Origin of the sequence: Stenotrophomonas sp. SMYL20, from assembly GCF_036320045.1 — a bacterium.
Lineage (GTDB): Bacteria > Pseudomonadota > Gammaproteobacteria > Xanthomonadales > Xanthomonadaceae > Stenotrophomonas > Stenotrophomonas maltophilia_A.
Genome location: NZ_JAWIRT010000003.1, coordinates 48,373 through 106,043 on the forward strand (window position 1 = coordinate 48,373; position 57,671 = coordinate 106,043).

The window sequence follows — 57,671 nt, forward strand, 5'->3', positions numbered from 1 at the left end:
AAATGGGGACGGAGGTTATTAAGTCGTTTGTGCACAACATGCCCCACAAACGACTTAATCCCCTCCGTCCCCTTTTTTGCTCAACGGTCGTTGAGAGTCTTCACCTTCAGCGCTTCGCGAAGGGTAACCAGATCCACCGGACCGCGCACCGCGATATCGCGGGTTTCGCCCGGCAGCAGGTCCAGCAGGTTGTCTTCGACCTGCACATCCAGCGCGCCGAAATCGATCCACGTCGCGCGCACATACGCCGCGCTTTCCAGCCGCAGGCGATAGTGGTCGCCCTCGATGCTCAAGGCAGCCTTCAGCTTCTGTCGGGGCAATACCTGGTCCTTCGCCTCGACGAAACCAACCACCTGGCGGGCACTCACCGCCCCGTTCTGCAGCAGTTCGAACACGGCCACCGTGCGCTTTGGATCGGCACCGGCCAGCAATTCGGCGTCGCGGAAATCACCGATCGAGGTGACACCGGCGGCAGCCAGCGACACCGCTTCCTCGCGGCGGCGAAGCACCTTGCCGTCTACATCCATCACCCGCAACCGCCAGCGTGCATCCAGCGCGGCACCGTCGTTGATCAGGCGCACCCGCGTGCTGCCCTCGTCGCGCAACGCCGCCACCGCCACCGGCGCGAAGAAACGCCGCGCGGCGAAGTGCAGCGCCTTCCAGCGACCGAAGTAGTCCACGCTGGACCATGAAGCACCTGGCCAGACGTCGTTGAGCTGCCAGTACAGCGAGCCCATCGTGTACGGCCGCGAGGCGCGATGATGCAGCGCCGCCAGTGCGATGCCATCGGCCTGCATCACCTGGCTGAGGTAGACGAAGTCCTCGAAGTCCTTCGGTGTGCCGTAGCCCAGTTCGATGTAATGCAGCAGGCGGCTGTTGCCCTCGCCGGCCATGAATTTCTGGTGCGCGCGGATCACCGGGCTGTCGATGCGCTGCTCGGCGCGGGTGGCGATCTGGTCCACCGTCGCCACCGACGGCCACGCCTGCAGCCCGTACTCGGACATGAAGCGCGGGGTCTCGCGCAGGTAGGCCTGCACCGGCAACGCCGGATTGCCCCAGACCTGCCAGTAGTGCTTGTCGCCACGCGTTGAATCGTTGGCCTTCTCGTCAAGGTCGTTGCTGGGCGAGCTGGACCAGTACGGCACGCCCAGCCCTTCCTCGCCCACCAGCTGACGCAGGTCGTTGCCGAACAGGTCGACGTAGCCCTGCCAGACCTTCGCCGCAAATGCCGGGTCAGCTGCCTTCAGGTCGCGGCCGTGACCCCAGTCCTTCCAGGCGGTTTCCTCCTCGTTGTTGCCACACCACAGCACGATGCTGGGGTGATGGCGCAGCCGGCGCACGTTGTCGCGCGCCTCGGCCACCACGCTGGTACGGAATGCCGGATCGTAGCCCGGCTGCATGCCGCCGCCGAACATGAAATCCTGCCAGACCAGCAGGCCCAGCTCGTCGGCGATGTCGAAGAACGCGTCGTCCTCGTAGTAGCCACCGCCCCAGTTGCGCAGCATGTTCATGTTGGCATCGCGCGCGGCGGTCAGCACCTGGCGCAGGCGTGCGGCATCGACGCGTGCGGGGAAGGCATCGAACGGAATGACGTTGGCGCCCTTGGCAAAGATCTCCACACCATTGATGACGAAGGCGAAGCCCTGCCCTCCCTTGCCGTCTTCCTCGCGGCGCAGTTCGACCGTGCGCAGGCCGATGCGCTGCTCGCGCGCCAGCGTTGCATCGCCGCCACCATCCAGGCGAGCCTTCACGGTGTAGCGATCCTGCGCACCATGGCCCACCGGCCACCAGCGCCGCGGCGTGGCCAGCTCAACCGGCAGCTCAACCGTATTCTGGCCCGGCTTCAGCAACACCGTGCGTTGCACCTGGGCCACGTTGCGGCCTTCCGGATCCTGCACATCCACAGTGACCATCGCAGAACCGGCAGTGCTGCCCTGCTCCACCTGCAGCAACACCGCCAGCTTCGCCTGCTCCGCGCTCAATGCATCGGTACGCACGGCAAGATCGGTCAGGCGGTGCGCGTCCCAGGCCTGCAGGTCGACCCCGCGCCAGACCCCGGCGGTGACATAACGCGGGCCCCAGTCCCAGCCGAAGTGGTAGGCCGGCTTGCGCGCGAAGTTGCCGACCATCGCCTCCTTCGGCTCATCGCCATAGGGCGACGGGTAATTGCCAGCGATCTTGTGCGGCATTGCCTGCACGCCCGGCAGCAGCGTGCGGATCGGTGAGCGGAACACGATCTGCAGTTCGTTGCCGTTCGCGCGCAGGCGCCCGTCCACACGTGCATGCCACGTGCGGTGCGCGTTGTCCGCGCGCAGCAGCGGCTTGCCGTTGAGGCTGACCTCGGCGTAGGTATCCAGCCCGTCGAAACGCAGCTCGGCATTCGGCTTGGCCAGCGTCGCCGCATCCACGTCAAAGCGGGCGCGGTACTCCCAGGCAGCCAGGCCGATCCATTGCAGCTCGGCCTCGGGTGCACCGACGTACGGATCGCGGATCAGCCCATGCGCCAGCAGGTCGGTGTGCACGCTGCCCGGCACCTTCGCCGCACGCCATTGCTGCAGGCCTGGACGCGCGGCGCCCTGCGCGTCGCCGGGCAGCATGCGGAATTCCCACTGCGCCTGCAGCGGGGCTGCGGCCACCGGGAAGGAGATGGCTGCAGTCAGCAGCAGGAGCAGACGGACAACGAGGGAAATGCGATGCACGTGGCGCTCCTGTTTTTCCGCCGGGCGTGACCCAGCGCTACCGATTTCGGATTGCCAGGCATGGCCTGGCACTACTGCATTCGAACGATCTTCAACGCACGACGTTCAACACTTCGTAGCACGCGCCCATGGTGTGGTAATCCACCTTGCCGGCAGGGCTTTTCTCGTCGCTGTACTTGCGGTTGTCGGCATCGAGGATGCGGAACCATGCACCGTACTGGTGGTCGACGAAGTGCTCCCACGAATACGCCCAGATGCGTTCGTACCACTGCCAGTAGCGGTCATCGTCGGTACGCTTGGCCATCAGCGCGGCGGTCGCCAGCGTTTCGGCCTGCACCCAGAAATACTTGTCGTCGTCGCAGACGAAGCTGTCGCCGCCGATCGGGGCGCCGTCCATACCGGGCTGCCGGCGCGATTCCGGTGCGAAGCCGTAGTACAGGCCACCACGGGTGTCGTCCCAACTGCGTGCGACGGCGACGTCGAACAGATGCTGCGCGGTCGGCACCAGCCAGTCGGCCTGCACGTGGCGATCGAGGATCAGCAGCAGTTTGGCCCACTCGGTCTGATGCCCCGGCTGGAAGCCCCACGGGCGGAACAGGTGCTTGGGATCGTCCAGGTTGTAGTCCCAGTCGATTTCCCAGTTCACATCGTAATGTTCCCAGACCAGGCCACCGGCCTTGGCGGCCTGGCGGCGGGTCATGTTGTCGGCCAGCTGCAGCGCGCGCTCGACATAGCGCTGCTCGCCACTGGCCTCGAACGCGGCCAGCATCGCTTCGCACATGTGCATGTTGGCATTCTGGCCGCGGTAGCCGGTGAAGTTCCACTGGCCATCGGCTTCGTCTTTATACAGGCCATGCTGCGGCTCCCAGAAGCGTGCTTCCAGCAGCTGCCAGGTCTCGTCCATCCAGTCGCGGGCCTGCTCGATGCCGGCCTTCAGTGCGCAGCTGTAGGCCAGCAGCACGAAGGCCACGCCGTAGCAGTGGTTCATGTCGTCCTCGACCTTGCCGTCGCGCAGGGTCCAGGCATAGCCGCCGGTGGCCGGATTGCGGTGCACCTCGCGCAGATAGCGCACGCCATGCTCGACAGCCTCCCGGTATTCGGCATTGCCGAACTCGCGGTAGGCCATCGCATAGTTGAAGACGAAGCGGGTGCTGCTCACCAGGTGGCGGTGGCTGGCATCGTAGATGCTGCCGTCATCACGGAAGTAGTGGAAGAAACCGCCGTCCGGATCGATGCAGCGCGGGTGGTAGAACGCCATCGTGTCGGCGATGTGCGCGCGCAGGAACGCGGGCGAACGGAAATCGGGCGAGGTGCTCATGCGGTAATGTCCTGGGCCTGCAGCAGCTGCTGCACTTCATCGAGCGAGGGCATCGCGGCGAACGCGCCCTTGCGGGTAACAGCCAGCGCACCCACGGCGGCACCGAAGCGCAGCGTGGCGGTGATCGCCTCCGGGTCCTGGCAGAACGCGGCAAAGCCTGCGCCCGCCCCACCACGCTCCAGCAGGCCGACCAGCACGCCACCGACGAAGGCATCGCCGGCGGCCGTGGTATCGACGGTGGCCACGCGGAAGCTGGTGACCGTGCCGTGGTTGTCGCGCGTGTACCAGTGCAGCGTGGCCGCACCATCGGTAACGATGACCCAGCGCGCCTGCGCGGCCAGAAGGCGCTTGAGCACCACTGACTCGCCATCGGCACCCAGCGGTGCCGCCAGGTAATCCAGCTCCTCGCGCGACAGCTTGACCAGGTCGGCGCGCTCCAGCGCCTGCCACAGGCGCGGCGTCGGATCTTCGTTGGCTGGCCACAGAGCCGGGCGCAGGTTGAGGTCCAGGCTGACCACCGCACCGGCCGCGCGCGCACGATCCATGCCGGCGAAGGTCGCCTCGGCGATGGCCGGCTCGGTCAGGCTGTTGGAACAGACGTGGAAGCACTGCGCGCTGTCGAGGCACTCCGCCTGGAAGTCACTGTCACGGAACAGCAGGTCAGCCGCCGGCGGGCGGTAGAAACTGAAGCTGCGCTCGCCACTGGCATCCAGCGCGACGAAGGCCAGCGCAGTCTTGGCGGCGTCGGTGCGCACGATGTAATCCGTGCCCACGCCGTGCTCGACCAGACTGTCGGCCAGGAAGTCACCGAACATGTCGCGGCCAAGCATGCCGACGAACTGGGTCTTCGCCCCCAGCCGCGCAGCCGCCACCGCGACGTTGGCCGGCGCACCGCCGGCGTACTGCAGGAACGCGCGCGGCGTGTCGGCCGAGGCCGGCGGCTGCGCTAGTAGATCGATCAAAATTTCGCCGAAGCAGACAATGGCACCCATTCCGGACTCAGCCTCCCTGCGTTGCGGAAGCCGGCGTACGCGCGCCGACCAGTCCGTAGAAAATGATGTAGCCGTAGCACAGCAGCGGCAGGATGAAGCTGGCCTGCACGCCGATGTGGTCGGCCAGCACGCCCTGCAGGTACGGCACCACGGCGCCGCCGACGATGGCCATGATCAGCAGGCTGGAACCCTTGTTGGTCAGCGGGCCCAGGCGCTCGATGCTCAGCGCGAAGATGGTCGGGAACATGATCGAGTTGAACAGGCCGATCGCCACCACCGAGTACAACGCGACGTTGCCGGAGGTCAGCATGGTCGTGGCCAGCAGGCCCACGTTGACGAGCGCGAAGATCGCCAGCAGACGGCTGGGCGAGAAGCGCGCCAGCAGCGCCGAGCCCGCAAAGCGGCCGATCATCGCCATCGTCCAGTAGGCCGACACGTAGTGCGTGGCTTCCTGTTCGCTGAAGCCGCCGATGCTCGGCATCGACAGATAGTTGACCAGGAAGCTGCCGATCGACACTTCGGCGCCGACGTAGAAGAAGATGCCCAGCACACCCAGCAACAGGTGGCGCTTGCGCAGCGCATCCAGATAGCTGTGGTGGTGGCCCTGGTCGGCCTGCTCGGTGGCGTCGCTCAGCGCCGGCAGGCGGAACAGGAACACGAACAGCGCCAGCAGCACCAGCGCCACTGCCAGGCCCACGTACGGGCCCTGCACGGCCTGCGCCTCGGCGGCGCGGTAGGCCAGCTGTTCGGCGGCCGGCAGCGCGTTCAGTTCATCGGCGCTCTTGACCGTGTTGGACAGGATCAGCATGCCGCCGAAAATCGGCGCAATGGCCGTGCCCAGCGAGTTCAGCGCCTGCGCCAGGGTCAGGCGGCTGGAGCTGGTCTGCTCTGGGCCCAGCAGCGCGACGTAGGGATTGGCAGCGACCTGCAGCACGGTAATGCCAGTGGCCAGCACGAACAGCGCGCCGAGGAAGGCGCCGTACACGCGCAGCTCGGCCGCCGGCCAGAAGCCCAGCGCGCCGATACCAGCGATCACCAGACCGGCAACGATGCCCTTCTTGTAACCCAGCGCCGCCACCAGCCGACCCGCTGGCAGCGACATCAGGAAATAGGTGCCGAAGAAGGTGAACTGCACCAGCATCGCCTTGGCATAGTTCAGCTCGAACACCGCCTTCAGGTGCGGGATCAGGATGTCATTGAGGCAGGTCAGGAAGCCCCACATGAAGAAGATCGTGGTGACGACAGCCAGCGCCTTGCCGTTGGTGACGGCAGGTGCGTTGCCCGAGGAACCCGATGGACGGGGCGTTGCGGAGATCGGCATGCGGTACGCGCCTCGATGCGCGGAAGGTCGTTGTTGCGTGGAAGGGGTGTAGGAAGGAAATCAGTTCGGTCGTGCGGCACTGCTTTCGCGGATGCGCAGCTGCACCGGCGCGACCGTGCGCCGTGGCGGCGCGTCCGGCTCGTCCAGTCGTTGCAGCAGCAGCGCGGCAGCTTGCCGGCCACGCTCGCGTGGGTCAGCGGTGAGCGTGGTCAACGGCGGCACCGCCACCGATGCCTCGGAAATATCATCGAATCCGGTAACGGCAAAGTCACCGCCCGGACGGATGCCACGCGAGTTCAAGCCCAGCATCAGACCCAGCGCGACGGTGTCGTTGTAGCAGACCGCTGCACTCGGGCGATGTCCGTCGGCAAACAGCTCATCGGTGCGCGCCGCAGCTTCCAGGCGGTTCGGCGCCGACTCGATCATCCAACCCGGCGGCAACGACAGCCCAGCCTCGGCCAGCGCCTGCTGGAAACCGGCACGGCGCTGGTGGCACGAACTGGACGCGGCGTGGCCGCCGAAGAAGGCGATCTGGCGATGGCCGCGCTCGATCAGGTGGCGCGTGGCCAGATAGGCGCCGTGCTGGTTGTCCAGGGTCAGGAAATCCCAGTCGGCCCCGTCCAGCTCGCGGTTGAACAGCAGCACGTTGGCATTGGCACCTAGTGCCTGCCGCAGCAGCGCGGTATCGCTGCCCTCGGCCGGCGACAGGATCAGGCCGGCCGGCGTGTGCTCCATCAACGTGGACAGCACCGCCTGCTGCCGCTCCGGCGATTCACCGGTACTGCCGAGCAGGGTTACGTAGCCACGCCCGCCGAGCGCCTCGTCCACGCCCGAAGCGAATTCGGCGAAGAACGGGTTGGACAGATCGTTGATTACCAGCGCGATGCTCGACGAGGTGCGACGGCGCAGGTTGGCCGCGGCGCGGTTGTAGACATAGCGCTGGCGGCGCAGTTCGGCCTCGACCTTGGCGCGGGTGTCGACGTTGACCAGCGGGCTGCCGCGCAGCACCAGCGACACGGTTGCCCGTGACACGCCGATGGCACGCGCGATGTCGGTCACCGTCACCGCCTTGCCGGCGCGCTTGCTGGGACTGCTGCCGTTGTCGTTCATCGTCTTCCCGGACTCCGCTGGATGCTCAAGCCTAATGGATCAGGGCCCTGTCGTGCCGTGCCGTTCGCTGGGTCACCGCGAACGGCACAGTCCGTCTCAGCGCAGCTGGCTACCCGGTGCCGCACACCAGGACACCGGCAGGTCCTTCACCGCCGTGCCCCAGCCCTGCTCCGGCGCCTTCGCATCGAGCGCGAACTGCAGGCGCGGGCCCTGCTGCAGCTGGTTCCAATCCAGCCACACCGGCGCATGCGCCTGGCCATCGACCTTCACACCCTGCACGTACTGCAGGCGTCGGCCATCGGCACCCGGCGCATCGATGCGCAGGGTGCGGCCATTGCCCATGTCCACTTCCACCTTGCTGAAACGCGGGGTGTGCAGCAGGAACTGGCCGCTGCCGGGCACCGCCGGATACACGCCGATGGCACTGAACAGGTACCAGGCCGACATCGTGCCGAGGTCATCATTGCCGGTCACGCCATTCGGGGCATTGGTGAACAACTGCTGCGCGGCACGCACCACGGCGGCGGTCTTCCACGGCTGGCCGATCAGCGTGTACAGCCACGGCGAGTGCAGGTCCGGCTCGTTGTTCGGGTTGTAGCGGAACTGGTTGTAGTAGCTGTACGGCCCGACCACCCACTCCTTGCGGGCTGCATTGAGCGGGTCGGCCTGCAGCGCGTCCATCGCGAAGAACGCATCGAGGCGGCGGCCAGCCTGTTCGCGGCCATCCATCGCTTCGACCAGGCCCGGCACGTCCTGCTGCGCCAGCCACTGATACTGCCACGCCGTCCCCTCATGGAAACCATGGTGCGAGCGCGGGCTGTAATGGCCATCGGCCGGCGTGTACCACTGGCCGTCCTCGGTACGCGGGCGCGGGAAACCGGTGAAGCCGGTCTCGGCATCGCGCACCTGCGGGTCCCACACCTTGCGCCAGTTGCGGCCGCGCTCACGCAGCGTCGCCGCGTCCTGCGCGTGGCCGAGGCCATCGGCCATCTGCGAAAGCGCACAGTCGGCCAGCGCGTATTCCAAGGTGGCCGAACCACCGTGGTGCGGATCGACGTCCATGCCCTTGGATGGGAACGCACGGTCGTAGACCACGTAGCCCTTGTCCAGGTAGGTCGGGTTGCCGGAACGGCCGGCCATGCGCGAGTTCAGCGGAGGAGTACCGAACGCGTTGCGGCGCAGCGCATCCCACGCCTGCGATTCACGGCCCTTGAGCGCACCGAAGCGCCACAGGTCGACCATGAACGGCGTGACTGGATCGCCGGTCATGATGTTGGTCTCGAAGTTGGCATAGCCCCAGCGCGGCAGCCAGCCACCCTGCTCGTCGATCGCCAGCAGGGTACGGCCGATGTCACGCGCCACGTCCGGGCGGGTCAGTGCCAGCCACTGGTTCTGCGCGCGGTAGGTATCCCACAGCGAGAAATACTCGTAGTAGGTCCAGCCGTCAGCACGGTGGATGCCATCGTCATAGCCGCGGTAGCGGCCGTCGGCATCGTTGCCGGTCATCGGCTGCAGCAGCGCGTGGTAGGCCGCGCTGTAGAACACGGTGCGGTCATCGGCCGTACCGCCCTGCACACGTACCCGCCCCAGCTGCTCACGCCACGACTGCTGGGACAGTGCGCGCATGCGGTCGAAACCGAGAAGCGCCCCACCCTGCATGCCGTCTGCGCGCAGATTGATGCGCGCGCCTTCGGCGTCCACATGCGAGATCGCGCTGACCGCCGTCACCGACTGGCCCTTGGCCAGGTCGAAGCTGAGCCAGGCGCCGTTCGGCTTCTGCTCGCCTTCCATGCTGTGGCGCGCACCCGGCAGGCCACCGCCTTCGCCCCAGGTACCGTGTGCCTTGAACGGGCGGTCGAACTCGATGCGGAACCAGGTGGTGTACTGATGGCCGCCGCAGAAACTCTTGGTGACCAGCTTGCCTTCCACCACGCGGTCGCCGACCACATCGACCACGCTGCCGATCACCGAGTGGCGCTCATTGGCCTGGCCGACGTTGACCAGCACGTGGCCATCCCCACTGCGCTGGCTGAAGGTGTAGCGCTCGGCCGCGGCACGCGTACGCGCGGTGGTCTCGGCGTCGATGCCGCCGTAGCTGGTCAGCCGCACCTTGTAATAGCCCGCCTGGCCAATCTCGCCGTCATGCGTGTACGACGCGGCATAGGCCTTGTGGTCAAACTTCTTCGCGTTGCCGGTATCGAAATCGCCGCCGGGACCGATCGAACCGGTCACCGGCAGCACCGACACCTGGCCACCCTGCTCCCAGCAACCTGCGCCGGAGATGAAGGAGTGGCCGAAACCGCGGATCTTCTCGTCGTCGTAGCGCCAGCCCGAATAGTGGCTGCCGATCGGGCTGACCTGGATCAGGCCGAACGGTGCCGACGCGCCCGGGAACGTGTTGCCGTCGTCCTTGCTGCCGATGAAGGTGTTGACCTCGCGCTCCAGCGCAGCCGGCGCGGCCTGCAGCAGCATCGGCACTGACGACAGTGCGAGCAGGCAGGCCAGGCGCAGCAGCGGGTGCGAGGACACTGGGACGGCGGGAGCGGACGGCACTGGACGCATGTCGGGTTCCTGTAGTCGATGAGGCGGAGGCAGACGGCCGGGGCCGTCCGGCATCGTTCCGCTGAGTCCCGCCACAACTGGCAGAGAGCTCCCCCTGGAATGACGCCAGACCCACCAGACCGTGGATTTAGATCGATTCAAGTAGAGCATGCAGGTTCAGCCGAATGCATTCTGCGGCGCAGCATGAGAGGGGGTGTTCGGCAGGGCTGCGCCCTGCACCCGCTCCGAGCTGGAGCAACAGCAACAGCAGAAGCCGGTTTCCTGTGGGGAGTCGGGGTGGGTCCGGTTGCGGGGGACGCTGCAAGTACGTCCATGTAAGCTCGGTCGCCGCATCCATGCGGCTCACGCCCCCTCAACCGGACCCATCCCGCCTTCGACAGATTCCCGCGATCTGTAGATCCACGCCGTGCGTGGATGAATCTCTATCAGATATCGAGATCAATCGGGATCAGATCCGTTTTCCAACGGAAAACGGATCTGACCGCATGACCTCGCGTGATTCCAAGACCTATCCAACCGTCACCAGGAAACTGTCGGGGGTGGGGCGATGTGGGCTGGCAGGACCGTTGGCGCCATGGATGGCGCCATCGAGCCCCCAGGGGTGAGGGCGCTTTGCTTGCGAAGCACTGCTTCGCAAGCGCCCGAACGCACAGCCGCCAGCGGCTGGGCCGGTCTGGGGGTTTACGGCGTGTCCTGCCAGCCCACACCGCCCCGCCAAACCAGCAGAAACCCAGAGCCGCTTTGGCTTTGGCTTTGGCTGTTGCCGGCCAGCGGCCGGCACTACAGCAGGTGCAGGGCGCAGCCCTGCCGCCCCACCCTCCCCTGCGCACGAAAACGATTTCACTGATTTCAGCAAACCGTCATGCCTTCGCCACGCCAGTACCATATTGCGGAGCAGCATGCGCCCGCGGGCGACCCATGCTAAAAAACGCCCGCCCATCGCTTAGATCGATCCAAGAACGACACTGCGATGGCCGGGAGTTGGGGGAGCAGCAACAGGACGTACCAGGCCACGCGCACGGTGCTACTGCCACTGCATGGCAATAGCGACAATGTCACTTCAAATTAGATCGATTCAAGTTGTCCGTGCCACGTCACCGGATCAATCCAGGAGAGAGGGAGAGATGGGAATGAAGCATTCAACACGTACGCATGGCCAGGACGCACTGGCGCTGGCCATCGCGCTGGCCTTGGCCGCCGCCGTCATTCCGGCTGGCGCCGCCGCGCAGCAGGCCGCTTCCACCGGCTCGCAGGAAGCCACCAACCTGGACAGCGTCCAGGTCACCGGCTACCGCTACGCCATTGAAAAGAGCCTTGAGCAGAAGCGCGACGCCAACGCCGTGGTCGAAGTGATCACCGCCGAAGACGTCGGCAAGTTCCCCGACAAGAACGTCGCCGACGCACTGCAGCGCGTGCCCGGCGTGGTCATCACCCGCAGTGGCGGCGAAGGCAAGAGCGTCAGCGTGCGTGGCCTGGCACCCGACCTGACCCTGACCCAGTTGAACGGCAACTACGTGGCCACGTCGGAAACCAACGACGAAGCCACCCGTTCGTTCAACTACACCCTGTTGCCGTCGAACATGCTGTCCAGCGCCGAGCTGTTCAAGTCGCCGGAAGCACGCATCGATGAAGGCGGCATCGGCGGCACGGTCATCCTGCACACCCGTCGCCCGCTGGACATGGAATCCAACTCGGGCTTCGTCACGCTCGAGGGCACCTCCTCCGATACCCACCACGATATCGACCCGCAGGCCTCGGCCCTGTATTCGTGGCACAGCAAGGACGAGCGTTTCGGCGTGCTGATCGGCGTGACGCAGCAGAAGCGCACGACCCGCACCATGGAAGCCAGCACCGAGGACTACCAGTGGTATGGCGCCGGCAAGGCGCGCGACGCCTATGGCAACGTGCAGGCGCAGGATGGCATCCACTACTGGTGGGGCAAGTCCGGTTTCAACAACCAGACCGGCGGCAACTACAGCGATTTCTTCATGCCGACCTCGGTCAACTTCGCAGTGAAGGAAGAGAAGCGCGAGCGCAAGGGCGGCCAGCTGACCTTCCAGTTCAAGCCGGTCGACAACGTCACGATGACGGCCAACTACTTCCGCTTCGAGCTGCAGGGTGACTACACCCAGAACATGCTGAAGATTCCGGAATGGAGCATGGCCCGCTTCAACGGCGATGGAAACTGGGCCGGCGGCCGCCTGCTCAACGGCCTGGATTTCGATCCCAGCGGCAACACCGTTACCGGCGCCCAGTTCGAAAAGCTGGCTGGAAAGACCTACTACTGCAGCGAAGACCAGGCCAAGGCCGCTGGCCTCAAGCCCGGCGGCTGGGGCCCGGACGACTGCACGGTTCCGACGCCGCAGCTGACCGGTGGCTACAGCAAGGAAAAGGCACTCTCGCAGACCGCTGACCTGACCATCGACTGGGACATCAGCCCGCTGTGGAAGGCCTCGTTCACCGGTGGCCGCACCTGGTCCGAAGGTGGTCCGTCGATGAACTTCCGGATGTCGGCCAAGCCGCGCCGCAAGGTCGGCAACGATTACCTGTCGGGCAACCTGTACAGCGCCTGGGACCTGACCGGTACGCCGTCGGCCACCTTCTCGCCCGACCTGCAGCAGCAGCTGATGAACGGCATCGCCGAAGTCGACACCGGCTCGACCGATTCGTCGTGGAAGCGCACCGAGGTCAAGCAGAACTACTTCCAGGCCGACGTCACCAAGCTGTTCGAGTCCGGCTGGCTGGACTCGATCCAGTTCGGCGCCAAGTACCGTGACGGCAAGGTCCATCGCAATACCGGCAACACCTACTGGGTGTGCCCGGGCCGCGACCCGGCCGACTATGACAACAGCCGCTACCAGAGTGGCTGCGATCCGACTGCGGGCGACGCGCAGCCGGGCTTCTTCCTGTCCAATCCGATCAACAACATCGCGGGCGGCTTCAATGCCAACGTGTTCCCGGGCATCAACTACCCGGCCTACATCGATTACCTGAACAAGACCTACGGTGGTTCTCACAACCGCACCGAGGAAGACTTCGTCTACAACGTCAACGAGAAGATCTACTCGGGCTACTTCCAGGCCAACTTCCGCACCGAACGCGTGCGCGGCAATGTCGGCGTGCGCGTGGTGCGCACCAAGCAGTTCGCGCAGTCCTCCGACTCGATCGAGAAGTTCAACGACTACTTCCTGGACAACGCGTCCGGCGCACCGATGGCGTGCACCGATCCGGCCGCTGCGGCCTACCCGACCTACAGCTGCGAGAGCGGCTTCGTGCGCCTGCCGCACGATCTGGCGCAGAGCAAGACCTACAGCCTGATCGGCGTGGATCGCACCTACACTGACGTACTGCCGAGTTTCAATATCGCCTGGGACATCACCGACACGCTGGTGCTGCGTGGTGCCGCATCGAAGGTGATCGCCCGCCCCGGCTACACCGACATCGCAGCACCGGGCGCACTGAGCTATTACAGCGAAGAGTACGTCAATGATCGCCGCGTTGCCGGTGGCGCATCGACCGCAGGCTGGGTCGGCCAGGGCAGCAACAAGCAGCTGGAACCGTTCAAGGCCACCCAGTTCGACCTGGGCCTGGAGTGGTACTTCCAGCCGGGCGCGGTCGCCGGCGTCGGCCTGTTCCGCAAGAACGTGGACAACTTCACCCTGCCGGTGGTGCGCGACACGCCGATGGTCATCAACGGTGAAGCGGTGAACGTGCAGCGCTACGAGACCCAGGCCAATGGCCGCGATGGTGTCTCGCAGGGCGTCGAGCTGTATGGCCAGTACACGTTCGATTTCGGCTTCGGCGTGCAGGCCAACTACACCTACAACGACACCAACCTGGCTTCCATTGTTCTGGACGGTCAGGAAATCGGCTCCTCGCCACTGGTCGGCAGCGCCAAGAACCAGGCCAACGTGACGGTGTTCTACGAGAACGAGAAGTTCCTCGCGCGCGCCTCGTTCAACCGTCGCGGCCAGGTGGTCGGTGGGCTCAACAATGGCCTCACCGTCTACACCGAGCCGTATGACCAGCTGGATCTGAACGTGGCCTACAACCTGACCCCGGACTGGACCCTGACCGCCTCGGTGATCAATGCCACCAAGTCCGAGCAGCGCGTGCACCTGGGCAGCGACACCAAGGCACGCCTGATCTCCAATACCTACGCAGGCCGCCAGCTGTACTTCGGCGCTACCTGGAAGTTCTAAGGCAACACCGGGTTGCCCGGGCCTGCTCCGGTGCAACCCCACGCCCCGCCCTGGCGGGGACGTTCCTCCACGGCAGCCACGCTGGTACAGGTGGCTGCCGTTTTCATTGGTGCTTTGTCTTCGGTTCAGCCCAGCGCTTGACCCTGCCAATGTTGGAAGGTGCACACTGGCGCCACCCCAAGAGCACCGAAGGAGCTACAGATGGAATTCCACGTGGAAGGCATGACCTGCGGCGGCTGCGCACGCAGCGTGACCAAGGCGATCGAGCTGGTCGATCCGCAGGCCAGCGTGCAGGCAGATCCGGCCAGCCGTCGCGTGCAGGTGCAGACCTCGGCCAGCGAAGCGCAGATCGTGGCGGCACTGACCGATGCCGGCTTCCCGCCGCGCACGTCCTGATTCCCTGCCCTGCGCCTGCAACGAAAAACCCGCCCGGTGCAGCTGCACCGGGCGGGTTTCTTCATGCATGCAACGCCAGGTCAGTGCTTGTGCGTGCGGCGCCGTACTGCACCGGTCTTCGCGGTCTCCGGCGGTGCCAGGGTCTCTTCGTCTTCGCCCAGCCGCTGCAGGATCGGGCATTCCGGGCGCTCATCGCCCGCACAGCAGCTGATCAACGACTTCAGCGTGTCGGCCATCTGCCGCATGCTTTCGATACGCTGCTCCAGGTCGGCGATGTGCTGTTCGGCAAGATGCTTGACGTCGGCACTGTGCCGCGAGGTGTCGTTCCACAGGCCGAGCAGATCGGTGATCTCGGCCACCTGGAAGCCAAGATCGCGCGCCCGCCGAATGAAGCGCAGGCGGTGGATGTCCGCCTGCGAATATGCCCGGTAGCCGGACTCGGTGCGATCGGCCGCAGGAATCAGGCCGATCTGTTCGTAGTAGCGGATCATCTTCGCCGAAACGCTGGACGCCTTGGCGGCTTCACCGATGTTCATGCGGTTCTCCTTCAGTGGCTCGCAGCGGGGGCATCCGCCATCGGCGGCTGGAAGCGGCGCAAGCGCAGTGCGTTGCCCAGCACGAACACGCTGGACAGCGCCATCGCACCGGCGGCGAACACCGGCGACAGCAGCACACCCCATACCGGGTACAGCACGCCGGCCGCTACCGGAATCAATGCGGTGTTGTAGGCGAAGGCCCAGAACAGGTTCTGCCGGATGTTGCCCAGCGTCGCCTTCGACAGCGCGATGGCATTCGGCACACCCTGCAGGTTGCCCGACATCAGCACCACATCGGCCGACTCCACCGCGATATCGGTGCCGGTGCCGATGGCCAGGCCGACATCGGCCTCGGCCAGCGCCGGCGCATCGTTGATGCCGTCACCAACGAAGGCGACATGGCCGTGCGTGGCCTTCAAGCGACGCACCGCTTCGACCTTGCCTTCCGGCAGCACCTCGGCAACGACTTCATCGATACCCAGCTGGCGTGCGATCGCCTGCGCGGTGCCGGCATTGTCGCCGGTGATCATCGCCACCTTCAGGCCCAGCTGGTGCAGTGCCGCGATCGCGGCCGGCGTGCTCGGCTTGATCGGATCGGATACTGCGATGATCGCTGCCAGGCGTCCATCGATGGCCGCGTACAACGGCGACTTGCCCTGCGCGCCGAGTTCGGCCGCCAGCGCCGCAAATGCAGTGATGTCCACGCCCAGGTCGCGCATGAAGCGATCAGCACCGACCTCCACCCGTGCGCCCTCCACGCTGGCGCGTACACCCATACCGGTGACCGATTCGAAGTCGACCATGGCCGGCAATGCGATGCCCTGCTCGGTGGCTGCATCGACAATGGCGCGGGCGATCGGATGCTCCGAACGTGATTCCACGGTGGCGACGGCGGCCAGCACTGTGGCGCGATCAAAGCCGTCGGCGATCTCCAGGTCGGTCAGGCGCGGGCGGCCTTCGGTCAGCGTGCCGGTCTTGTCCACCGCCACCACCTGCGCGTCCTTCAGCAACTGCAGTGCTTCACCCTTGCGGAACAGCACGCCCATCTCGGCGCCACGACCGGTTCCGACCATGATCGACGTCGGCGTGGCCAGGCCCATTGCACACGGGCAGGCGATGATCAGTACCGCCACCGCATTGACCAGCGCGAAGCTCAGCGCCGGCGATGGGCCGAAGATCAACCAGACCGCGAAGGTCGCCAGTGCGGCCAGCATCACCGCCGGCACGAACCACAGGGTGACCTTGTCGACCACCGCCTGGATCGGCAGCTTCGAGCCCTGTGCCTGTTCGACCATGCGGATGATCTGCGCCAGCATGGTCTGCGCGCCCACCGCCGTGGCACGCACGGTCAATGCACCTTTCTGGTTGACCGTGCCGCCGACCACGCTGCTGCCCGGCTGCTTCTCGACCGGAATCGGTTCGCCACTGATCATCGACTCGTCGATGTAGCTGCGCCCCTCGATCACCTCGCCATCGACCGGCACGCGCTCGCCCGGGCGCACTTCCACCACATCGCCGCTCAGAACCTCGTTGACCGGGATCTCGATCGTGCGGCCGTCACGGATCACATGCGCGACCTTGGCCTGCAGGTTGACCAGCCGCTTGATCGCCTCCGAGGTACGGCCCTTCGCGCGCGCCTCAAGGAAGCGGCCGAGCAGGATCAGCGCGACGATCACCGCCGCTGCTTCGTAGTAGACGTTCACCGTGCCCGGCGGCAGCAACCGCGGTGCAAAGGTCGCCACCACCGAGTAACCGAACGCTGCGGCGGTACCCACCGCCACCAGCGAGTTCATGTCCGGCGCCAGCCGCAGCAGTGCCGGGAAACCCTTCTGGTAGAAACGGCGGCCGGGAATGGCCAGCACCAGCAGGGTCAGTACGAACTGCAGGTACCAGCTGGCCTGCATGCCGAGGGTGGCCATCACCCATTCGTGCATGCCGGGAATCAGGTGCGAACCCATTTCCAGCACGAACACCGGAAGTGCAAGTGCGGTGGCCACGATCAGGTCGCGTTTCAGTTCGGCGCGCTCGGCATCCTTCTTTTCCGCCGCTTCGTCATCGGATTGAACGCCTGCTTCGATGGCACGGGCGGCATAACCGACCTTGTCGATGGCCGCTACCAGCGCATCCACAGCGGCCACGCCGCGTACCGTGGCGCGTTCGGTGGCCAGGTTGACATTGGCCTGGCTGACGCCCGGTACCGCCAGCAGCGCGCGCTCGACGCGACCGACGCAGGAGGCACAGGTCATGCCCTCCACTGCCAGCTCGATGGTGCCGGCCGGCACGTCATAGCCCACCCGCTCCACCGCCTGGATCAGCGCGGCGCGATCGACCGGACCGGACGGGCGGATATCCGCGCGCTCGGTGGCCAGATTGACCGAAACACTGCCGACGCCCTCGACCTTGGACAGCGCCGCTTCGACACGGCCGACGCAGCTGGCGCAGGTCATGCCCTCGATGGGCAGGCTGATGGTGGACGGGCTTGCGGGGACTGCAGTGGCGCGGGGCGTGCTCATGATCGGATTCCCGGGGTTCCTTCTGGATGCGGACAGGCTAAACCTTTCCATCGTGGGAAGGTCAAATCCAGCCACCCCGTCCAGCCGGTAGCGCCGGGCCATGCCCGGCGTACCGCCCGCAATCCACCTCAGAAGGTGAACACGTACTCCAACGCGAACTCGCGGCCAACCGCGCCGAGCAGGCGGGTCGGAGCGAAATCGTAGTCCAGCTTGTACGGGTCCTTGTGGTTCCAGCTGGCCGAGTTGAACGCGTTGTTGACGTAGACATTGACCTTGGCGTGCTCGGTCACCTGGTAGCCCACGTTGAAGTTCCAGGTGATGAACGGCCCGACCCGCCCGTAGTAGCGCGCCGTCTGCTGGCCGGCATTGGGATTCGGATTCGGCGAGCCGTCCGGACGCGTGGCCGGCTCCAGGCAGTTGAGCGACGGGCTGTCGCTGGGCACGTAACCATCGGCGAACGGCAGGCAGCCGCCAGGATTGTTCAGGCGATCGGTGCCCCAGTGGTAGCGCACGCCCGGCACCGAACCGATGCGATCGGCATAGACGTTGGCATTCCAGTTGCCACGCTGCCAGGCAAGGCTCGCGCGCAGCTTGCTGCGCAGGTCGCGGTCACGACGCTCCGGGTTCGGATCGTTGGCGTAGCGCTGCTCCTTGGTCGAGATCTGGTTGGTGTAGTTCAGGCCGAGCTGGAAGCTGCCCCACTGCGCGGTTTCCAGGCGATAGCGCGCGGTCAGGTCGATGCCGCGCACTTCGCGGCTGGCCAGGTTGAACGGGCCGCGCTCGATCGATACCAGGCGGCCGTTGCTGTCACGGTTCACGCGGGCCAGGATGCCGGCGCAATACTCGCCACCGGCCGGATTGGCCCACGGCGTACCGTCCATGTTCTTGCCGGTCAGGCAGCCCGCTTCGCTGGCCAGCACCTCGTCGGCGCCAACGTCGACGATCATGTCTTCCAGCTTGATTGCCCAGTAGTCGGCACTGACCGACAGATTGGGCATCACGTCCCAGACGAAACCGACCGTCCACGAATCACCGGTCTCCGAGCGCAGCAGCGGCGTGCCACGCCGGTTCACGTCGAACGTGTACCAGACATCGGTATTGCCCACGCCACAGTTGTTGACCAGGTACGCGCCGCTCTGGATGCAACGCAGGCGGTCATAGGTCTGCACTTCGGAGCTGCTGGGCTGGCCCAGCAGGTAGTGCATGTCCGGCGCATGGAAGCTGGTGGCATAGGAGCCACGCACCAGCAGCGACTCCACCGGGCGCCATTCCAGGCCGACATTCCAGGTGGTCTCCTTCTGGCTGCCGATGTCCAGCGCTTCGCCGCTGTTGTCAGCCTTGTAGCTGCCATAGCGGTCATAGCGCGCGGCCGCAGTGGCGGTCACGCTTTCCAGCAGCGGGATCTTGAACTCGACGCCGGCCGAATAGCGGGTACGCTCGCCGCCACCGCGATCGACGTTCTGCAGGTCGAAGTCGATGCCGGCGCGCGGATCCGGACTGAGGTGATAGCCCTGCTGCGCGACTTCGGCCACCGCCGCGAACGAGATCGGGCCGGCCCAGCCCTGGAACAGCTCGCCGGTGATGTCCGCCGAAGCCTGATTGACCCATGAGGACGCACGGTTCTTCGCCACGGTGCCCATCTGCCAGTACTGATCCGGCGTCAGCGGGTTCCACCAGCGCGATTCGTTCAACGCATAGATCGCCTCGCCGTCGGCGGTAGTGCCCAGCTTCGGGCCGAGGAAGTAGTCGTACGACTTCTGCTTGTCGACCACGTTCTGCCGTTCTTCCACGCGGTAATAGGAACGCCCCACCGTGGCGCTCCAGTCGAAGCGATCGGCCAGGCGACCACGCAGGCCCGCACTCCAGTCCCAGGACAGTTCGCGGTTGGTGTTGCGCAGCGTATCCAGGCCGCCCACCTCGTTCGGGGTGAACTGGCGCACGCCGAGGATCGGACGGTTGCGGTTGGCATCCCAGTAGTAGCCGTTGTCATCGTCGATCAGCGACACGCCGGGCGGATTGGTGCCCCAGATCGCTTCGGAGCGGTACACCGCCAGGTTGGTCCAGGCCTGCAGGTCATTGCTGAAATCGAAGGTGGCATACAGGTTGCCGGACACGTTCTCGGCACCGCCGGTGAGCAGCCAGTTGGCGTAGTCGGCGCTCATGCCGCACAGGCGGCCGGTGTTGGTGATGGTGTTGGCGGCGTAGTTGTAGACCAGGCGATCGGCGGTGTAGTACTCGCCATCGAACTTCTCGCAGGTGCCGGTGGGCGGCGCCAGGCGCTGGCCGGTGGTGGGATCGATCAGCGCCAGGCCGGCGGTGGGACGGAAGCCGACCTTGCGTTGTTCCATGTTCCAGGACGGGTACGGCGCATCGTCGGCATCGTCCATCTGCGGACGGTCACGTCCGAACAGCGGATCGCGCTTGGTGTACTGCAGCGCGTAGGTCACGCTCCAGTTGTCGCCGGTCTTGCCGCCGGCCCAGGACAGGTCCCAGGTATCGCGACCGCCTTCGGTGGAGGTGCCGCCGCGCACGCGCACTTCGTCGCCGTCGTAGTTCGTCTTCAGGATGACGTTGACCACGCCGGCGATCGCATCCGAGCCATAGATGGCCGAGGCGCCACCGGTCAGCACTTCGATGCGCTCCACCGCGGCAGCGGGAATGTTGCCGTAGTTGGAGAAGTTGGTTTCGCCACCGTAGGGCAGCGGGTAGTCGGCCACGCGGCGGCCGTTGACCAGCAGCAGCGAGCGGTTCGGGCCCATCCCGCGCAGGTTCAGGCCGCTGGCATTGGGCGTATGCGAGCCCCACTGCGAGGCCGCCTCGACGGTGCCGGTGGCTTCAGTGAGTGTCTTCAGCGCGTCGTACACGCTGACGAAGCCTTCCTTCTGGATCTGTGCGGCAGTGATCACGTTGACCGGCGCCGGACCTTCGACGCTGGCGCGCTTGATGCGCGAACCGGTGACGGTGACCGCGTCGAGATCCTTGGTGGACGAGTTGGCGGCCTCCTGCGCGCTGGCCGCCAGGGGCAACAGGGCCAGGACCAAGGCCTGGGACAGCAGGTGACGACGCTTGCGGACGATCTGAGCCATGGGTGGTTGCTCTTCGAAAGTGTGGACGCACGGACGGGTGGTGGCGCGGCACTACGGCTGATCCGGGCACCTGGATCGGTTCAAGACCGATACGGCGCCCTCCCCTGTGGATCGATCCAAACTAAAGCACAGCTGAACCACGCCCGGCATGCGGCGACGCAGCAACACGTGGCGTAATGCCGTTATCGGCTGCAGGTATCCAAAACAATCAACGGGTTGCGAAACATCGCTGAGAAGACGGCGCACACGTCAATGACACGATCGCGACAATCGTGCGCGGAACTATTTTGTCCGTGGCGGGCCGGCGTACGGGGTCGGATCCCCTCACGGAAGGGCTCTGACCCGACTGCGTCCAGATGGGGTCAGAGCCCTTCTGCGAAGGGATCCGACCCGGGACTTGCGATCAGGCGTCCAGCGCCTGCCGCAGCGCGGCTACGGTGGCGGTTGCGGTCTGGCTCCAGTCCGGGTCCAGTCCGCGCAGCGCCGGGTTCTGGAACTGCATGGCCGAGCGGCGCAGGCCCTTGGCCGAGGCGTGCAGTTCGGTGCAGCCGGTCTGCCTTGCCACGGTAGCGATGTTGCCCGGTGCCAATCCGGCACCAGCCATCACCGTAATGCGGCCCGCTGCCTGGGTAACGAGGCCTGCCAGCACATCGGCACCGGCCTCGGCGCTGACCTGGCCACCCGAGGTCAGCACGCGCTGGCAACCCAGCCCGATCACCTGCTCGAGCGCCGCCGGCAGATCGCGGGCAGCGTCGAAGGCGCGATGGAAGGTCACCTGCAACGGCCCGGCAGCCTGCACCAGCTCGCGGCACAGCGCCACGTCGATCCCGCCCTGTACATCCAGCGCGCCGATCACCACGCCATCGCAGCCCAGCGCACGGCACTGCGCGATGTCACGCAGCATCAGTTCGGTTTCCAGTGCGTCGTAGTGGAAGTCGCCCGGGCGTGGCCGCACCAGCACGAACAGCGGAATCGACAGGCGTTCGCGGGCGATCGCGATGCTGGCGAACGACGGCGTGGTGCCGCCCTCGGCCAGGTTGTCGAACAGCTCGATGCGGTCGGCGCCGCCGGCCTGTGCCGCCAGCGCCGAAGCCAGCGAGTTGCTGGCGATCTCCAGGGTGAGCCGCGTGCTCACGCCTGGGTGCTCGTGTAGATCGATGGCGAATCACGCAGGTCATCCTGGCGCTGCGCATCGCAGACCGCGTAGACGAAGCCGCGATGCAACGCGTAGGCGCCCACCTCGCCCTGCTTGTTCATGGCCAGGAAGCACACCTGCAGTGTCTTGCTCGCTTCGGGGCGCTTGCGCACCACGCGGTCGATCGCTTCGCGGCAGGCCTGCGCCGGCGAGCGTCCCTGGCGCATCAGCTCGACCACCAGGAACGAGGCCGCGTTGCGGATCATCTCCTCACCCACGCCCGAGGCAGTGGCCGCGCCCACGTCGTTGTCGACATACAGGCCGGCACCGATGATCGGACTGTCGCCAACGCGACCGTGCAGTTTCCAGGCCATGCCGCTGGTGGTGCAGGCACCGGCCAGATGGCCCTTGGCATCCAGTGCCAGCATGCCGATGGTGTCGTGGTTGTCGCTGTTGCCGGGAATACCACGGCGCTCGGCGTTGATCTGCGGCCGGTACTTTTCGGTCTTCAGCCACTCGCGCCAGGCCGCTTCAGCCTGCGGCGTCAGCAGGTGCTTGCGCTCGAAACCCTGCTGCACTGCGAACTGCTGCGCGCCCTCGCCCACCAGCAGCACGTGCGGGCTGTTCTCCATGACTTTGCGCGCCACCGACACCGGATGCAGGATGTCGACCAGCGCAGCCACTGCACCGCAACGGCCATCGCCGTCCATGATGCTCGCGTCCAGGCTCAGCACGCCGTCGCGATCCGGGTTGCCACAATGGCCGACGGTGGGGTTGCACAGCTCGCTCTCGGCCCAGCGTGCACCCGCCTCCACCGCATCCAGCGCGCTGCCACCCTGTGCCAGCACCTTCCATGCGGCCTGGTTGGCCGGCACGCCGAAGTCCCAGGTGGAAACCACCCTGGCCCCCCCCTGCGTGCGCGCATGCACGCCCGGCAATGCCGCCATGCCTGCGGCCAGTGCACCGGCCTGCAGGAACTGCCTGCGATCCACCATCTTCCCCTCCCAGTCTGCAATGCATGGCCGGCCCGATGCCGGCCCTGCCGATCAGTCGTGCGTGGGTTGCCGCGCTGCGTGCCAGACCGCTGCACCGAGCACGCCCAGCTGGCCGTGCTCCACCCGCCATACCGGCACCTGGCGCAGCACCTCGGTCAGCACGCCCTTGTTGAGGAAGCGCTCACGGAAGCGGCCATCGGCCAGGAAATCCTGCACATGCGCGGAAATGCCCCCGGCCAGGTATACCGAGCGCGCGCCGACGGCGATCGCCGCGTCGCCGGCCAGGCTGCCCAGCCAGGCACAGAACACCTGCAACGTTTCCACAGCAAGCGCGTCCTCGCCACTGCGCGCGGCGCCGATCAGTGCCTCGGTGCTGGTCCACACCGGGGTGACGCCGCGCAGTTCGCACAGGCACGGATACAGGTTCATCAGGCCGCTGCCGGACAGCACTCGCTCGTTGTCCACGTGCGGCCAGCGCTGCAGCAGTTTGCCCAGCACCTGCAGTTCCAGCGCGTTGCCGGCGCCGAGCGCGGCATGGCCGATCTCGCTGGCCAGCACCGGGCGCTCGCCATCGGCGAAACGCAGCGCGGCACCCAGGCCGGTACCGGCACCCAGCACCAGCGCCGGGAAGGCCTGCGCCGGATCGGCGTCGCCATTCAGTGGAACCAGGGTTTCCGGCTGCAGGTACGGGATAGCCAGCGCCACCGCTTCGAAATCATTGATCAGCTGCAGTTCGCGCAGGCCGGACTGTTCGCGCGTGGTCGACAGCGAGACTGTCCACGGCAGGTTCGAGTTGATCAGCACATCGCCATCGAGCAGGCCGGCGATGGCGACCACCGCGGTCTGCACCGGCTGGCCAAGGCCTGCGGTGAAATCGGCCAGGATCGCGGCCAGGCTGGGATGCTCGGCGCAGGCATAGGTGCGATGGCTGCCCAGCAGCGGCGCGTGGCCGGGTTGGGTCTCAGCCAAGGCCAGGCGGGCGAAGGTGCCGCCGACATCGGCAACGACCAGATGGCGCGGAAGACCGCCGCGGGCGGAGTCGGAGGAAACCGGGGACGCTGCTGCGATGGTCACGCTGGCCTGCTTGGATCGATTGAATCGCCCCGATTCTCAGGCATCGGGGCGGCTTTGCCTAGCACGCCGATGGTTCAGGTTGGCCTACATGCCTTCCTGTTCGGCCACCTGCACACCATCCACCAGCACGCGCAGGCGCTGCGGGCGGAAGCCGGCAAACAGCAGTGGCCGGGTGCGCTCGACCAGCACTTCGTGGCCGGCGATGTGGCGCAGCCACGACTGTACCAGCGAGAACGAGAAGTGGGTGCCCGGATGCAGCGGGTGTTGCACCCAGACCTTCTCGGTAGCGCTCTGCAGCAGCATCGCGCCGGTGAACCAGTGGCGGCTGAGGGTCACCGGCGTAGTGCCGGCCATGAAGCGGATATCCATGCGGGGTCCTTTCGCGTTGGGCAGCGACGCCCTTGGATCAGGGCTGGGCAGTCTGCAGGCTGTAGCTGGTGGTGGCGGTGAACACTGCACCATCAGGCTGGGTGGATCGTACCTCGACCTTGTGGCTGCCCACGGCCAGATCGGTCGGCAACGCGCCGCGCCACAGGTGCGGCGATGCAGTGGCCTCCGGCGAACGGTCGTAGCCACGCAGGCTGCTGGCCAGATCATCGGCCACGTTCTCCACCATCAGGCGCGGATCGGGCTGGCTGACCTGCTTCATCGGCTGCCAGGCGCCGCCATCCACGCGGTACTCGACCACGCTCGCGTCCTCGCCCATGTAGACGTTGGCATAGATGCCCCAGGCCGGGTAGGCGCCCTGGCGCAGCACCTTGGGTGCATGCAGGCCGATCTGCTCGCTGGCCGGCTGGCCGGCCACGCGGTACTGCAGGCGATAGCTGCCGTTGCCGGCCACGTCGAGCAATGCATAGCCCTTCGGCGTGCCGTCGCTCATGGTGCTGTCCGGCACGCCGGCGGCATTCTTGACGCCCGACCAGAACGCACCACAGTTGGCACCGACGTTGTATTCGTGCAGCGGCTTGTCGCCGTTCCAGCCCTCGGCCTTGCCGTGGTAGACGTGCTGCTGGGTGTGGCTGTGGCCGCTGAGCACCAGCACGTTGCGGAAGTCCTTCAGCAGATCGAACAGGCGCTGGCGGTCGGCGTGACGGAAGGTCTCGCGCCCCGGCGCCGCGTCGAACAACGGGATGTGCATGCCCAGCACCAGCAGGCGGTCCTTGTGCAGGCCCTTCAGGTAACTGGCAAGGAAGGCGAACTGGTCCTCGCGCAGGCCGCCGATGTACTTCGGCTTGGCCTTGGGGTCGTAGACCACGTCGTCCAGGAACACGAAGCTGGCGCCACCCTCTTCCACCGCATAGGTGTCCGGGCCGTAGATGTTGCGCCAGCTGTCCAGCGAGTGTTCGTCGCTGGCCGCATCGAAGTCGAGATCGTGGTTGCCCGGCACGTGGAACCACGGCACACCGAGCTCGGTGGTGACCTTGTTGATCGCCGGGTACAGGGTCAGGTCGTCGTTGACGATGTCACCCAGGGTGGTGCCCATGCGCGCCCTGGTCTGGCCAACCAGCGGCGCCACGATCGACTGCTGGTAGTAGCCGATGTCCTTCAGGCTGGCGGTCTGCGAATCGGTGAACACCAGCATCTGGAAACCACGGCGGCTGTCATGGCGATCCGACTGCAGGGCGAAATCCCAGTTGCGGGTGACGTCGCTGGTCGCGGCGATGCCACCGTACTTCAGTGCCGGTGAACCGTTCGGGCGGTAGTGGCGCCAGAACGAAGGCAGGCCGTCGGTGGCCTTCGGGAAGGCGTACGCATCAGGCTTGATCACAAATACGGTCTGGCCGTCGCGCACCGGCAGGCTGTAGCTGCCGTCGGCGGCGGTCTTGACGATGGCCTCGCCGTTGGAGACCTGCACCCCGGCCAGGCCCGGATCGGTCGCACCGCGCCCGGGTTTGCCGTCGCGCTCCAGGTAGACCTTGCCGCTGACCACGGTATCCGCGGCCCAGGCCGGCGAGGTCAGCAACAGGCAGCACAGCCAGGCGGCAGGCAGTTTCATGGGCGGTCCGGGAAAGAAAGACCGCCTATTGTAGATTCCGTTGATGACATCGCGCACGCTGTGGCGCATTGCCGGTAGTGGCGGGGGGGGGGGGGGCCCCCCCCCCCCCCCCCACCACCCACAGGTGGGCGGCCCGCCGCCGCGCCAGCCCCCGCCCCGCCCCCCCCCCCCCCGCCGGCGCGCCCCCCCCCCCCCCCCCCACTACCGCTCTTCAACGATGACGCTTTTCCAGCACCGCCCGCGCATCATCCAGCGACAGCCCGCGCGCGCGCAGCAGCACCAGCAGGTGGTACAGCAGGTCCGAGGCCTCGCCCAGCAACGCCTCGTCATCCTGCGCCACGGCGGCCAATGCGGTCTCCACGCCCTCCTCGCCCACCTTCTGCGCGATGCGGCGGATGCCGCCCTCGAACAGGCTGGTGGTGTAGCTGCCCGGCGGGCGCTGTGCCTCACGCATCGCCACCAGCTGGCCCAGCCCGCCCAGGAAATCCTTCGGCGCCTGGTCGAAACAGCTCTCGGCACCGGTGTGGCAGGTCGGCCCGGCCGGGCGCGCCATCACCAGCAGCGTATCGGCATCGCAGTCGACGCTGATCGACTGCACCACCAGCACGTTGCCGGACTGCTCGCCCTTGGTCCACAACCGCTGCTTGCTGCGGCTGAAGAAGGTCATGTGACCGATGGCCAGCGTGGCCGCCAGCGAATCGGCACTGACATAGCCCAGCATCAGCACCTGCAGGGTGTCGGCATCCTGCACCACCGCCGGCAGCAGGCCGTCGCCCTTGCCCCAGTCCAGCGCCTGCAGCGCATCCAGCGACGGCCTCACTTCAATAGACATCCCGCACCTCGATCTGCTGTCCGCGCAGGTAGCGCTTCAATTCTGGAATGGCGATGGCGCCGCTGTGGAACACACTGGCCGCCAACGCGCCGTCGACGTCGGCCTGGTCGAAGGCCTCGGCAAAGTGCTCCATCGCACCGGCACCGCCGGAGGCGATCAGCGGTACCTGGCACAGTGCCCGCGCCTGCTGCAGCTGCGCGACATCGTAGCCACGGCGCACACCATCGCTGTCCATGCAGTTCAGCACGATCTCGCCTGCGCCACGCCGTTGTGCTTCGACAATCCAGTCCAGCGTGCGCAGCGCCACCGCTTGGGTCTTGCCCGGGTCGCCGCTGAAACGGCGGACCCGCCACTGGCCATCCGCCTCGCGAACCGAATCGACACCGACCACCACGCACTGCACGCCGAACTCGTTTGCCAACTCGGTGATCAGCTCCGGGCGGCCAAGCGCCGGCGAATTGATCGACACCTTGTCGGCACCGGCGAACAGCACGCGGCGCGCAGTTTCCACGCTGTCGATGCCACCGGCCACGCAGAACGGAATATCGATCAGGCGTGCGATGCGCTCGATCCAGGCGACGTCGACTGAACGCGCCTCGGGGCTGGCGCCGATGTCATAGAACACCAGCTCGTCCGCCCCCTGGTCGCGATAGCGCTGCGCCAACTCGGCGATGTCGCCCATGTCGACGTGGTCGCGGAAGCGCACGCCCTTGACCACGCGGCCATCGCGCACGTCCAGGCACGGAATGATGCGGCGGCTCAGCATGCCAGCGCCTCCGCCAGGTCCATGCGCTGCTCCAGCAGCGCCTTGCCGAGGATCGCGCCGCCGCAACCGGCGGCACGGGCCTCGGTCACATCGGCCACGTCACGGATGCCACCGGAGGCCTGCACGGCCACGCCCGGCAGCAGCGCCGACAGGTGCTGGTAGAGGCTGATGTTGGGCCCGGCCAGCATGCCGTCGCGGGCGATGTCGGTGCACAACAGGTGGCGCATGCCGGCACGCGCATAACGCTGGGCCAGGTCATCCAGGGTCACGCCGGCGTTCTCGGTCCAGCCGTGCACCGGCAGCTGCCATTGGCCCTGGGCATCCTGGCGGGCATCCAGCGCGATGGTGATGCGCTCGGCACCGAACTCTTGCAGCCAGCCGACCACTTCGTCGGGGCGGCGTACTGCCAGCGAACCCACCACCACGCGGCCGGCGCCGGCATCGAGGATGCGCGCCACGTCGTCGCGGCCGCGCACGCCACCGCCGGTCTGCACCTGCAGCGGCGTCTGCGCACGGATCGACGCCAGCAGCGGCGCAAGGGTGTAGCCACCGGCACGCGCAGCGTCCAGGTCGACCAGATGCATCCACTGCGCGCCCTGCGCGGCAAAGGCCTGCGTGCGCGGCAGCGGATCGTCGCCATAGGAGGTTTCCTGCGCGTAGTCGCCCTGGCGCAGCCGCACCACGCGGCCATCACGGATATCCAGCGCGGGGTAGACGATGAAACTCATGCAGCAGTGCCCTCGAGGAAATTGCGCAGCATCAACGAACCGGTATCGCCGGAGCGCTCGGGATGGAACTGCGCGCCGAAGTAGCGCCCCTGCTCCACCACCGCGGTGAACAGGCCGCCGTGATCGCAGGCGGCTACCGTGTGGGCGTTGAGCGGTGCCGCATAGCTGTGCACGAAATAGGCGCTGGCGCGCTCCGGCACGCCCTGCAGCAGCAGCGATTCGCGCAATGGCAGCAACCGGTTCCAGCCCATGTGCGGCACACGGATGCCACAGGCCGGTACCAGCTTGCGCACCACGCCCGGAATCAATCCCAGTGTCTCGACGCCGGCCTCCTCGGACCGCTCGAACAGCAGCTGCATGCCCAGGCAGATGCCCATCAGCGGCACCTCCAGTCGCTGCAGCGGTTCCACCAGGCCCTGCGCATGCAGGCGCTGCATGCCGGGACCAGCGGCGCCGACGCCGGGCAGGATCACCCGCTGCGCACCGACCAGACCGTCCGCATCGCGCACCAGCCGCACCGTCGCGCCCAGGCGCTCCAATGCGTAGCGCACCGAGCCCAGGTTGGCACCGCCGGCGTCGATCAGCGCAACGTCGCTCACAGCGCCCCCTTGGTGCTCGGCAGTGCCCTGCCCTGGCGGGCCAATGCCGGGCGCAGCGCGCGCGCCAGTGCCTTGAAGCAGGCCTCGACCTTGTGGTGGTCGTTGTCGCCGCGCACCTGCAGGTTGAGGTTCAGGCCGCTGGCGTCGCACAGCGAACGGAAGAAGTGCGGCACCAGCTCGGTCGGCATATCGCCCACGCGCTCACGCTTGAACTCGCCCTCGAACACGAAATAGGGGCGGCCGCTGAAATCCAGCGCAGCGCTGGCCAGGGTCTCGTCCATCGGCAGGGTGAAGCCGTAGCGGCCGATGCCACGCTTGTCGCCCAGCGCCTCGCGCAGGGCCTGACCCAGCGCCAGCCCGGTGTCCTCGATGGTGTGGTGCTCGTCGATGTGCAGGTCGCCCTCGGCCTGGATGTCCAGCGCGAACCCGCCGTGCTTGCCGATCTGTTCCAGCATGTGGTCGAAGAACGGCAGTCCGGTGGCGATGCGCGCATCACCGGCACGGTCCAGATCCAGTTCAACGCGGATCTTCGTCTCCTTGGTGTTGCGCTGGACCACCGCGATGCGTGGCGCGTCGGCCAGTGCGTGGGCGATGCCCGGCCAGTCCCACTCGCCACCGAACTGTTCAGTACGCAGCTGGAAGCCACGGATGTTGAGGTTGTCGGCGAACTGCAGGTCGGTGATGCGGTCACCAACCATGCCCGAGCGCGCCCAGTCGATGCTGCGGTCCTGCAGGTAAGCGGTCATCAGGCCGATGCCCGGCTTGCGGGTGGGCGCATTGTCCTGCGGCCAGCTGCAGTCGATCAGCACGTCACGGAAGGAGATGCCCTGGCTTTCGAAGATCTGCAGCATCAGGTCGTTGGGGCCATCGAAGCTGGCGCGCGGGTAGCTGTCGCTGCCGAGGCCATCCTGATTGGTGACGATCACGAACTGGTAGCCGGCATCGCGCAGCTTCAGCAGCGCCGGAATCACCTGCGGCACGAAGCGCAGCTTCTCGTAGGCGTCGATCTGGAAATCGGACGGCTCCTCGATGAGGGTGCCGTCGCGGTCGATGAACAGGATTGGTGTCATGCTGCGGCCCTCCGCGCCGACAGGGCCGCAAGCACGCGGTCATTCTCTTCGGGGCTGCCGATACTGATGCGCAGTGCATCACCCAGCTGCGGCGCGGCGCGCTGGTCGCGCACCACCACACCGGCATCCAGCAAGGTGTCGAACGCTGCCTGCGCATCAGCGAAGCGGACCAGCAGGTAGTTGCCGGCCGAGCGGTACACGCGACGAACGCCGGGCAGGCCTGGCAGCGCCGCGAACAGGCGTTCGCGCTCGGCAATGACCGTGGCTACGCGCTCGGCGGTGCGTGCCAGTGCGGCCGGCTGCAGCGCCTGCACGGCCAGCTCGGCGCACGGGGTCGGCACCGGGTACGGCGCCTGGCAGCGCCGCAGTACGGTAATCAGTTCCGGCGCGGCGATCAGGGTGCCGATGCGCGCGGCCGCAAGTGCGTGCGCCTTCGACAACGTGCGCAGCACTGCCAGATTGGCATGCGTGGCCAGCAACGTGGTCGCCGACGGGCGCTGCGCATACTCGACATAGGCCTCGTCCACCACCACCAGCGCCTGCCCACGCAAGGCAACCGCCACGCGCTTGACCTCGTCCAGGGTGATATCGCTGCCGGCCGGGTTTGACGGTGCGCACAGGAACACCAGCGTGGCATTGCGTGCCCTGGCGGTGTCGATCACAGCATCCAGATCGGCACGCAGGCCGTCTTCGGTATCCACCAGGGGCACTTCAATCAGTGCGGCGCCCTGCAGGCGCGCGCAGACCGCGTACATGCCAAACACCGGCGGCGTGACCAGCACACCATCGCGGCCCGGCACGCACAGGGCACGCACCAGCAGATCAATGGCTTCGTCGCTGCCACGGCCGATAAGCAGCTGCGGCGGCGTCACGCCGTACAGCGCCGCCAGGCCCTCACGCAACGCCAGCGGCTGCGGTTCCGGATAGCGCCGGCTGTTGCCCGCCGCATCAGCCGGATTGGCCCAGGCCGACTCGTTGGCGTTCAACCAGACCTCGCCCTGCACCGCCGCGCTGCGCGCCGAGCTGTAGCCGGCGAAGGCCTGCAGATCCGGGCGCACCAGCGCCAGCACTTCATCAATGGCGGCGCTCATGCGGCGGCCTCCATGCGCAGGGCCACTGCACGCTCGTGCGCATCCAGCCCTTCGGCGCTGGCGATGATGCGCGCACAGCCGCCGATTGCCGCCAGTCCAGCAGCGCTGGCGCTCTGCACGCTGATCAGGTTCTGGAAGCTGGCCACGCTGACACCGCTGTAGGCACGCGCGGCACCGGCGGTGGGCAGCACGTGATTGGTGCCGCTGCAGTAGTCGCCCAGCGCTTCGGGGGTGTAATCGCCCAGGAACACCGAGCCGGCCGCCTGCACCTTGTCCAGCCACGCGCGCGGATCGCGCAGGGCCAGGATCAGGTGCTCGGGCGCATAGCGGTTGCTGATCGCGAAGGCCTCGTCCAGCGAATCGACCTGGATCAGCCGCGACGCCGACAACGCCTGTCGCGCGATCTGCTGGCGCGGCAGCAGGGCCACCTGGCGCTCCACCTCTGCCTCGACCGCCGCCAGCATCGCGGGGGCGTCGGTCAGCAGCAGTACCTGCGAATCCGGACCGTGCTCGGCCTGCGACAGCAGGTCGGCGGCAACGAACGCCGGATTGGCGCCGGCATCGGCGATCACCAGTACTTCGGAGGGACCAGCCGGCATATCGATGGCGGCGGCGCCATCCTGTGCGACCTGCTGCTTGGCTTCGGTGACGAAGCTGTTGCCGGGCCCAAACAGCTTGTCACAAGCCGGAATGCTGGCCGTGCCATAGGCCATCGCGGCGATCGCCTGCGCACCACCCAGCTTGAACACGCGCTGCACGCCGGTCAGGCGCGCGGCTACCAGCACCGCCGGATCGGCGCTGCCATCGGCGCGCGGCGGCGTGCACAGCACCACCTGCGGGCAGCCGGCCAGCCGCGCCGGAACGCCCAGCATCAACGCGGTGGACGGCAACGGCGCGCTGCCCGCCGGCACATACAGGCCCACCCGGCCGATCGGACGCAACATGCGTTCGCAGACCACGCCCGGCGCGGTTTCAACTGCATAGCCTTTGCCCATGCCAGCGGCGTGGAAGCGCGCGATGCGTTCGGCGGCTTCGACCATCGCCTGTCGCAGTTCGGCGGGCACGGCGGCTTCGGCAGCGGCGAATTCGGCTTCGGAAACTTCAAACGAGGCCAGCTCGACACGGTCGAAACGTGCAGTAATCGCACGCAATGCGTCGTCGCCCTGCGCGCGCACCTGTGCAATCAGGGCCGCCACCGCGTCACGGGTCTGCTGCGCCACGGTCTGCACCGGGCGGGTCAATGCCGCGCTGCGCGCGGCCTCATCAAGTCGGGACCAGATCAGACGGTTCATGCCAGCGACCGCTCCACGCTCAGTACCATCAGACCCTGCGCACCCGCGCGCTCGAGTTCCTCCATGCGCTGCCAGCTCAGCGGGCCGGGGCACATGGTCTGCAGGCGCAGCGCACCGCCATCGGCCGGCAACCGCACCAACGGCTCGGCATCGGCCAGCAGCTGCGCCAGCGCGTCGACGCGGTCCTCGCTGGCACGGAACATCAACAGCTTGCGGTCCTGGCGCTGAACCACGCCGTCGAGGCGGCGCAGCAGCATCGCGCGCAGCGATGCACGTGCATCATCCGGCGCGCGCACCGCGCCGGCCAGCACCGCCTCGCTGTCGAGCAGGTTGTGCACCGGGGTCAGCTGATTGGCGCGCAGGGTGGCGCCGCTGGAGACCAGATCGCAGATCAGGTCGGCGGTGCCCAGGCGCGGGGCGATTTCCACCGAACCGGACAGCTCGACCACCTGTGCGTCCACGCCCTGATCGGCCAGCCACTGCTTGAGGATGGCCGGATAGCTGGTGGCGATGCGGGTGCCGGCCAGCTGCGCCGGACCCTGCCACTGCCATTCCTCGGGCACCGCCAGCATCAGCCGGCACTGGCCGAAGCCCAGCCCGCGCAATGCCTGGTAGGCATCCGGCAGACCGATCTGGCGCCGCGCGGCGGCCTGTTCGTCCAGCTCGTTGCGGCCGACGATGCCGAGGTCGCAGACGCCGTCGGCAATCAGGCCCGGGATGTCATCGTCGCGCACCAGCAGCAGGTCGACCGGCAGCGACTCGCCGTAGCAGAACAGCTTGTCGCGGCTCTCGCGCCAGCTCAGGCCGCAGGCGCTGAGCAGGTTGCGCGCGGGTTCGGCCAGCCGGCCACTCTTCTGGATGGCGATACGCAACCGGTCTCGTGCCGGCGCTGCCTGGGTTGCACTCATGGGGGAGGTCTCGAAGTTCGGAACGGGGCGCGGATCAGCGCGAAGCAAGGCGGTCGATGGCGGCGGCATAGCCTCGATGGCCATGCTCGAGCGTGCGTGCCACCCGTCCGGTGGTGGTCACGCTGACGCCGGTGCGCTCGTGGATCTCGCGGTACGGCACGCCCTGCTGCAGCAGCGGCACCACTTTCCAGCGGTCGGCCATGGCTTCCAGCTCGGCCGGGGTGCACAGATCACGCAGGAAGGCTTCGACCTGTTCCGGCTCGCGCAGGGCGGCAAAGGCTTGGGCCAGGGCTTCCAGGTCGGCCTTCGGGTCTTTGGCGGCAATCTCGGGGCGGGCTTTCACGGGGTCGTTTCCATGCATCAATGTAATAGCGCGTTAGTACATTAACGCATTCTTGCGCAGTGCGTCAAATCGAGGATTGAGGGGGCCGCAGGGCTGCTGCCCTGCACCCGCAGAGGCAAGAGCCAGAGCAACAGCAAAAGCTGGTTTCCCGAGGGTTGGCGGGATGGATCCGGTTGAGGGGGGCGCTGCAAGTACCCCTACGGGGCCCGGCCCAGCCGCTGGCGGCTGTGCGTTCGGGCGCTTGCGAAGCAATGCTTCACGAGCAAAGCGCCCTCACCCATGTAAGCCCGGTCGCGCCATCCATGGCGCTCACGCCCCCTCAACCGGACCCACCCCACCTTCGACGTTTGGCCGCGATCTGCTGGATCTCGCTGGGAAACTGATCGGAACCGGCTTTTGTAGAGTCGAGCCGTGCTCGACTGCTGTTTTCCACAAACGCAAAACGCCCACCGAAGGGCGGGCGTTCTACTTTTAAATCAACCACCTGGCCCGACTCAGGGCATACAGCGCACCTCCGCCTGCAGCGCGCCGCGCCGCAGGCATTCGCCGAACAGGCTGCCCTGCCGGCTCAGCCGGGACTGAACGTTTTCCAACGCCCCCACACCTGCCGTGCACTTCTGCGAGGCCAAAGCCTGCAGGTCACTCTCCAGCTGCGCTCTGTCGATCACATGGCAACGATCAACCTGCAGCCGGTACTGGTCCAGACCGATCCGCGTGCTGTGCAGCGCCGGGTCGCTCTGGCAGCCCGCCAACAGAAGCACGCTCAGCACTCCTGCGGCGGCAGGCTTCACACCATCGCCTTCGACTGCTCCAGCTCCACCAGCAGGGTGCTGGCCAGCTCGTCGCGGGAGACTTCGAACTGCTGCTCGCGCAGCAGGTCCTTCACTGCCACCACGCCGCGCGCCAGTTCATCCTCACCCGCCAGCACCACGAAGCGGATGCCTGCCTTGGCCGCGTACTGGAACTGCTTGCCGATCTTCTTCGGCTCCATCTGCACTTCGGTGTTGATGCCACCGGCACGCAGGCGGCGGGCAATGTCCAGCGACTGCGGCATGCCCTGCTCGTCCATCAGCGCCACCAGCGCCTGTACGCTGCTGGCTTCGATGCCGTCGATCAGGCCGGCCTCGCGCAGCTGCCAGAACAGACGCGACAGGCCAATGGAGATACCCACACCCGGCAGCTTGGACTTGCTGTAGTGGCTGGCCAGGTCTTCGTAACGGCCGCCCGAGCAGATCGAACCGATCTGCGGGTGGTCGGTCAGCGTGGTCTCGTAGACGGTACCGGTGTAGTAATCCAGGCCGCGCGCAATGGAGAAGTTCAGGCAATACGCGGTTTCCGGCACGCCCAGCGCCTGCACCAGCTGCAGCACTTCGCGCAGTTCGGCGACGCCGGTACGCAGGATCTCCGAAGAACCGGCGTCGGCTTCCAGCGTGGCCAGCTGCGCCAGCGCATCGGCATGGCCCTGCGAACGCACGGCGACGAACGCCAGGATCTTCTCGACCTGTTCTGCCGGGATGTTGAAGCCCTCGCCCACCAGCGTCTCGCGCACATAATCGGCGCCGCGCTTGTCCAGCTTGTCCACTTCGCGCAGCACCGCCAGCTGGCGCTCACCCTCGGCCACACCCAGGCTTTCAAAGAAGCCGCGCATCAGCTTGCGGTTGTTCAGCTGGATGCTGAAGTCACCGATGCGCAGTTCCGAGAACACCGCGTGGATGACCGCCAGCACTTCGGCGTCGTAACGCACGCTCAGGCTGTCCTTGCCGATCACATCGATGTCGCACTGGTAGAACTCGCGGAAACGGCCGCGCTGGGCGCGCTCGCCGCGGTAGACGCGCTGCATCTGGTAGCGGCGGAACGGGAAGGTCAGTTCGTGTTCGTGCTCGGCCACGTAGCGCGCCAGCGGTACGGTCAGGTCGAAGCGCAGCGCCATTTCCGGCAGCGAGCGATCGCCCGACTCGGCCGCGTTCGCCAGCGCCCCGGTGGACTGCACGAAGTACACCTGGCGCTCGGTCTCGCCACCGGACTTGGTCAGCAGCACGTCGGACAGCTCGAACACCGGCGTCTCCACCGGCAGGAACCCGAAGCGCTCGTAGTTGCGGCGGATGACGTCCAGCATGCGCTGGAACGCAATCTGCTCGCGCGGCAGCAGTTCAAGGGTGCCGGGCGGGGTACGGGGCTTGATCACGGGCGGAACTCCTGCTGGAACGGGACGTGGGAGGGGGCGACATTCTAGCGCCCCCGCCACGGGCAGGGTCGAACGGCCGCTTGAAGTATCATAAGGCCCTCCCCGCCCGCGATACGCCCCCCGCAACATGTCACGGCCTTCCGGCGCTCCGCCCGCCACCAACGATCCCGCCTCGCCGTCCTGCACCACGCTGGACTGCCTGCACTGCTCGGTTCGCCACCTTGCGGTGTGCTCGGCGCTGTCGCCCGATGAAGTGCAGGCGCTGGAGCAGGTCACCGTCTCGCAGCAGGTCAGCATGGGCAGCACACTGGCCCGCACCGGTGAAGAGCGCGACCATGTCTATACATTGACCGGCGGCGCACTTCGCCTAGTGCGCACCCTGGCCGACGGCCGCCGTCAGATCAACGGCTTCGTGCTGCCCGGCGACTACCTGGGCCTGAGCGGCAGCGACCACCATCGCTACGACATCGAGGCCATCGCCGACAGCCGCGTCTGCCGCGTCGCGCTGCCACAGATGAAGGCACTGCGCAGCCGTTTCCCGCACCTGGAGCGCAAGCTGCTGCAGCGTGCCTGCCAGGAACTGGATGCCGCGCAGGACGCCGCGCTGGCACTGGCGCGCCTGCAGCCGGCCGAGAAGCTGGCCGATTTCCTGCTGCGCCTGGCCGCGCGCGAGGCCAAGCTGGGCGGCGACGGCCTGCGCGTATCGCTGCCGATGGGCCGCGGCGATATCGCCGACCATCTGGGCCTGACCATGGAAACGGTCAGCCGTACCTTCACCAAGCTGCGCCAGCAGGGGTTGATCGCCCTGCCCCACCTGAACGTGGTGGAGATCCTCGACGAGGATGGGCTGCGTACGCTGGCCGGTGAAGGGTTGATCTGACCGCATCGCGGTCCGTGGGGTTGGGGGGGGGCGGGGGGGGGCGGGGGCTCCACCCCCCACCCGGGGGGCGGGGCCCGGGGCCCGCCCCCCCCCCCGTCCTCCTCCCCCCCCCCCCCGCTGGGGCCCCTCCCGCGGCCCGGCAACCGCGTCCCTCTCCGCTCAGCGCAGCAGTACCTCACGCAATGCCGCGTAATCGGCCGCCAACGGTTCGGCGTGCGCCGGCCGCTGCAGCAACGCATCCAGTGCAGGCGGCACCGCCACCGTTTCGCCGATCAGCGGCTCGACCACGGCCTCGAACTTGGCCGGATGCGCCGTGGCCACCACCGCCCAGTCGCCCTTGGCACCGCGAGCACGCAGGTCCTGCAGCACCTTCACCGCCGTCGCCGTGTGCGGGCAGAACAGCTCGCCGCGGCTGGCATGCGCTGCCGCAATCGTCGCGCGGATGGTCACGTCATCCACCGCGAACGCGCGGAACGCAGCACGCAGTTCCGCGTCGTCGCCGTGGTAGAGCCAGCGCAGTCGCTCGAAGTTGCTCGGCGCCCCCACATCCATTGCATTGGCCACCGTCGCCACACTGGCCTGCGGCTGGTAGTCGCCGCCATTGAAGTACGCCGGCAGCACCGCATTGGCATTGGTGGCCAGCACGATCTGACCGATCGGCACGCCCAGCCCGCGCGCCAGCACGGCCGCCATCGCATTGCCCAGGTTGCCGGTCGGCACCACCAGATTGAGCCGGCGACGATGCGCCGCGTAGTGGCTCAACGCCGCATGCGCGTAATAGCTCATCTGCGGCAGCAGTCGGCCCAGGCTGATGCTGTTGGCCGAGCTCAACGGCACCTGCGCCTGCAGTTCGCGGTCAGCCAGTGCCTGCTTGACCATCGCCTGGCAATCGTCGAACGCACCCGCCACACGCAGGGCCTGGATGTTGTCGCCGAAACAGCCGAGCTGATGCGCCTGGCGCGGAGATACGCGGCCATCCGGATACAGCACCACCACGCGCACGCCGGGCTGGCGATGGAACGCCGCCGCAACGGCGGCACCGGTATCGCCGGAGGTGGCGACGACGATCGTCAGATCGCGGTCCTTGCCGGCCTGCAGCCGCGACAGCGTACCGGCCAGGAAGCGCGCGCCGATGTCCTTGAACGCCGCCGTCGGCCCATGGAACAGCTCCAGCACATGGTCACCGTCGCCCAGCGGGCGCAGCGGTACCGGAAAGTCGAACGCCTCGCGGCAGATCGATGGCAGTGCAGACTCCAGCGCGTCGCCAGCAAAGAACGGCATCAGCAGATCGGCGGCGGTATCGGCCAGGGTCGCCCCGGCCTGTAGCTCGCGTGGCGCCGGCAGCATCTGCGGAACGTACAGCCCACCATCAGGCGCCAATCCGGCGGCGATCGCCGCGCTGAGGCCAACGGCCGGAGACTGGCCGCGGGTCGAAACAAATTGCATGGGTTCGGTATCCAGTAAAGGGGAAGGATTCAGCACAAGCGGGCTCCCGGTGCATCCAGCGGCGACACCCAGGCGTCACTGTCGAAACCTGCGGCTGCAAATGCGGCCTGCACCGGTGTGGCGGCGGCACGCGCCTGGTCGGCATCCTCGAACCAGGCGAACACGCTGGGACCGGCACCGGAGATGCCTGCGCCCATTGCATTGGCCGACAGCGCCGCATCACGTGCGGCTTCGAAGCCGGCAATCAATCCGGCCCGGCGCGGCTCCACCAGCACGTCGCGCAGTCCCGCGCGCACCAGTGCGGCATCGCTGCGATGGCAACCACTGAGCACCAGTGCGAGGTTCGCGCTCTGCGCCACAAACTCGCCCAGCGCATAGCTGCCCTGCAGCGCCTGGCGTGCGCGGCGCGTTTCCAGCACCGCATGCGGATGCACCAGCAGGCTGTGCCAGGTAGCCGGCACCGGAATCGGCAGCAGCCGGTCGGCCGTGCACAGCGCAAGACCACCCAGCAGCAGCGGCCCCACGTTGTCACCGTGGCGGCCACCACTGGCCACCGCCTCGCCATCCAGCGCAAACGGATACAACGCCTCGCGCGACAGCGGCACATCCAGCAGCGCGTTGGCGGCGACCAGCGCCGCAACACTCGACGCTGCCGAACCGCCCATGCCGGAACCGAACGGAATGCCCTTGTCGATCTCCACCGCGAAACCGAAGTCCAGGCCCAGCCCTGCGCGCAGCGACATCAACGCTGCACCCGCAGTGTTTCCAGCCGCATCCAGCGGCAACTCAATGGCACTGCCGCGGATCGCCTCGATGCGCACCAGCGGCTCATCGATGCGGCGCACGCTCACGGTATCGCCAATGCCGGCAATGGCATGGCCGAGAATATCGAAGCCCACCGCCACGTTAGCCACCGAGGCAGGCGCGAACGCACGTGCGATCACAGGCGCGCTCCTTCACCGGCCGCGACCCGCAGCAGGTCGGCAAACACACCCGCCGCGGTGACTTCCGGGCCGGCGCCCGGCCCCTGCACCACCAGCGGGTTGTCGCAGTAACGGCGGGTACGGAACTGGACCACGTTGTCGGTCAGCCGCAGGTTGGCGAAGGCATGATCGGCCGGCAGTTCCTGCAGGCCGACCGAGGCGCCGTCGGCACCCAGCCGTGCCACATAGCGCAGCACCGCCCCCCGCGCCCGCGCATCCTGCAGGCGCTGCAGCAGGCTGGCGTCGGACTCGCCCAGCCGCGCCATGAAGTCATCCACGCTGCCCTCGCGCAGCAGCGCCGGCACAAGGCTTTCCACCTGTACCTGTTCCAGGCTGAGCGCGTGGCCGGCTTCACGGGCGAGGATCACCAGCTTGCGCGCCACATCCACACCCGAAAGATCATCGCGCGGGTCCGGCTCGGTGTAGCCCATCGACCGCGCCTGCGCGACCAGCTGCGAGAACGGCTGGATGCCATCGAAGCGGTTGAACAGCCAGGCCAGCGTGCCGGAGAAGATGCCTTCAATCGCCAGCACCTCGTCACCGGTATCGACCAGATCACGCAGCGTGGTGATCACCGGCAGGCCTGCGCCGACCGTGGCCTCGTAGCGGAAACGCGCCCCACTGGCCGCCGCTGCAGCACGGATGCGCTGGTAACGTGGCAGCGGCCCGGCGCCGGCCTGTTTGTTGGGGGTGACCACGTGGATGCCGGCCGCCAGCCAGCCCTCATAACGCTCGGCCACCTCAGCACTGCCACTGCAGTCGATCACAACCGCATGCGGCAGGTGGGCGGCCAGCAGGTGCTCGGTGAAACGATCCAGATCGCTGGACTCACCTGCTTCCTGCAAGGCCTCCCGCCAGTCGGCGTGCAGGCCATCCACTTCCAGACGCATGCGCGAACGCGAAGCCAGCGCGCGCAGGCGCAGATCCACATTGGCCTTGGCCAGCAGCTGCGGGCGTGCGGCCAGCAGCTGGTCCAGCAGTGCGGCACCGACGTTGCCCGGCCCGATCACACCGACCGCAAAGGTCTGCGGCGACAGCCAGAAGCCGGCATGTGCAGCGCGCAAGGCGCGGGTGGCATCGGCACTGTCCACCGCCACCGAAATGTTGCGTTCGGACGAGCCCTGCGCGATCGCCAGGATGTTCACCTGCGCACGGCCCAGCGCCTCGAACAGACGTGCGGCCACACCGGGCTGGCCGGCCATGCCGTCACCGACCGCGGCCAGCACGCTGACGCCTTCGCTGACCTGCACGCGCTGCACCTGGCCCACCGACAGCTCATGCGCGAACGCGTGCAGCAGTGCCTCGCGGCCACGGCCGGCTTCAGCAGCACGCACCACACAGCAGATCGAATGTTCCGACGACCCCTGCGAGATCATCACCACCGACACCTGCGCCTGGCGCAGGGCGGCGAATACGCGCTCTGCAGTGCCCGGCACGCCGATCAGACCGGTGCCTTCCAGGTTCAGCAGGGCCAAGCCGGGGCTCAGGGTCAGGCCCTTCACCGGCCCACGCGGCGAGCGCTCGGCACTGATGCGCGTCCCCGGATGCGCCGGCTGGAAGGTATTGCGGATGAAGATCGGCAGGCCGAGGCGGATCGCCGGCGACATCGTCTGCGGGTGCACCACCTTGGCGCCGAAATAAGCCAGCTCGCAGGCCTCGTCGTAGCTCAGCGACTCCAACTGCACCGCCTCGGGCACCAGCCGCGGGTCGGCCGACAGCACGCCGTCGACATCGGTCCAGATGTGCAGTTCATCGGCGTTGAACAGCGCGGCGAAGATCGCGCCGGAGTAATCGCTGCCGTTGCGGCCGAGCGTGGTGATGCGGTCATGACGGTCACGGGCGACGAAGCCGGTGGCGACCAGGCGTGGCTGCGGATGCTGCAGGCGCCACTTGGCGAGGCGGTCGGCACTGGCTTCCCAGTCGACATCCACGCCCAGTTCGCCATGCCCCACCACCAGTACGTCGCGCGCATCCAGCACTGCACAGTCTGCGCCCAGCGCCTGCAGGTGCGTGCCGAGCAGCTGCGCGGAAAACACTTCGCCCAGGCCCTGCACGCGGTCGAGTACTTCGCGTGGCAGCTCGCCGATCACCGCCAACGCCGCCAGCACGTCGGCCAGTTGATCGAAGCGGGCGTCGATCCATTCAACGGTCTCGCCCACCTGCTCGCCCAGCAGGGCCACGGCGGCACCACGGTGGCGCGCGCGCAGCGCATGCCAGGCCTCGCGCCAGCCTTCGTCTCCCTTGGCTGCCAGCTGGGCCAGATCGATCAGTGCGTCGGTGACGCCCTTCATCGCCGAGACGACAGTGACCTGCAGCGATTCGGGGCGGGCCAGCAGCAGGCCGGCAACATGGCGGTAGCGTTCGGCATCGGCCACCGAGGTGCCGCCGAACTTGTGCACGACGATGGACGGTGCAGCCAGATCGGCCGGGGCAACGGGATGAGCGGGGGCGTGGGAAGACATGCAGACCTCGGTAGGAGGCCCCGTCGCATGCAGGTGTCGAGTTTCCCCGCCACCTGTATGGTGCGGGGCCGTGGTTTTCGGGAGTTACACGAAGACGACGGGCCGCACCAGGGCAGTGGTGACGGTGGTGGTGGTAATGGTGGTGGTGGCGACCGGCGCAGTCGAACGGCCCGCAGTAGCGGAGGCGATCAGGCTGGCGTGGGCGGCATCAAGAACCATGACGCACAGAAAACACCGTGCGCCGGGCCGCTGTCAAGTGCTGCGGTGCAAAAAGTCGTTGCCGCGATCATCGGCCAACGTGCCGGCATTTGGTTGCATCTGAGACAAAGCGGCCATCAGTATGCTTGACGGCCGCATTCAGCCGGCATGTTCGGCGATCGCGCGGGGCGTGCGATGCGCATGCGCGCACAGCATCACGCCGGCCACCAGGAACACGATCGCCAGCGCTTCGAGCAGGGAGGGCCAGCGCTGCTGCCAGGCGAATGCGTAGAGCAACGCGAACAGGGTCTCGAACACGATCATCTGGCCGGTCAGGGTCAGCGGCAGCAGGCGGCTGGCACGGTTCCAGAACGCATTGCCAAGGATCGAGGCGACCACCGCCACACCCGCGCTGATCGCCCAGAAACCACTCCACTGCGCCGCCGTGTGCCCGCCGGTGTGGCCGATGAAGGCCATCGGCACCAGCAGTAGAGCCAGGCCGCCGGTGGTGACGCCAGTCAGCAGCGACCAGTCGTGGCTGGACAGATCCGGTCGACGCGCCAGCCAGCGGCTGTTGCCGATCGAGTACAACGCCCACGAGAACAGCGCGCCGAACGCGCACAGCAGGCCGATCAGGCGCTGCCGCCACGGTGTCGCGAGGTGCTCAGACATCAGTGCTTCCCAGCCAACCAGTGCCACGCCCAGCACGCACAGGCCCAGTGCCGGCAGCAGCTGCTTCAGCGGCACCGCGCCCTGCTCGCGCACACCGACCAGGGTTACTACCACCGGAATCAGGCCGACGATCAAGGACGCCGCCGCACCGCCGGCCCACTGCACCGCCGTCGCCAGCAGCAGGAAGTACACCAGGTTCCCGGCCAGGCTCAGCCACAACAGGCCGATCCACTCGGCGCGGCCCAGCCGTGGTGCCAGCCGCTTCCAGCGCGGCAGCAGCAGGGCTACAGCGATCAGACCGTAGACCAGATAGCGGCCGGCCGACAGTTGCAGGGCATTGAACGACTGCAGCACGGCGGGCGCGAGGAAGACCACGCCCCACAGCGCGCCAGCGGCAACGCCGTTGGCGATGCCCAGGGCCATCGGGTTGTTGCGCATTCGGGTTCTTCGGGGGGAGAGAACAGGTCGCGCAGTGTAAGCGCTGGCCGCTGGACGCTCTTGACCGAGGCTACTGCCCTGCCGCCTTTGTAGCGTCGAACCATGCTCGACTGCCGTTCGCGAGGTGGCCGGTGCAGAAGCCGTCGAGCATGGCTCGACGCTACAGTCCGGCGCCCCTGCGCCACGCGGCCGGGGTCTGCCCACACTCACGGCGCAGCGCGCGGGTCAGTGCACTCTGCTCGGAATAGCCTGCGGCCAGCGCGATATCACTGATCGGCGCCGTGCTGGAGCGCAGCTGGTGCTTGGCCCAACGCAACCGGCATGCACTGAGCCATGCCTGGGGGCTGAGCCCGAACTCACGCTGGAACAGCGCGTGCAACCGGCTCTCGCTGACCCCGACAGACGCGGCCATGCGCGCCACCGGCCACGCCTGGCCCGGATCGGCCTGCACTGCCGCACACAGTCCCTGCATGCGCGCGCCACTGCCGGCCGGTGCAAATACCTGCAGCAGCTGCGGCAGCAGGGCCGGCATCGGCTGCCCGTCCTGCACGCCCGCCAGGCGTTGTCGCAGCGCATGCGGCAGGTGCAGCCAGCGCTGCCGGCACAGATGCTCCTGCGTGCCGTCATCAAGCACGCCGGGAGGACAATCGACGATCACGAAACCGTTCGGGCCATCGGCCATCTGGTCATGCGCTTCGCCGGCCGCAACGAAAACCCCCTGCAGCAGGTCGAGGCGGCCACCGCGGCCTTCCATCTCGAAGTGCAGTTCGCCCTGCAGCGGCAGCACCCACTGCGCGTAGTCATGGCGGTCCAGGCCGGTGGCCTGGCCGTAGTGCCGCAGATGGAAGATGGCGCCCATCCGCGCAGTGTGCGCGTGTAGCAACGGCCGTGCAAACCGCTGCTATAGTCGATCCGTCATCCAACGCAGGGAGTGCAGGACATGGCCCATCGGCAGGTGTCACTGGTGCTCGCCACCAGCCTCGGCCTGGCGCTCGCAGCTTCGGCGTCCGCACAGGAGCGTACGCCCCCGGCCCCGCACTGCATGGACGCGGTCGGCGTACAGGAAGTGGAGCAGGCATCACCGCGCTCGATCGCACTGCGCGCCGCCTCCGGTCAGGCCTATCGGATCGACTTCAACGGAGATTGTCCCGGCGTCCGCGGTGCCACCTCGCTGAAGCTGGAAGCACCTGCCGGCTGGGCCTGTGGTCGTCCCAGCGAACGCGTCGTGGTCGACGGCCGCCGCTGCGCCGTCAGTGCGGTCACCCCGCTGCAGGATCGCGACTACGCCAGCGTCGCCCGCGACAGCGACCGCCTGCGCACGGCCACCCTGCCCGCCGTGACCATCCGCGAGCGCAGGGAAATCCGCCGCAGCTTCGGCGGCTCACCGTCGTACTGCTTTGCCACCCGCAACGTCCGCGCGTGGTCGTCCGACCCGCAGGGCATGCTGGTGGAGACCAATCCGCGCCGCAATGGCGGCCACCGCTACTACCGGGTCGAACTCGGCAGCCACTGCCGCCAGCTCGACCGAGCGCCGCAGCTGAGCTTCCACTCGGGCCTGCAGAACGGCCTGATCTGTGGCAATCCCGGCGATCGGATCATGACTGCCGAGTTCGAGACAGACGATCTGCGCGGTGAAAGCATCGCCCCGCTGCCGCAGTACACCCGCGGCAGCTGCGCGATCCAGGCGGTCTACCCGGCCTCCAGCCAGGCGTCGAACTAACCGTCGACGCCCAAGAAGGTGAACGGTGCGCTGGGCACGAACTGGCCCAGTGCATCGCCGGCAAAGGTATTGCGCTGGTCCTTGCCGAGATCGAGCTTGAGCACCTGGCCGCCGAAATCGACCTTGTTCAGATCGACCCAGAAGGTGTTCGGGGTCAACGCCGACTCGAAGAAGTACAGCCGCCGCTTGTGATCGGCCACCGTGCGCCAGCGCGTGGATGAGATGTTCGGCTCACCCGGCGTGGTGATGCCATACGGCACCGACGCATTGCGGATCACGCTGAACACACTGGCCAGCGCCTCCACCGGATCTTCGGCCTTGGGAATGGCGTTGATGTAGAACGAGGCGCGCGCGAAACGATCGGCGGAGCGGTTGGTGCCCGGCAGCATCACCGTGCCGCCGATCTGCTGCCAGTAACTGTTGAGGGCCAGCTGCTGCTCGAAGATCGGCGAATTGGTCATCACCTGATAGCGCCGGTCATGGTGGATCACCTGGCGACCGCCGATGTACTCGACGATGGCGCTGTCGCCGGTGGCATCGGACAGCGACAGGTGCAGCGTCGCCTGGCGGTCTTCGCCCGGCACCTTGTCGGTGACGATCGAGTACGGCTCACGCTTGAGCGCCGCGACCGCCTCGTCCACGGTGGCGAAATTGTCCAGCACATACTGCGCCCACAGCGAGATCGCCAGTCCCGGCTTGTTGCCACGCTGCTGCGGATACTCCGATTCCACCAGCCACAGCAGGTTGGCCACCAGGCCCTTCTCGTTCATGCCATCGGTGGTCGACACGTCGTAGCCGGTGGCCACCACGCTGCCGTAGCGCGCAGTCCAGGCCAGCGACTTCGGACCGGCCAGGCCGGTGCGTGCGATGCCGCGCGGCAACACGTAGAGGTTGGTCGCCACATCGACCTTCCAGTCCATCGAGCGCGCAGTGATCACATCGCCGTTGTCGCCCCGATACACCGCACGCGTGCAGGCCAGTGCCGGCGTGATCGCAGATGCCAGCGCCATGGCCAGCATTGCCTTTCCCTTCCACTTCATCCGTGCCATGTCGTTACGCTCCTTTCCCCGTGGTCCGTCGATCTGACCCGATCCATGGTGACACAGGGGTGAAGCCTCAGCGCACGAAGCGATCCTGCAGCCAGAAGCCCACCACCATGGCAGGCACGAACCACAGCGCTTCACGCGATGCGACAGCCAGCCCGGCGATGGCCGGTCCGGGGCAGTAACCAGCCCATCCCCAGCCGATACCGAACAGTGCAGCGCCCAGCAGCAGGCGAGCATCGACATCACGTGCATTGGGTAGCTGGAAGCGCAGCGCGAACCACGGCTGCGCGCGTCGCAGTACCCAGTGCTGCCCGACGGCACTGACCAGCAGTGCCGAGCCCAGCACCCACATCAACGTCGGATCAAAATCACCGGCCACATCCAGGAAGCCGAGTACGCGACGCGCGTCGGTCATGCCCGAGAGCGCAAGCCCCGCGCCAAACAGCGCACCTGCCACCGCGGCGGCCACGACCGCGCGGCTCATGCCAGGCCTCCGCCGTGACGGACCAGGAACGTGGTCAGCATCGCGCAGGCCATGAACACCAGCACTGCCAGCAGCGAGCGCTTCGAGCCTCGGGCCATGCCACAGACGCCATGACCACTGGTACAACCACTGCCCAGGCGCGTGCCGAAGCCCACCAGCAGGCCGGCGCCGATCAACTGCCAGGCCGGCAAGGCATCGCGCAGCAGCACGCGTGGCGAGGCCTCGGGCAACGCCTGCCACCACAGCACCAGCCCCGCTGCTGTGAGCAGGCCCAGCAGGAATGCCCAGCGCCAGCCGCGCTCGCCTTCCGCTGCGCGCAGGCTGCCCGCGGCGATCCCGCTGATACCCGCTACGCGCCCGAGTGTGGCGAGCAGCAACACCGCGGCGGCGCCGATCAGCGCCCCGCCAGCCACCGCAGTCCATGGCAGGTTCACGCCCTGCCCTCCTTCACGCCGCTCATGGGATTGCCCTTTGATTTAGATTTATCTAAATTAGACACTTCTAAACAAAAAGGTCAACCATGGCCCGCACCCCGCTCGACAGCGCCGCCATGGCCGAACACGCCGCAGAGGCTGCAACGCTGCTCAAGAGCCTGGCCCATCCTGCGCGGCTGCGCGTGCTGTGCCGCCTGGTCGAAGGTGAGGCACCAGTACCGGAACTGCAGGCATTGACCGGCCTCAGCGCATCGGCGCTGTCACAGCATCTGGCGGTGTTGCGCGAACTGGATATCGTCGCGACGCGTCGCGAAGCGCAGGCCATCCACTACCGCGTGATTGAAGGGCCCGCACTGGGCGTGCTGCAGGCGCTGCATGCCGCCTACTGCGGTGGCACTTCGCGTTGACGCTCAGCCGGCGTGCAGGGCGGGCTGCACGACGTTGTCGAGCAGATCCACCGGGGTCGGCGCCGAACGATCACCTTCCAGCGCCCGGCTGAAACCCGACCAGTCGCTGGCCGACAGCTGGCGCAGCAGTGCTGCATCCACCGGCAACGCGCGCATCGACCAGTACGGAAACTGACGCTGGCCCAGGCGGCCGCGCGCCAGCTCGATGATGTCGACATGGCTGCCGGCCTGCAGGATGCGCTCGTACACCGAATCGATACCGTCCGGCGGCCCCTCGATGTACTGCAGGAATCGCCCGCCGTCATGCAAAAGCACACCGGTCACGCCCGCCATCTTGTTGAAGCGGGCGGCGTCGTCGACCAGCGCCTGCAACCGTTCAGCGGAAAGATCCGGCAACGCCTGGCTGACGTAGGCGATGGCACGCAGTGGCATGGTGCTTCCTTGACAAGATGTACACCCACGGTAGCAGTTGCGGACGAGTCCGTCTCAGTGCCCGTGGATGTTTCCTGAAGAATTCAGTTTGCCGCTGCAGGCAGCCCTTCTGCGCGTCTCGGCAGCAGGGCTTCGAACACCACCTGACCGGCCTCGTTGCGCGCTGCGATGCGCCCTCCGTGCGCGCGCACGAACTGATCGACGATATACAGGCCCAGCCCCAGGCCCTTGCTCTGGTGGAAGCTGGCCTTGAACGGCTCGAACAGCCGCGGCAGCAGCGCGTCGTCGATCCGGCCGGCATTGCTGACCCGCAGCAGCACGCTGCGCGGATCGCGCCCGTCCACCTCCACCCTCGCCTCGCTGCCATGGGTGAGCGCGTTGCCGACCAGATTGGCGGCAATCTGGCCGAGACGGTCCAGATCGCCCTGCAGCCGCGTATCGCCGTGCATGTCCAGATGGATCCGGTCCGCGCCATGCGCGCTGCCGGCTTCGGCCACCACCGCGCGGGTCACGTCGGCCAGATCGCAGGCACTGGCCTGCAGGCGCAGCCCACCGCTGCGGATCCGCGAGAAGTCCAGCAGCTGTTCGACCATGCGTGCCATGCGCAGGGTGCTGGCCTCCAAGTACTGCAGGGTCTGCTGCGCACCCGCATTGTCCTGCGGGATCTCCAGCGCCAGCTTGTCACTGCACAGCAGGATCGCCGACAGCGGCGTGCGCAGGTCGTGGGTCAGCACCGCCGCCATTGTTTCGTTGAGCTTGAGCGCGCGTTCCAGCGCCTCGTTGCGCGCCTTCAGCAGCTGCCGCTGCTGGTACAGCTCGATGAAGACGTTGACCTTGCTCAGGATCACCTGCGGCGCTACCGGCTTGTGCAGGAAATCGACCGCACCGCTCTCGTAGCCCTTGAACACGCGCAGGGGATCATCCGGGGAGGCGGTCAGGAAGATGATCGGCACGTCGCGGCTGCGATGCGAACCGCGCATCAGTTCGGCCAGGGTGAAGCCATCGATCTCCGGCATGTGCACGTCCAGCAGGGCCAGTGCCACCTCGTGCTCGAGCAGCAGCTCCAGCGCCTGCGCGCCGGAACCGGCCAGCAGCAGATTCACGCCTTCGCGCTGCAGCAGCGCCTGCATGGCCACCAGGTTCTGCGGCACGTCATCGACGATCAGCAGGTTGACCGGGGACTGCGACTGCGCAGGGTCCGGTGGCAGCAGGTTCATGCAAACAACTCCTTCAGGCGACGACACATCAGTTCAAGGGGCAGCACGGCATCGGCGCCGGCGTACTGCAGGGCGGAGGCCGGCATCATCGACGCTTCGGCTTCCTCGGGACATTGCAGCCAGGCACGGCCACCGGCGCGGCGCACGGCGGCAACGCCCTCGCTTCCATCACTGCTGGCACCGGTCAGCAGCAGGGCCAATACCCGCCTGCCGAACACCGCAGCAGCGGAGTCGAACAGCGGATCGATGGCCGGACGGGAGAACAGCACCGGCGCATCCACCGACAACGCCACCGCCCCCTCGTCCTCCACCAGCAGGTGGTAATCCGGCGGCGCGAACGTCACCGTGCCCGGCCGCAGCGGTTGCTTGTCCTCGGCTTCACGCACCGGCAGCGCGCAGTACGGCGCCAGCACCTCGGCGATGCGGCTGGTGCGGTCACGCGGCAGGTGCAGCACGGCCAGTACCGGCACCTGCAGCGTCGCCGGGAGCGCACCGAGTACCGCCTGCAGGGCCGCCACGCCACCGGCAGACGCGCCGATCACCAGCACGGCAGGACGCTCCGGCAGCGCCATCAGGCCACCTTCCGGTACAGGCGGTGCTCGCGCGAACAGACCTCGAAGGCGTCATGGTGGCATCCGAACTGCAGCGATTCCTTGCTGCCAAGACCGAGGAAGCCCCGGTGCACCAGCGCTTCGCGGAACAGACCGACAGCGCGGTCCTGCAGGTCGCGGTTGAAATAGATCAGCACGTTGCGGCACGACACCAGGTGCACTTCGGAGAACACGGTATCGGTGGCCAGGCTGTGGTCGGCGAACACCACGTTGCGACGCAACTGGCGGTCGAACACCGCGCCGTCGTAGGCCGTGGCGTAGTAGTCGGACAGCGACGCCGTGCCACCGGCAGCCAGGTAGTTGCGGCTGAACTGGGCCATCCGGTCGATGCCATACGCGCCCGCCTCGGCGGTGGCCAGCGCGGCCGGATTGATGTCGGTGGCATAGACGATGCTGCGATCAAGCAGGCCTTCCTCATGCAGCAGGATCGCCAGCGACCACACCTCCTCACCGGTGCTGCAACCGGCCACCCACAGCTTCACCGAGGGATAGGTGCGCAGTACCGGCACCACCTGCTCGCGCAGTTCACGGAAATACGCTGGATCACGGAACATCTCCGAGACCTGCACGGTGAAGAACTGCATGGCCTGGGCGAACAGCTCCGGCTCGTGCAGCAGCCGGTACTGCAGGTCGACCAGCCGTTCGCACTCATAGCGCTGCATCGCCTGGCGCATGCGCCGGCGCAGCGACGACACCGCATAGCTGCGGAAATCGTAGTGGTAGCGCTGGTACAGCGCCTCCAGAAGAACCTTCAGCTCCAGGTCGAACAACGCCTGTTCGTTCATTGCCGCGAGCACCAGACCCGGCACAGCGAGACCAGCTTGTCGACGTCGATGGGCTTGGCGATGTAGTCGTTGGCACCGGCCTGCAGGCAACGCTCGCGGTCGTCGGGCATGGCCTTGGCGGTCAGCGCGATGATCGGCAGGTCCTGCAGGTGACGTTGCGCGCGGATCTCGCGCATCGCGGCCAGGCCGTCCTTCTCCGGCATCATGATGTCCATCAGCACCAGGTCGACCTCGCGCTCAGCCAGGCGATCCACCGCTTCCTGGCCGTTGCGCGCAATCTCCAGCGTCACGCCCAGCGGCTCAAGCACGCTGGACAGCGCGAAGATGTTGCGCACGTCATCCTCGGCCAGCAAAACAGTACGGCCATCGAGCACGGTGTCGCGACGGCGGGCCTCGCGCAGCAGGCGCTGCTGGTCGGTGGGCAGGCTGGCCTCCACGCTGTGCAGGAACAGGGTGACCTCATCCAGCAGGCGTTCGGGCGAACGCGCGCCCTTGATGATGATGCTCTTCGAATAGCGGCGCAGGCGCTGCTCTTCCTCGCGGCCGAGCGCGCGACCGGTATAGACGATCACCGGCGGGAAGCCGACATCATCGTTGCCAGCCATGTGCTCGAGCAGGTCGTAGCCGCTGCCGTCGGGCAGCGACAGGTCCATCACCATGCAGTCGAAGGTGACCGTGCTGAGCTGCTCCAGCGCGCCGGCCAGCGTTCCCACTGCAACGATCTGCAGCTGATCACGGCCCAGCAACAGTTCCAGGTTGTGGCGCAGCTCGCTGTCGTCCTCGACGATCAGCAGGCGCCGCACGTCGCGCTGGCTGGTCTGTTCCAGCTGTTCGATGGCCGTCACCAGCCGCTCGCGCGTGGTCGGCTTGATCGCGAAACCAATCGCACCCAGCTCGCGCGCCACCTGGCTGCGGTCCATCGCCGAAACCACGTGCACCGGGATATGCCGGGTATCGGGGTTGCGCTTCAGGCGCTCCAGCACGCTCAGGCCGGACACGTCCGGCAGGCCGATATCGAGCAGGATGCCGTTGGGGCGCAGTTCGCTGGCCAGGGTCAGTGCCTCTTCGGCAGTCCCGGCCACCACGCAGTCGAAGTCCAGTTCATGGGCCAGGGCCACCAGCGCTTCGGCGAACGTGGCGTCGTCCTCGACGGCCAGGATCAAGCGGCCGGCGCGTTGGCGACGGCCGCGGTCATCGGCCACGCTGGCGGTGACGGGCGCCACGGATGCAACGGTCGGTGCGACAGCGGTGCGCGCAGCGATCGGCGGCGCAGGCTGCGGCGCAGGCGCTGTTGAGGCGGCGGCAGGCACTTCGCCCGGTTCCGAAACCGGCGCGCCCTGCAACGGCAGTTCCAGGATGAAGCAGCTGCCGCGACCCGGTTCACTGTCGACCTGGATGCTGCCACCCATGCGCTCGGCCAGATCGCGCGAGATCGACAGGCCCAGGCCGGTGCCACCGTAGCGGCGGCGGGTGCTGCCATCGGCCTGGCGAAAGGCTTCGAAGATGACCTGCAGCTGCTCGCGGGCAATGCCGATACCGCTGTCGCAGACCTCGAAACGGATGCGTCCTTGACCGCCCGCACGCACGTGCAGGCTGACCTTCCCATGCTCGGTGAACTTCACCGCATTGGCCAGCAGGTTCTTCAGGATCTGCTGCAGGCGCTGGCTGTCGACCACCAGCTGGCTGGGGGCCAGCGCATCGGCCTCGATCTGCAGGGCCAGGCCCTTCTGCCGCGCCATCGGCTCGAAGGTCTCACGCAGGCGCTGCAGTACGCTGCCCGTCACCACCACTTCATCGGCCAGCTCGACGTGGCCGGCCTCGATGCGCGAAAGGTCCAGGATGTCGTTGATCAGCGCCAGCAGATCGTTGTTGGACGACAGGATCGCGCGCGCATACTTCACCTGTTCTTCGGTGAGCGTGCCGTCCTTGTTGTCGGCCAGCAGCTTGGCCAGGATCAGCGAGCTGTTCAGCGGCGTGCGCAGCTCATGCGACATGTTGGCCAGGAACTCGGACTTGTAGCGCGAAGTGGCGGCCAGTTCGTTGCTGTTGCGCACCAGCTGGCTCTGCGCGACCAGCAGCGCCTGCTTCTGCGCCTCCAGCTCGTGGGTGCGCTCCTCCAGCTGGACGTTGCTCTGTTCCAGCTCGGCCTGCTGTTCTTCCAGATGGGTCTGCGAGTGCTGCAGGCTGCGGCTCTGCTCTTCCAGTTCCTCATTGGCCACGCGCAGCTCTTCCTGCTGGGCCTGCAGCTCCTCACCCTGGCGCTGGGATTCCTCCAGCAGTACCACCAGTTGTGCGCGCAGCAGCGAGGCACGCAGCGCCATGCCGATGGTCTCGGCACAGCGCTCCAGCAGCTCGACATCGAGTCGATCCTGTTCGCCGGCGCGGGTGCGTCCCAGTTCAATGATGCCCACCACCGCACCGTCGCTGCTGATCGGCGCCAGGATGCGCTCGCGCACCGGCAACCGCCCCAGGCTGGTCTGCAGCTCAAGCACCGCATCATCTCCCCCGTGCAGGTGGCGGATGCGTTCGTCGCGCGCCACCTGCCCGGCCACGCCCTCCTGCAATGCCAGCGACGCCGGCATGCCGGACGGCAACGCCAGCCCACCGGTCAGCTGCAGTCTTCCCCCTTCCAGGCGGTAGACCGCGGCGACGTCCGCCTGCAGCTGAGCCCCCAGGCTGGTTGCCGCCGCCTCGGCGATCTGCTCCGGACCCAGATCACCGCGCAGGCTCATCGCCACCGCGTTCTCGGCCTCCTGCAGCCACAGCGCGCGCATCGCTTCGCGCCGCGCCTGGATGGCGCGGGAGACGATCAGCGCGATCATCAGGAACGCACACCCGCCAATGCTGCGGTTGACGAACGAGAACGCCGAGTTGGAGCTGGCCGGGGCAACGTTGTAGCCGATGATCAACAGGATGCAGGCGACGACGGCCACGATGAACGGCGCGCGTGCACTGCGCTGGAACAGCGTGACGCCGACAGCGAGGAAGTACGCCAGCCAGACGGCGTAGCCCAGCGGAACCACCAGTTCCAACGCAATGGTCGCTGCCAGCAGTACGGCGGAGGTCATCCAGATCCAGCGGTCACGCGTAGTCGCACCAGGACGCATGCAGGTCGGTTCCAGAGCACAAAGGGTGGGTGATGGTACTCCGTGTCGTATTCAGCCGCACAGGACCATTGGCACGTGCCGCGCCTGCACGCACTCTTCACACTGCACTGCCTAGCTTCACGTCCCTCCCAGGGGTAATGCTCATTTCCACGTGGACGCAGCTGCTTCTACGACGTCCGTGCTGACGGACCCTTCCCGCCAACTGCGACTGCTGATCGACAGCGTGCGCGACCATGCGCTGTACCTGCTTGATCCTGATGGCATCGTCTGCAGCTGGAACCCGGGCGCGGAGCGCATCAAGGGCTATTCAGCCGGTGAAGTGGTCGGCACGCACTTTGGCCGTTTCTATCTGGCTGCCGATCGCGAAGCCGGGGAACCGCAGCGCCTGCTCCGCCTCGCAGCGCAGCACGGTCACGTCGCCAGTGAAGGCTGGCGGGTGCGCCGCGATGGCTCGTCTTTCCGTGCCAGCGTGGTCATCGAGCCGGTCGTCGAAGCAGGCGAGCTGCTCGGCTTCGTCAAGATCACCCGCGACATCACCGAGCAGTGGCAGGCACAGCGGCTGCTGCGTGATGCCCAGCGTGCGCTGCGCAATACCCAACAGTTCGAGACCGTCGGCCGCCTCAGCCGCGGGCTGTCGCACGAGTTCAACAATCTGTTGACCACCATCGGCAACGCCCTGGACCTGCTGTCCCTGCGCGTGAACGGTGACGATGCACGGGCCGCCGAGCTGCTTGATGCGGCGCAGACTGCGACCGATCGCGGTGCGCTGCTGACCCGCCAGCTGCTGGCCTTCAGCACCGGCCAGACCCTGATTCGCGAGCCTCTGGATATCAATGCGCTGATACGGCAGTGGCTGCCGGACCTGCAACGCGCCTGCCCGCCCACGGTGGTGCTGGATGCCCAGCTGGCGCCCGGCCTGCCTGCGATCAACACCGATGCGCTGCAGCTGCAGACGGCGCTGGCCAATCTGGTCGCCAATGCCGCGGATGCTACCCTTGAAGGCGGCCGCATCCTGATCGGCACTGCGCTGGAACATCGCCTCGATCCGGATGCGGACTCCACGCTGCAACGTGGCTATGTCACCCTCAGCGTCTGCGATGAGGGCCACGGGATGGCGGCCGACATCGCCGAACGGGCGACCGAGCCGTTCTTCACCACCAAGGACATCGGCAAAGGCAGCGGCCTGGGCCTGAGCCAGGTGTTCGGATTCACTACCCAGAGCGGCGGCTTCGTCGACGTGTCCACCACGCCCGGTGTCGGCACCACGGTCAGCCTGCTGCTCCCCGCAATGGAGGACCCTGCCGATGACCGATGACCCGATCCGCGTGTTGATGGTGGAAGACCAGACCGATCTGCGTGAAATGATCGGCCTGGCCCTGCGCGACCTCGGCATCGACGTGGCCACGACCGCCGATGCGCATGAGGCCGCCGCCCTGCTGAAGGGCGAAGCGCGTTTCGACGTGGTGTTCAGTGACGTCAGCATGCCCAACGGCATGTCCGGCATCGAACTGAGCGAGCATGTGGCGCGCGAACAGCCGCAGGCGCGGATGATCCTGTCGTCCGGTTATGCGCGCTCGCAGCTGCCGCCCCTGCCGGAACAGGTGGAATTCCTGCCCAAGCCGTATCGGCTGCGCCAGTTGGTGCAGTTGTTGAAGCAGGCGTAAGGCACGGTGCCCCGGCAGCAGGGCCCTGCGGTCAACCCGTCATCGCCCCCCGCTGGAACGAAGCCAGCAGCGTAGAGGCTGCCGCTGCCGGCGCCAGCCGACCGCGCGCCAGTGACCAGGTGATGCCGTAGAAGCAGGTCCAGTAGAAGTCCGCAAGCCACACTGCGGTGAAACCAACGTTGAACTCTCCGGCCGCCTGACCACGCAGGAAGAAGGCCTCGAAGCGCTCGCCGATCGGCGCCCAGCGCTCCGGCAGCAGATGCAGGTCACCCTGGCGCTGCTGCTCTTCCATCATCCGCGCGAACAGCAGCGTTACCAGCTCCCAGTCCGCCAGCAGCGTGGCGGTGACCTGCTCCAGCACGTGGCGCGCATCACCGCCCTCATCGAACCAGACCGCCGCCGCTTCCACGCGCTCGAAGCCGGCCGCGAACAGTGCCTCGTCGATCGCCTCCCGGGTGGGCGCAAACCGGTACAGAGTCGCGCGGCTGATACCGGCCCCGCGCGCGAGTTCGCTGAGGGTGCAGCGTGGATGGCTGACCAGGGTGGCCGCCAGCGCGTGGGGCAGGTCGCGGCGGGTGCGTGCTGCAGCAGGTCGCATGAAAGCGCTGAGGTGTGGGTTCGCCCTCACGCTAGCATGAATCACCAATTAATAAACTGAATCAAAGATGATTCATTCGGATCACCGATGCGCTAAAACAGGGATGCGTCCGGTGCACCCGGGTCGGTGCACGGCAGGGAACGCGTCACAGGCATCGAAGGAGACAACGCCATGCTGCATCCACTACGCGATATCGCTGTGTTGTTCGACGCCAGCGACACCGGGGACCGCGTTCTCAACATCGCCGCCCATCTGGCGCAGGCACAGCAGGCCCATCTGGTCGCGGTCTCCACCGCCCAGCATCCCACCGACATCGCCAACGGTTTCGCACGCGGTGCCGGCATTGCCGCCGCACTCGACCACGAGGCGCGCGCGGATGCCGCCTGCACCGCGCAGCTGATGCAGAACCTGCGTGCCGTGTCCGAGCCGCTGCAGATCAGCACCGAACTGCGCATCGTCTCGGACTATCTGGGCGGCGCCGACCTGGCCCTGCAGTCGCTGTACTGCGACCTGATCATCGCCGGCTATCCGCGTACTCCCGGCGCCCCTTCTGGCTGGCACCCGCTGGGAACGCTGCGCCAGACCGGCGTGCCGATGCTGCTGGTGCCACCGCATTGGCATGGCGACCAGGTCGGCCATCGCATCGTGGTGGCCTGGAATGCCAGCAAGCAGGCACGCCGTGCAGTAGCCGATGCACTGCCGTTGCTCGCACGTGCAAAAGCGGTGCACCTGCTGATGGTCGACACGCCCAAGGCCGAGGCCACACCTGGCGCCGAGATGGCCCAGCACCTGGCGCGGCACGGCGTCGAAGTAGAGATCCAGGCGATCAGTTCAAGCCAGGGCGGCGTTGCCGCGACCATCCGCCAGCACGTGCTCGATGCCGACGCCGACCTGCTGGTGCTGGGCCCCTACAGCCGCAGCCGGGTGGTCGAGCGTGTGCTCGGCGGGGTCACCGAGGATCTGCTGGCCGAAGTACCGGCGCCCTTGTTCGTGTCGCACTAGTACCGCCCTGCCCTGCCCGGCGATAGCCGGTCAGCGACTGCCCGGTGTGCCGCCGGAAGTAGCGGCACAGGTAGGACGCATCCTCGAAGCACAGTCGCTCGGCGATGCGACCGATCGGCAATTCGCTGTAGGTCAGCAGCGCCTTGATTTCCAGCACCACCTGGCGATCAATCAACGCCTTAGGCGTTTCGTCGAAGCACTCGCGGGTCAGCTGCGAAAGATAGAACGGGGTGATGCACAGCGCGTCGGCATAGGACTGCACGTCGCGCTGGCGCGTGCTGCGCTCACCGACCAGTTCCCAGAAATTCCAGGCCAAGCGCTCGCGTCGGCTGACCTGCGCCACGGCCACACTGCGCGCCGGCAACAGCGTTGCGAATTTGAGGAAGAACGTCTGCAGCAGGTTGCGCAGCATCACGTGACGATAGCGGCCACCATTGTGCTGCGCATCCATCAACTGCTGCAGCCAGCCCTGCAGCAGCGGCACGTCCAGCGGCGACGGCACGCAGTGGGGCTGATCGTGCAGGAACTTGAACAGTGCATTGGGAAGCACATAGGCCACCTCCGATGCCAGAGCCTTGGGCATCAGGCAGACCACCGCCAGAAAGCCGCGTGAGCGCTGCCGCAGCAGCGCCAGCGTGTCCTCTGCCAGCACCAGCACATCGTGCCGCTGCACCGCTACCTCGCGGAAGTTCAGTGCAAAGCGCGCGCGCCCCGATACGCATACCAGCACCGCCAGATAAGCGTGGCCGAACGACAGCGGGACGCCCTGCCCTTCGGCCAGCGTACTGACCTCCAGGCGCATGGATTCGTCCTGGTCCAGGAGCTGGGGTACGCGATCCATCGGCCGATCCGGCTGTATTCCGGGCCCCAGCATACCCGGGCTCGGCCACCCGTTGTGAAAAGTACCGAAACCATCAAGGTCCCGCCCTGGGCCGATCGCGCCTGGCGACCTAGCCTGTGCACTCTCTTTGTTCCCGTGGAACCGATATGCAGCTGCACACTGAACGCTTGATCCTTCGCCCCTGGCGCGACACCGACGCTGCCGATCTGTACGAGTACGCCCGCGACCCGCGCGTGGGCCCCATCGCCGGCTGGCCGGTGCACACCAGCGTTGAGGAAAGTACCGAAATCATCCGCACCGTCTTCAATCGGCCAGAGGTCTACGCGCTGCAGAGCCGCGAGGACGGCCACGCGATCGGCTGTGTCGGCATCCTGATCGGCACCGACAGCAATTTCGAGATCAGCGATCGAGAGGGTGAGATCGCCTACTGGATCGGCGTTCCGTACTGGGGCCGCGGACTGGTGCCCGAAGCGGTGCGCGAAGTGATGCGGCACG

At 67.1% G+C, this 57,671-nt stretch carries 50 protein-coding genes (1 of these 50 running past the window's edge); 10 read left to right on the forward strand and 40 right to left on the reverse strand.

Going from position 1 to position 57,671, the window contains the following annotated elements:
- Positions 1-80 precede the first annotated feature (80 nt).
- The 6 genes from V3B48_RS03055 to V3B48_RS03080 all read right to left on the reverse strand — a co-directional run bounded on the left by V3B48_RS03055 (position 81) and on the right by V3B48_RS03080 (position 9,912).
- Positions 81-2,699 (reverse strand): glycoside hydrolase family 2 protein, encoded by a 2,619-nt coding sequence (locus V3B48_RS03055; RefSeq protein WP_329893143.1) that lies wholly within the window; start codon positions 2,697-2,699, stop codon positions 81-83.
- A gap of 91 nt (positions 2,700-2,790) precedes the next feature.
- Entirely contained in the window at positions 2,791-4,017 is a 1,227-nt protein-coding gene (locus tag V3B48_RS03060; RefSeq protein ID WP_329893144.1) for an AGE family epimerase/isomerase, read from the reverse strand.
- Positions 4,014-5,009 (reverse strand): carbohydrate kinase, encoded by a 996-nt coding sequence (locus tag V3B48_RS03065; RefSeq protein ID WP_329893145.1) that lies wholly within the window; start codon positions 5,007-5,009, stop codon positions 4,014-4,016. Before V3B48_RS03065 ends, V3B48_RS03060 begins: the two co-directional genes overlap by 4 nt.
- 7 nt (positions 5,010-5,016) lie before the next feature.
- Positions 5,017-6,330 (reverse strand): L-fucose:H+ symporter permease, encoded by a 1,314-nt coding sequence (fucP, locus tag V3B48_RS03070; RefSeq protein WP_012510899.1) that lies wholly within the window; start codon positions 6,328-6,330, stop codon positions 5,017-5,019.
- Between the two features lie 60 nt (positions 6,331-6,390).
- Positions 6,391-7,440, reverse strand: coding sequence for a LacI family DNA-binding transcriptional regulator (locus V3B48_RS03075; RefSeq protein WP_049424705.1), 1,050 nt, complete (start codon positions 7,438-7,440; stop codon positions 6,391-6,393).
- A 96-nt stretch (positions 7,441-7,536) separates the two neighbouring features.
- On the reverse strand, positions 7,537-9,912 hold the full coding sequence (locus tag V3B48_RS03080; protein ID WP_329893233.1) for a GH92 family glycosyl hydrolase: 2,376 nt from the start codon (positions 9,910-9,912) through the stop codon (positions 7,537-7,539).
- 1,214 nt (positions 9,913-11,126) lie between these two features.
- On the opposite strand from V3B48_RS03080, the gene V3B48_RS03085 reads away from it, so the two are divergent.
- The gene (locus V3B48_RS03085; RefSeq protein WP_125892809.1) at positions 11,127-14,204 is read left to right on the forward strand and encodes a TonB-dependent receptor; all 3,078 of its coding nucleotides are present in this window, start codon (positions 11,127-11,129) and stop codon (positions 14,202-14,204) included.
- 201 nt (positions 14,205-14,405) lie between these two features.
- Positions 14,406-14,600, forward strand: coding sequence for a heavy-metal-associated domain-containing protein (locus V3B48_RS03090; RefSeq protein WP_329893146.1), 195 nt, complete (start codon positions 14,406-14,408; stop codon positions 14,598-14,600).
- Between the two features lie 80 nt (positions 14,601-14,680).
- Here V3B48_RS03090 and cueR read toward each other — a convergent pair whose 3' ends face one another.
- The 19 genes from cueR to hisS all read right to left on the reverse strand — a co-directional run bounded on the left by cueR (position 14,681) and on the right by hisS (position 35,749).
- Positions 14,681-15,136: a Cu(I)-responsive transcriptional regulator gene (gene cueR, locus V3B48_RS03095; RefSeq protein WP_032129957.1), complete on the reverse strand. Its 456-nt coding sequence runs from the start codon at positions 15,134-15,136 to the stop codon at positions 14,681-14,683.
- An 11-nt stretch (positions 15,137-15,147) separates the two neighbouring features.
- Positions 15,148-17,649 (reverse strand): heavy metal translocating P-type ATPase, encoded by a 2,502-nt coding sequence (locus V3B48_RS03100; protein WP_329893147.1) that lies wholly within the window; start codon positions 17,647-17,649, stop codon positions 15,148-15,150.
- Positions 17,650-17,777: 128 nt separating this feature from the next.
- A complete protein-coding gene (locus tag V3B48_RS03105) occupies positions 17,778-20,735 on the reverse strand; it encodes a TonB-dependent receptor (RefSeq protein WP_329893148.1) in 2,958 nt (985 codons plus the stop codon).
- A 403-nt stretch (positions 20,736-21,138) separates the two neighbouring features.
- Positions 21,139-21,870: a copper homeostasis protein CutC gene (locus V3B48_RS03110; RefSeq protein WP_032129954.1), complete on the reverse strand. Its 732-nt coding sequence runs from the start codon at positions 21,868-21,870 to the stop codon at positions 21,139-21,141.
- Positions 21,867-22,865 (reverse strand): N(4)-(beta-N-acetylglucosaminyl)-L-asparaginase, encoded by a 999-nt coding sequence (locus V3B48_RS03115; protein ID WP_329893149.1) that lies wholly within the window; start codon positions 22,863-22,865, stop codon positions 21,867-21,869. Before V3B48_RS03115 ends, V3B48_RS03110 begins: the two co-directional genes overlap by 4 nt.
- 51 nt (positions 22,866-22,916) lie before the next feature.
- Positions 22,917-23,939 carry a glucokinase family protein gene (locus V3B48_RS03120; protein ID WP_049462013.1) on the reverse strand — a complete coding sequence of 341 codons (1,023 nt, stop codon included), beginning with the start codon at positions 23,937-23,939 and terminating at the stop codon, positions 22,917-22,919.
- An 84-nt stretch (positions 23,940-24,023) separates the two neighbouring features.
- Complete coding sequence (locus V3B48_RS03125) at positions 24,024-24,308, reverse strand: hypothetical protein (RefSeq protein WP_005409434.1); 285 nt, start codon at positions 24,306-24,308, stop codon at positions 24,024-24,026.
- A gap of 37 nt (positions 24,309-24,345) precedes the next feature.
- Complete coding sequence (locus V3B48_RS03130; RefSeq protein ID WP_329893150.1) at positions 24,346-25,935, reverse strand: calcineurin-like phosphoesterase family protein; 1,590 nt, start codon at positions 25,933-25,935, stop codon at positions 24,346-24,348.
- A gap of 211 nt (positions 25,936-26,146) precedes the next feature.
- Positions 26,147-26,767, reverse strand: coding sequence for a bifunctional phosphoribosyl-AMP cyclohydrolase/phosphoribosyl-ATP diphosphatase HisIE (hisIE, locus tag V3B48_RS03135; protein WP_106467882.1), 621 nt, complete (start codon positions 26,765-26,767; stop codon positions 26,147-26,149).
- Positions 26,757-27,533 (reverse strand): imidazole glycerol phosphate synthase subunit HisF, encoded by a 777-nt coding sequence (hisF, locus tag V3B48_RS03140; protein WP_329893151.1) that lies wholly within the window; start codon positions 27,531-27,533, stop codon positions 26,757-26,759. Before hisF ends, hisIE begins: the two co-directional genes overlap by 11 nt.
- A complete protein-coding gene (gene hisA, locus V3B48_RS03145; RefSeq protein ID WP_329893152.1) occupies positions 27,527-28,261 on the reverse strand; it encodes a 1-(5-phosphoribosyl)-5-[(5-phosphoribosylamino)methylideneamino]imidazole-4-carboxamide isomerase in 735 nt (244 codons plus the stop codon). The genes hisF and hisA overlap by 7 nt, the downstream gene beginning before the upstream one ends.
- Positions 28,258-28,860 (reverse strand): imidazole glycerol phosphate synthase subunit HisH, encoded by a 603-nt coding sequence (gene hisH / locus V3B48_RS03150; RefSeq protein ID WP_329893153.1) that lies wholly within the window; start codon positions 28,858-28,860, stop codon positions 28,258-28,260. The genes hisA and hisH overlap by 4 nt, the downstream gene beginning before the upstream one ends.
- Entirely contained in the window at positions 28,857-29,930 is a 1,074-nt protein-coding gene (gene hisB / locus V3B48_RS03155; RefSeq protein ID WP_329893154.1) for a bifunctional histidinol-phosphatase/imidazoleglycerol-phosphate dehydratase HisB, read from the reverse strand. Before hisB ends, hisH begins: the two co-directional genes overlap by 4 nt.
- Positions 29,927-31,021: a histidinol-phosphate transaminase gene (gene hisC / locus V3B48_RS03160; protein WP_329893155.1), complete on the reverse strand. Its 1,095-nt coding sequence runs from the start codon at positions 31,019-31,021 to the stop codon at positions 29,927-29,929. Before hisC ends, hisB begins: the two co-directional genes overlap by 4 nt.
- Positions 31,018-32,313 carry a histidinol dehydrogenase gene (gene hisD / locus V3B48_RS03165; RefSeq protein WP_329893156.1) on the reverse strand — a complete coding sequence of 432 codons (1,296 nt, stop codon included), beginning with the start codon at positions 32,311-32,313 and terminating at the stop codon, positions 31,018-31,020. Before hisD ends, hisC begins: the two co-directional genes overlap by 4 nt.
- Positions 32,310-33,221 carry an ATP phosphoribosyltransferase gene (gene hisG / locus V3B48_RS03170; RefSeq protein ID WP_164081162.1) on the reverse strand — a complete coding sequence of 304 codons (912 nt, stop codon included), beginning with the start codon at positions 33,219-33,221 and terminating at the stop codon, positions 32,310-32,312. Before hisG ends, hisD begins: the two co-directional genes overlap by 4 nt.
- 34 nt (positions 33,222-33,255) lie before the next feature.
- A complete protein-coding gene (locus tag V3B48_RS03175; RefSeq protein ID WP_088025802.1) occupies positions 33,256-33,564 on the reverse strand; it encodes a YerC/YecD family TrpR-related protein in 309 nt (102 codons plus the stop codon).
- A gap of 494 nt (positions 33,565-34,058) precedes the next feature.
- Complete coding sequence (locus V3B48_RS03180; RefSeq protein ID WP_329893157.1) at positions 34,059-34,355, reverse strand: hypothetical protein; 297 nt, start codon at positions 34,353-34,355, stop codon at positions 34,059-34,061.
- Positions 34,352-35,749, reverse strand: coding sequence for a histidine--tRNA ligase (gene hisS, locus V3B48_RS03185; RefSeq protein WP_014037003.1), 1,398 nt, complete (start codon positions 35,747-35,749; stop codon positions 34,352-34,354). Before hisS ends, V3B48_RS03180 begins: the two co-directional genes overlap by 4 nt.
- Positions 35,750-35,876: 127 nt before the next feature.
- Here hisS and V3B48_RS03190 point away from each other — a divergent pair, with 127 nt between their 5' ends.
- Positions 35,877-36,629, forward strand: coding sequence for a helix-turn-helix domain-containing protein (locus tag V3B48_RS03190; RefSeq protein ID WP_032127414.1), 753 nt, complete (start codon positions 35,877-35,879; stop codon positions 36,627-36,629).
- A 159-nt stretch (positions 36,630-36,788) separates the two neighbouring features.
- Here V3B48_RS03190 and thrC read toward each other — a convergent pair whose 3' ends face one another.
- Genes thrC through thrA form a run of 3 tightly spaced genes read right to left on the reverse strand, consistent with a single transcriptional unit; the run spans position 36,789 to position 41,520 of the window.
- On the reverse strand, positions 36,789-38,075 hold the full coding sequence (thrC, locus tag V3B48_RS03195; RefSeq protein ID WP_329893158.1) for a threonine synthase: 1,287 nt from the start codon (positions 38,073-38,075) through the stop codon (positions 36,789-36,791).
- A 29-nt stretch (positions 38,076-38,104) separates the two neighbouring features.
- Positions 38,105-39,019, reverse strand: a complete 915-nt coding sequence (locus tag V3B48_RS03200) for a homoserine kinase (protein WP_049462022.1) — start codon at positions 39,017-39,019, stop codon at positions 38,105-38,107.
- Positions 39,016-41,520, reverse strand: a complete 2,505-nt coding sequence (thrA, locus tag V3B48_RS03205) for a bifunctional aspartate kinase/homoserine dehydrogenase I (RefSeq protein ID WP_279912095.1) — start codon at positions 41,518-41,520, stop codon at positions 39,016-39,018. Before thrA ends, V3B48_RS03200 begins: the two co-directional genes overlap by 4 nt.
- Before the next feature lie 27 nt (positions 41,521-41,547).
- On the opposite strand from thrA, the gene V3B48_RS03210 reads away from it, so the two are divergent.
- Entirely contained in the window at positions 41,548-41,868 is a 321-nt protein-coding gene (locus V3B48_RS03210; RefSeq protein ID WP_162489745.1) for a hypothetical protein, read from the forward strand.
- Positions 41,869-41,877: 9 nt separating this feature from the next.
- On the opposite strand, the gene V3B48_RS03215 is transcribed toward V3B48_RS03210, so the two are convergent.
- Together V3B48_RS03215 and V3B48_RS03220 are read right to left on the reverse strand one after the other, a co-directional pair.
- Entirely contained in the window at positions 41,878-42,828 is a 951-nt protein-coding gene (locus V3B48_RS03215; protein ID WP_049462024.1) for a DMT family transporter, read from the reverse strand.
- A gap of 160 nt (positions 42,829-42,988) precedes the next feature.
- On the reverse strand, positions 42,989-43,687 hold the full coding sequence (locus V3B48_RS03220; protein WP_032127419.1) for an AraC family transcriptional regulator: 699 nt from the start codon (positions 43,685-43,687) through the stop codon (positions 42,989-42,991).
- Between the two features lie 81 nt (positions 43,688-43,768).
- Here V3B48_RS03220 and V3B48_RS03225 point away from each other — a divergent pair, with 81 nt between their 5' ends.
- Positions 43,769-44,548, forward strand: a complete 780-nt coding sequence (locus V3B48_RS03225; protein WP_329893159.1) for a DUF6491 family protein — start codon at positions 43,769-43,771, stop codon at positions 44,546-44,548.
- Here the strand turns inward: V3B48_RS03225 and V3B48_RS03230 are convergent.
- The 3 genes from V3B48_RS03230 to V3B48_RS03240 all read right to left on the reverse strand — a co-directional run bounded on the left by V3B48_RS03230 (position 44,545) and on the right by V3B48_RS03240 (position 46,512).
- On the reverse strand, positions 44,545-45,597 hold the full coding sequence (locus V3B48_RS03230; protein ID WP_032127421.1) for a linear amide C-N hydrolase: 1,053 nt from the start codon (positions 45,595-45,597) through the stop codon (positions 44,545-44,547). The two genes, V3B48_RS03225 and V3B48_RS03230, sit on opposite strands and share 4 nt — an antisense overlap.
- Positions 45,598-45,664: 67 nt before the next feature.
- Complete coding sequence (locus V3B48_RS03235) at positions 45,665-46,078, reverse strand: DUF6691 family protein (RefSeq protein ID WP_329893160.1); 414 nt, start codon at positions 46,076-46,078, stop codon at positions 45,665-45,667.
- Positions 46,075-46,512, reverse strand: coding sequence for a YeeE/YedE thiosulfate transporter family protein (locus tag V3B48_RS03240; protein WP_329893161.1), 438 nt, complete (start codon positions 46,510-46,512; stop codon positions 46,075-46,077). Before V3B48_RS03240 ends, V3B48_RS03235 begins: the two co-directional genes overlap by 4 nt.
- A gap of 86 nt (positions 46,513-46,598) precedes the next feature.
- Between V3B48_RS03240 and V3B48_RS03245 the strand changes: the two genes are divergently transcribed.
- On the forward strand, positions 46,599-46,919 hold the full coding sequence (locus tag V3B48_RS03245) for a metalloregulator ArsR/SmtB family transcription factor (RefSeq protein WP_071228893.1): 321 nt from the start codon (positions 46,599-46,601) through the stop codon (positions 46,917-46,919).
- A 3-nt stretch (positions 46,920-46,922) separates the two neighbouring features.
- On the opposite strand, the gene V3B48_RS03250 is transcribed toward V3B48_RS03245, so the two are convergent.
- The 5 genes from V3B48_RS03250 to V3B48_RS03270 all read right to left on the reverse strand — a co-directional run bounded on the left by V3B48_RS03250 (position 46,923) and on the right by V3B48_RS03270 (position 53,071).
- The gene (locus V3B48_RS03250) at positions 46,923-47,351 is read right to left on the reverse strand and encodes a BLUF domain-containing protein (protein ID WP_032127425.1); all 429 of its coding nucleotides are present in this window, start codon (positions 47,349-47,351) and stop codon (positions 46,923-46,925) included.
- Positions 47,352-47,434: 83 nt separating this feature from the next.
- The gene (locus V3B48_RS03255; RefSeq protein WP_182267704.1) at positions 47,435-48,568 is read right to left on the reverse strand and encodes a hybrid sensor histidine kinase/response regulator; all 1,134 of its coding nucleotides are present in this window, start codon (positions 48,566-48,568) and stop codon (positions 47,435-47,437) included.
- Complete coding sequence (locus V3B48_RS03260) at positions 48,565-49,140, reverse strand: chemotaxis protein CheB (RefSeq protein WP_329893162.1); 576 nt, start codon at positions 49,138-49,140, stop codon at positions 48,565-48,567. Before V3B48_RS03260 ends, V3B48_RS03255 begins: the two co-directional genes overlap by 4 nt.
- The gene (locus tag V3B48_RS03265; RefSeq protein WP_032127427.1) at positions 49,140-49,964 is read right to left on the reverse strand and encodes a CheR family methyltransferase; all 825 of its coding nucleotides are present in this window, start codon (positions 49,962-49,964) and stop codon (positions 49,140-49,142) included. The genes V3B48_RS03260 and V3B48_RS03265 overlap by 1 nt, the downstream gene beginning before the upstream one ends.
- Positions 49,961-53,071 (reverse strand): response regulator, encoded by a 3,111-nt coding sequence (locus V3B48_RS03270; protein ID WP_329893163.1) that lies wholly within the window; start codon positions 53,069-53,071, stop codon positions 49,961-49,963. The genes V3B48_RS03265 and V3B48_RS03270 overlap by 4 nt, the downstream gene beginning before the upstream one ends.
- Before the next feature lie 178 nt (positions 53,072-53,249).
- Here V3B48_RS03270 and V3B48_RS03275 point away from each other — a divergent pair, with 178 nt between their 5' ends.
- Entirely contained in the window at positions 53,250-54,386 is a 1,137-nt protein-coding gene (locus V3B48_RS03275; RefSeq protein ID WP_032127429.1) for a PAS domain-containing sensor histidine kinase, read from the forward strand.
- Complete coding sequence (locus V3B48_RS03280) at positions 54,376-54,735, forward strand: response regulator (protein ID WP_010482617.1); 360 nt, start codon at positions 54,376-54,378, stop codon at positions 54,733-54,735. Before V3B48_RS03275 ends, V3B48_RS03280 begins: the two co-directional genes overlap by 11 nt.
- A gap of 31 nt (positions 54,736-54,766) precedes the next feature.
- Here the strand turns inward: V3B48_RS03280 and V3B48_RS03285 are convergent, their stop codons facing one another.
- Positions 54,767-55,333 carry a transcriptional regulator gene (locus V3B48_RS03285; RefSeq protein WP_071228897.1) on the reverse strand — a complete coding sequence of 189 codons (567 nt, stop codon included), beginning with the start codon at positions 55,331-55,333 and terminating at the stop codon, positions 54,767-54,769.
- Between the two features lie 171 nt (positions 55,334-55,504).
- Between V3B48_RS03285 and V3B48_RS03290 the strand changes: the two genes are divergently transcribed.
- On the forward strand, positions 55,505-56,335 hold the full coding sequence (locus tag V3B48_RS03290; protein ID WP_032127431.1) for a universal stress protein: 831 nt from the start codon (positions 55,505-55,507) through the stop codon (positions 56,333-56,335).
- On the opposite strand, the gene V3B48_RS03295 is transcribed toward V3B48_RS03290, so the two are convergent.
- On the reverse strand, positions 56,283-57,176 hold the full coding sequence (locus tag V3B48_RS03295) for a helix-turn-helix domain-containing protein (RefSeq protein ID WP_049421337.1): 894 nt from the start codon (positions 57,174-57,176) through the stop codon (positions 56,283-56,285). The two genes, V3B48_RS03290 and V3B48_RS03295, sit on opposite strands and share 53 nt — an antisense overlap.
- A 146-nt stretch (positions 57,177-57,322) precedes the next feature.
- Between V3B48_RS03295 and V3B48_RS03300 the strand changes: the two genes are divergently transcribed.
- On the forward strand, positions 57,323-57,671 hold the 5' portion of the coding sequence (locus V3B48_RS03300) for a GNAT family N-acetyltransferase (RefSeq protein WP_329893164.1). 209 nt of this gene lie beyond the right edge of the window; only the first 349 of its 558 coding nucleotides appear in the window; the start codon lies at positions 57,323-57,325; its stop codon lies beyond the right edge, outside the window.

Coding starts and splice junctions, on each gene's coding strand:
- V3B48_RS03285 (WP_071228897.1), bottom strand. CDS start 55,333: ATGCGACCTGCTGCAGCACGCACCCGCCGCGACCTGCCCCACGCGCTG.
- V3B48_RS03115 (WP_329893149.1), bottom strand. CDS start 22,865: ATGGTGGATCGCAGGCAGTTCCTGCAGGCCGGTGCACTGGCCGCAGGC.
- hisD (WP_329893156.1), bottom strand. CDS start 32,313: ATGAACCGTCTGATCTGGTCCCGACTTGATGAGGCCGCGCGCAGCGCG.
- V3B48_RS03190 (WP_032127414.1), top strand. CDS start 35,877: ATGTCACGGCCTTCCGGCGCTCCGCCCGCCACCAACGATCCCGCCTCG.
- V3B48_RS03130 (WP_329893150.1), bottom strand. CDS start 25,935: ATGAAACTGCCTGCCGCCTGGCTGTGCTGCCTGTTGCTGACCTCGCCG.
- V3B48_RS03260 (WP_329893162.1), bottom strand. CDS start 49,140: ATGGCGCTGCCGGAGCGTCCTGCCGTGCTGGTGATCGGCGCGTCTGCC.
- V3B48_RS03065 (WP_329893145.1), bottom strand. CDS start 5,009: ATGGGTGCCATTGTCTGCTTCGGCGAAATTTTGATCGATCTACTAGCG.
- V3B48_RS03100 (WP_329893147.1), bottom strand. CDS start 17,649: ATGAGCACGCCCCGCGCCACTGCAGTCCCCGCAAGCCCGTCCACCATC.
- V3B48_RS03220 (WP_032127419.1), bottom strand. CDS start 43,687: ATGGGCGCCATCTTCCATCTGCGGCACTACGGCCAGGCCACCGGCCTG.
- V3B48_RS03215 (WP_049462024.1), bottom strand. CDS start 42,828: ATGCGCAACAACCCGATGGCCCTGGGCATCGCCAACGGCGTTGCCGCT.
- V3B48_RS03255 (WP_182267704.1), bottom strand. CDS start 48,568: ATGAACCTGCTGCCACCGGACCCTGCGCAGTCGCAGTCCCCGGTCAAC.
- V3B48_RS03105 (WP_329893148.1), bottom strand. CDS start 20,735: ATGGCTCAGATCGTCCGCAAGCGTCGTCACCTGCTGTCCCAGGCCTTG.
- V3B48_RS03250 (WP_032127425.1), bottom strand. CDS start 47,351: ATGCCACTGCGTGCCATCGCCTACGTCAGCCAGGCGTTGCCGGATCTT.
- hisG (WP_164081162.1), bottom strand. CDS start 33,221: ATGAGTGCAACCCAGGCAGCGCCGGCACGAGACCGGTTGCGTATCGCC.
- V3B48_RS03060 (WP_329893144.1), bottom strand. CDS start 4,017: ATGAGCACCTCGCCCGATTTCCGTTCGCCCGCGTTCCTGCGCGCGCAC.
- V3B48_RS03225 (WP_329893159.1), top strand. CDS start 43,769: ATGGCCCATCGGCAGGTGTCACTGGTGCTCGCCACCAGCCTCGGCCTG.
- V3B48_RS03125 (WP_005409434.1), bottom strand. CDS start 24,308: ATGGATATCCGCTTCATGGCCGGCACTACGCCGGTGACCCTCAGCCGC.
- V3B48_RS03075 (WP_049424705.1), bottom strand. CDS start 7,440: ATGAACGACAACGGCAGCAGTCCCAGCAAGCGCGCCGGCAAGGCGGTG.
- V3B48_RS03265 (WP_032127427.1), bottom strand. CDS start 49,964: ATGAACGAACAGGCGTTGTTCGACCTGGAGCTGAAGGTTCTTCTGGAG.
- V3B48_RS03210 (WP_162489745.1), top strand. CDS start 41,548: ATGCAGGTGTCGAGTTTCCCCGCCACCTGTATGGTGCGGGGCCGTGGT.
- hisC (WP_329893155.1), bottom strand. CDS start 31,021: ATGAGCGCCGCCATTGATGAAGTGCTGGCGCTGGTGCGCCCGGATCTG.
- V3B48_RS03230 (WP_032127421.1), bottom strand. CDS start 45,597: ATGGCACGGATGAAGTGGAAGGGAAAGGCAATGCTGGCCATGGCGCTG.
- hisIE (WP_106467882.1), bottom strand. CDS start 26,767: ATGTCTATTGAAGTGAGGCCGTCGCTGGATGCGCTGCAGGCGCTGGAC.
- V3B48_RS03090 (WP_329893146.1), top strand. CDS start 14,406: ATGGAATTCCACGTGGAAGGCATGACCTGCGGCGGCTGCGCACGCAGC.
- V3B48_RS03290 (WP_032127431.1), top strand. CDS start 55,505: ATGCTGCATCCACTACGCGATATCGCTGTGTTGTTCGACGCCAGCGAC.
- V3B48_RS03270 (WP_329893163.1), bottom strand. CDS start 53,071: ATGCGTCCTGGTGCGACTACGCGTGACCGCTGGATCTGGATGACCTCC.
- V3B48_RS03280 (WP_010482617.1), top strand. CDS start 54,376: ATGACCGATGACCCGATCCGCGTGTTGATGGTGGAAGACCAGACCGAT.
- V3B48_RS03085 (WP_125892809.1), top strand. CDS start 11,127: ATGGGAATGAAGCATTCAACACGTACGCATGGCCAGGACGCACTGGCG.
- cueR (WP_032129957.1), bottom strand. CDS start 15,136: ATGAACATCGGTGAAGCCGCCAAGGCGTCCAGCGTTTCGGCGAAGATG.
- hisA (WP_329893152.1), bottom strand. CDS start 28,261: ATGAGTTTCATCGTCTACCCCGCGCTGGATATCCGTGATGGCCGCGTG.
- V3B48_RS03245 (WP_071228893.1), top strand. CDS start 46,599: ATGGCCCGCACCCCGCTCGACAGCGCCGCCATGGCCGAACACGCCGCA.
- V3B48_RS03295 (WP_049421337.1), bottom strand. CDS start 57,176: ATGGATCGCGTACCCCAGCTCCTGGACCAGGACGAATCCATGCGCCTG.
- thrA (WP_279912095.1), bottom strand. CDS start 41,520: ATGTCTTCCCACGCCCCCGCTCATCCCGTTGCCCCGGCCGATCTGGCT.
- hisF (WP_329893151.1), bottom strand. CDS start 27,533: ATGCTGAGCCGCCGCATCATTCCGTGCCTGGACGTGCGCGATGGCCGC.
- thrC (WP_329893158.1), bottom strand. CDS start 38,075: ATGCAATTTGTTTCGACCCGCGGCCAGTCTCCGGCCGTTGGCCTCAGC.
- V3B48_RS03235 (WP_329893160.1), bottom strand. CDS start 46,078: ATGAGCCGCGCGGTCGTGGCCGCCGCGGTGGCAGGTGCGCTGTTTGGC.
- hisB (WP_329893154.1), bottom strand. CDS start 29,930: ATGACACCAATCCTGTTCATCGACCGCGACGGCACCCTCATCGAGGAG.
- fucP (WP_012510899.1), bottom strand. CDS start 6,330: ATGCCGATCTCCGCAACGCCCCGTCCATCGGGTTCCTCGGGCAACGCA.
- V3B48_RS03080 (WP_329893233.1), bottom strand. CDS start 9,912: ATGCTGCTGCAGGCCGCGCCGGCTGCGCTGGAGCGCGAGGTCAACACC.